Annotated in this window: 48 protein-coding genes and 2 tRNA genes (2 of these 50 cut by a window edge); 23 read left to right on the forward strand and 27 right to left on the reverse strand. The window is 72.1% G+C overall.

Annotated features, from left to right (window positions below; all coding sequences use genetic code 11):
• The 3 genes from cydB to ACFZDA_RS30020 all read left to right on the forward strand — a co-directional run.
• A protein-coding gene (gene cydB / locus ACFZDA_RS30010) for a cytochrome d ubiquinol oxidase subunit II (RefSeq protein WP_391087642.1) crosses the window boundary here: on the forward strand, positions 1–827 show its 3' portion. It extends 178 nt beyond the left edge of the window; only the last 827 of its 1,005 coding nucleotides appear in the window; the start codon falls outside the window, past its left edge; the stop codon is at positions 825–827.
• Positions 828–839: 12 nt separating this feature from the next.
• Positions 840–4,337 carry a thiol reductant ABC exporter subunit CydD gene (gene cydD / locus ACFZDA_RS30015; RefSeq protein ID WP_391087645.1) on the forward strand — a complete coding sequence of 1,166 codons (3,498 nt, stop codon included), beginning with the start codon at positions 840–842 and terminating at the stop codon, positions 4,335–4,337.
• 210 nt (positions 4,338–4,547) lie between these two features.
• Entirely contained in the window at positions 4,548–5,606 is a 1,059-nt protein-coding gene (locus ACFZDA_RS30020) for a peptidoglycan DD-metalloendopeptidase family protein (RefSeq protein WP_391087648.1), read from the forward strand.
• Positions 5,607–5,656: 50 nt separating this feature from the next.
• On the opposite strand, the gene ACFZDA_RS30025 is transcribed toward ACFZDA_RS30020, so the two are convergent.
• From ACFZDA_RS30025 to ACFZDA_RS30040, 4 genes are all read right to left on the reverse strand, one after another.
• Positions 5,657–6,544 carry a Cof-type HAD-IIB family hydrolase gene (locus ACFZDA_RS30025; RefSeq protein WP_391087651.1) on the reverse strand — a complete coding sequence of 296 codons (888 nt, stop codon included), beginning with the start codon at positions 6,542–6,544 and terminating at the stop codon, positions 5,657–5,659.
• A gap of 106 nt (positions 6,545–6,650) precedes the next feature.
• Positions 6,651–7,553 carry an LLM class flavin-dependent oxidoreductase gene (locus tag ACFZDA_RS30030; RefSeq protein ID WP_391087653.1) on the reverse strand — a complete coding sequence of 301 codons (903 nt, stop codon included), beginning with the start codon at positions 7,551–7,553 and terminating at the stop codon, positions 6,651–6,653.
• Positions 7,554–7,636: 83 nt separating this feature from the next.
• Positions 7,637–8,185 (reverse strand): RNA 2'-phosphotransferase, encoded by a 549-nt coding sequence (locus tag ACFZDA_RS30035; protein WP_391087656.1) that lies wholly within the window; start codon positions 8,183–8,185, stop codon positions 7,637–7,639.
• A gap of 138 nt (positions 8,186–8,323) precedes the next feature.
• Complete coding sequence (locus ACFZDA_RS30040) at positions 8,324–10,081, reverse strand: SDR family oxidoreductase (RefSeq protein ID WP_391087659.1); 1,758 nt, start codon at positions 10,079–10,081, stop codon at positions 8,324–8,326.
• A gap of 191 nt (positions 10,082–10,272) precedes the next feature.
• Between ACFZDA_RS30040 and ACFZDA_RS30045 the strand changes: the two genes are divergently transcribed.
• The 6 genes from ACFZDA_RS30045 to ACFZDA_RS30070 all read left to right on the forward strand — a co-directional run bounded on the left by ACFZDA_RS30045 (position 10,273) and on the right by ACFZDA_RS30070 (position 14,515).
• The gene (locus ACFZDA_RS30045) at positions 10,273–11,241 is read left to right on the forward strand and encodes an ATP-binding cassette domain-containing protein (RefSeq protein ID WP_391088101.1); all 969 of its coding nucleotides are present in this window, start codon (positions 10,273–10,275) and stop codon (positions 11,239–11,241) included.
• On the forward strand, positions 11,231–12,148 hold the full coding sequence (locus ACFZDA_RS30050; RefSeq protein WP_391087662.1) for an ABC transporter permease: 918 nt from the start codon (positions 11,231–11,233) through the stop codon (positions 12,146–12,148). Before ACFZDA_RS30045 ends, ACFZDA_RS30050 begins: the two co-directional genes overlap by 11 nt.
• Positions 12,145–13,056 carry an ATP-binding cassette domain-containing protein gene (locus ACFZDA_RS30055; RefSeq protein WP_391087665.1) on the forward strand — a complete coding sequence of 304 codons (912 nt, stop codon included), beginning with the start codon at positions 12,145–12,147 and terminating at the stop codon, positions 13,054–13,056. Before ACFZDA_RS30050 ends, ACFZDA_RS30055 begins: the two co-directional genes overlap by 4 nt.
• Positions 13,057–13,065: 9 nt before the next feature.
• Entirely contained in the window at positions 13,066–13,785 is a 720-nt protein-coding gene (locus ACFZDA_RS30060; RefSeq protein WP_391087668.1) for an ABC transporter permease subunit, read from the forward strand.
• A gap of 101 nt (positions 13,786–13,886) precedes the next feature.
• Entirely contained in the window at positions 13,887–14,153 is a 267-nt protein-coding gene (locus ACFZDA_RS30065) for a hypothetical protein (RefSeq protein ID WP_391087670.1), read from the forward strand.
• A gap of 276 nt (positions 14,154–14,429) precedes the next feature.
• Positions 14,430–14,515, forward strand: a tRNA-Ser gene (locus ACFZDA_RS30070).
• Between the two features lie 21 nt (positions 14,516–14,536).
• Here ACFZDA_RS30070 and ACFZDA_RS30075 read toward each other — a convergent pair.
• From ACFZDA_RS30075 to ACFZDA_RS30115, 9 genes are all read right to left on the reverse strand, one after another.
• A complete protein-coding gene (locus ACFZDA_RS30075) occupies positions 14,537–15,343 on the reverse strand; it encodes a Cof-type HAD-IIB family hydrolase (RefSeq protein WP_391087672.1) in 807 nt (268 codons plus the stop codon).
• Complete coding sequence (serS, locus tag ACFZDA_RS30080) at positions 15,340–16,617, reverse strand: serine--tRNA ligase (RefSeq protein ID WP_391087675.1); 1,278 nt, start codon at positions 16,615–16,617, stop codon at positions 15,340–15,342. The genes ACFZDA_RS30075 and serS overlap by 4 nt, the downstream gene beginning before the upstream one ends.
• A 540-nt stretch (positions 16,618–17,157) precedes the next feature.
• Positions 17,158–18,090: a prephenate dehydratase gene (gene pheA / locus ACFZDA_RS30085; protein WP_391087678.1), complete on the reverse strand. Its 933-nt coding sequence runs from the start codon at positions 18,088–18,090 to the stop codon at positions 17,158–17,160.
• Positions 18,091–18,151: 61 nt separating this feature from the next.
• Entirely contained in the window at positions 18,152–19,441 is a 1,290-nt protein-coding gene (gene efeB / locus ACFZDA_RS30090; protein WP_391087680.1) for an iron uptake transporter deferrochelatase/peroxidase subunit, read from the reverse strand.
• A 6-nt stretch (positions 19,442–19,447) separates the two neighbouring features.
• Positions 19,448–21,478 carry a copper resistance protein CopC gene (locus ACFZDA_RS30095; protein ID WP_391087682.1) on the reverse strand — a complete coding sequence of 677 codons (2,031 nt, stop codon included), beginning with the start codon at positions 21,476–21,478 and terminating at the stop codon, positions 19,448–19,450.
• A 13-nt stretch (positions 21,479–21,491) separates the two neighbouring features.
• The gene (locus ACFZDA_RS30100; protein ID WP_391087685.1) at positions 21,492–21,974 is read right to left on the reverse strand and encodes a copper chaperone PCu(A)C; all 483 of its coding nucleotides are present in this window, start codon (positions 21,972–21,974) and stop codon (positions 21,492–21,494) included.
• The gene (locus ACFZDA_RS30105; RefSeq protein ID WP_391087687.1) at positions 21,971–22,624 is read right to left on the reverse strand and encodes an SCO family protein; all 654 of its coding nucleotides are present in this window, start codon (positions 22,622–22,624) and stop codon (positions 21,971–21,973) included. Before ACFZDA_RS30105 ends, ACFZDA_RS30100 begins: the two co-directional genes overlap by 4 nt.
• A gap of 92 nt (positions 22,625–22,716) precedes the next feature.
• Complete coding sequence (locus ACFZDA_RS30110; RefSeq protein WP_391087690.1) at positions 22,717–23,460, reverse strand: DUF1775 domain-containing protein; 744 nt, start codon at positions 23,458–23,460, stop codon at positions 22,717–22,719.
• A 114-nt stretch (positions 23,461–23,574) separates the two neighbouring features.
• Positions 23,575–24,390, reverse strand: a complete 816-nt coding sequence (locus ACFZDA_RS30115; protein WP_391087693.1) for a hypothetical protein — start codon at positions 24,388–24,390, stop codon at positions 23,575–23,577.
• 225 nt (positions 24,391–24,615) lie between these two features.
• On the opposite strand from ACFZDA_RS30115, the gene ACFZDA_RS30120 reads away from it, so the two are divergent.
• Positions 24,616–25,086 carry an ATP-binding protein gene (locus ACFZDA_RS30120; RefSeq protein WP_391087695.1) on the forward strand — a complete coding sequence of 157 codons (471 nt, stop codon included), beginning with the start codon at positions 24,616–24,618 and terminating at the stop codon, positions 25,084–25,086.
• Positions 25,087–25,157: 71 nt separating this feature from the next.
• Here ACFZDA_RS30120 and ACFZDA_RS30125 read toward each other — a convergent pair whose 3' ends face one another.
• From ACFZDA_RS30125 to ACFZDA_RS30135, 3 genes are all read right to left on the reverse strand, one after another.
• Entirely contained in the window at positions 25,158–28,151 is a 2,994-nt protein-coding gene (locus tag ACFZDA_RS30125) for a glycine--tRNA ligase (protein ID WP_391087698.1), read from the reverse strand.
• A 159-nt stretch (positions 28,152–28,310) separates the two neighbouring features.
• Positions 28,311–29,777 carry an aminopeptidase P N-terminal domain-containing protein gene (locus ACFZDA_RS30130; RefSeq protein WP_391087701.1) on the reverse strand — a complete coding sequence of 489 codons (1,467 nt, stop codon included), beginning with the start codon at positions 29,775–29,777 and terminating at the stop codon, positions 28,311–28,313.
• 76 nt (positions 29,778–29,853) lie between these two features.
• Positions 29,854–31,395: a SpoIIE family protein phosphatase gene (locus tag ACFZDA_RS30135; protein WP_391088103.1), complete on the reverse strand. Its 1,542-nt coding sequence runs from the start codon at positions 31,393–31,395 to the stop codon at positions 29,854–29,856.
• A gap of 502 nt (positions 31,396–31,897) precedes the next feature.
• Between ACFZDA_RS30135 and ACFZDA_RS30140 the strand changes: the two genes are divergently transcribed.
• Together ACFZDA_RS30140 and ACFZDA_RS30145 are read left to right on the forward strand one after the other, a co-directional pair.
• Positions 31,898–32,563: a bifunctional DNA primase/polymerase gene (locus ACFZDA_RS30140; RefSeq protein WP_391087704.1), complete on the forward strand. Its 666-nt coding sequence runs from the start codon at positions 31,898–31,900 to the stop codon at positions 32,561–32,563.
• A 55-nt stretch (positions 32,564–32,618) separates the two neighbouring features.
• On the forward strand, positions 32,619–33,233 hold the full coding sequence (locus ACFZDA_RS30145) for a hypothetical protein (RefSeq protein ID WP_391087706.1): 615 nt from the start codon (positions 32,619–32,621) through the stop codon (positions 33,231–33,233).
• A 244-nt stretch (positions 33,234–33,477) separates the two neighbouring features.
• On the opposite strand, the gene ACFZDA_RS30150 is transcribed toward ACFZDA_RS30145, so the two are convergent.
• The 3 genes from ACFZDA_RS30150 to ACFZDA_RS30160 all read right to left on the reverse strand — a co-directional run bounded on the left by ACFZDA_RS30150 (position 33,478) and on the right by ACFZDA_RS30160 (position 36,244).
• Positions 33,478–34,443 carry a DUF5926 family protein gene (locus tag ACFZDA_RS30150; protein ID WP_391087709.1) on the reverse strand — a complete coding sequence of 322 codons (966 nt, stop codon included), beginning with the start codon at positions 34,441–34,443 and terminating at the stop codon, positions 33,478–33,480.
• A gap of 176 nt (positions 34,444–34,619) precedes the next feature.
• Positions 34,620–35,258, reverse strand: a complete 639-nt coding sequence (locus ACFZDA_RS30155) for an ATP-binding protein (RefSeq protein ID WP_391087712.1) — start codon at positions 35,256–35,258, stop codon at positions 34,620–34,622.
• Positions 35,259–35,416: 158 nt separating this feature from the next.
• Positions 35,417–36,244, reverse strand: a complete 828-nt coding sequence (locus ACFZDA_RS30160) for a glycerophosphodiester phosphodiesterase family protein (protein WP_391087715.1) — start codon at positions 36,242–36,244, stop codon at positions 35,417–35,419.
• 286 nt (positions 36,245–36,530) lie between these two features.
• On the opposite strand from ACFZDA_RS30160, the gene ACFZDA_RS30165 reads away from it, so the two are divergent.
• The 4 genes from ACFZDA_RS30165 to ACFZDA_RS30180 all read left to right on the forward strand — a co-directional run bounded on the left by ACFZDA_RS30165 (position 36,531) and on the right by ACFZDA_RS30180 (position 39,536).
• On the forward strand, positions 36,531–37,961 hold the full coding sequence (locus ACFZDA_RS30165) for a trypsin-like peptidase domain-containing protein (RefSeq protein ID WP_391087718.1): 1,431 nt from the start codon (positions 36,531–36,533) through the stop codon (positions 37,959–37,961).
• A 63-nt stretch (positions 37,962–38,024) separates the two neighbouring features.
• A tRNA-Ser gene (locus tag ACFZDA_RS30170) sits at positions 38,025–38,111 on the forward strand.
• Between the two features lie 212 nt (positions 38,112–38,323).
• On the forward strand, positions 38,324–38,698 hold the full coding sequence (locus tag ACFZDA_RS30175) for a hypothetical protein (RefSeq protein WP_391087721.1): 375 nt from the start codon (positions 38,324–38,326) through the stop codon (positions 38,696–38,698).
• 79 nt (positions 38,699–38,777) lie between these two features.
• Positions 38,778–39,536, forward strand: a complete 759-nt coding sequence (locus tag ACFZDA_RS30180; RefSeq protein ID WP_391087723.1) for a glycosyltransferase — start codon at positions 38,778–38,780, stop codon at positions 39,534–39,536.
• An 18-nt stretch (positions 39,537–39,554) separates the two neighbouring features.
• Here ACFZDA_RS30180 and ACFZDA_RS30185 read toward each other — a convergent pair whose 3' ends face one another.
• The 3 genes from ACFZDA_RS30185 to ACFZDA_RS30195 all read right to left on the reverse strand — a co-directional run bounded on the left by ACFZDA_RS30185 (position 39,555) and on the right by ACFZDA_RS30195 (position 41,171).
• Positions 39,555–40,316, reverse strand: a complete 762-nt coding sequence (locus ACFZDA_RS30185; RefSeq protein WP_391087726.1) for a PIG-L family deacetylase — start codon at positions 40,314–40,316, stop codon at positions 39,555–39,557.
• Between the two features lie 9 nt (positions 40,317–40,325).
• Entirely contained in the window at positions 40,326–40,574 is a 249-nt protein-coding gene (locus tag ACFZDA_RS30190; RefSeq protein WP_391088106.1) for a 4Fe-4S domain-containing protein, read from the reverse strand.
• Between the two features lie 105 nt (positions 40,575–40,679).
• Positions 40,680–41,171 carry a hypothetical protein gene (locus tag ACFZDA_RS30195; protein ID WP_391087729.1) on the reverse strand — a complete coding sequence of 164 codons (492 nt, stop codon included), beginning with the start codon at positions 41,169–41,171 and terminating at the stop codon, positions 40,680–40,682.
• A 335-nt stretch (positions 41,172–41,506) separates the two neighbouring features.
• On the opposite strand from ACFZDA_RS30195, the gene ACFZDA_RS30200 reads away from it, so the two are divergent.
• Positions 41,507–45,751 carry a hypothetical protein gene (locus tag ACFZDA_RS30200; protein WP_391087732.1) on the forward strand — a complete coding sequence of 1,415 codons (4,245 nt, stop codon included), beginning with the start codon at positions 41,507–41,509 and terminating at the stop codon, positions 45,749–45,751.
• Positions 45,752–46,176: 425 nt separating this feature from the next.
• On the opposite strand, the gene ACFZDA_RS30205 is transcribed toward ACFZDA_RS30200, so the two are convergent.
• From ACFZDA_RS30205 to ACFZDA_RS30215, 3 genes are read right to left on the reverse strand one after another with little or no spacing between them, the layout of a single operon-like run.
• Entirely contained in the window at positions 46,177–46,701 is a 525-nt protein-coding gene (locus tag ACFZDA_RS30205) for a DinB family protein (RefSeq protein ID WP_391087734.1), read from the reverse strand.
• Positions 46,702–46,710: 9 nt separating this feature from the next.
• Positions 46,711–47,175 (reverse strand): hypothetical protein, encoded by a 465-nt coding sequence (locus tag ACFZDA_RS30210; RefSeq protein ID WP_391087737.1) that lies wholly within the window; start codon positions 47,173–47,175, stop codon positions 46,711–46,713.
• Positions 47,176–47,209: 34 nt separating this feature from the next.
• Positions 47,210–48,076 carry a bifunctional DNA primase/polymerase gene (locus ACFZDA_RS30215; protein ID WP_391087739.1) on the reverse strand — a complete coding sequence of 289 codons (867 nt, stop codon included), beginning with the start codon at positions 48,074–48,076 and terminating at the stop codon, positions 47,210–47,212.
• 186 nt (positions 48,077–48,262) lie between these two features.
• On the opposite strand from ACFZDA_RS30215, the gene ACFZDA_RS30220 reads away from it, so the two are divergent.
• From ACFZDA_RS30220 to ACFZDA_RS30240, 5 genes are all read left to right on the forward strand, one after another.
• The gene (locus ACFZDA_RS30220) at positions 48,263–49,207 is read left to right on the forward strand and encodes an OB-fold domain-containing protein (protein ID WP_391087742.1); all 945 of its coding nucleotides are present in this window, start codon (positions 48,263–48,265) and stop codon (positions 49,205–49,207) included.
• Positions 49,204–49,587 (forward strand): MaoC/PaaZ C-terminal domain-containing protein, encoded by a 384-nt coding sequence (locus ACFZDA_RS30225; RefSeq protein ID WP_391087745.1) that lies wholly within the window; start codon positions 49,204–49,206, stop codon positions 49,585–49,587. Before ACFZDA_RS30220 ends, ACFZDA_RS30225 begins: the two co-directional genes overlap by 4 nt.
• Complete coding sequence (locus ACFZDA_RS30230) at positions 49,584–50,756, forward strand: lipid-transfer protein (protein ID WP_391087748.1); 1,173 nt, start codon at positions 49,584–49,586, stop codon at positions 50,754–50,756. Before ACFZDA_RS30225 ends, ACFZDA_RS30230 begins: the two co-directional genes overlap by 4 nt.
• Positions 50,757–50,889: 133 nt before the next feature.
• Positions 50,890–51,450, forward strand: coding sequence for a SigE family RNA polymerase sigma factor (locus tag ACFZDA_RS30235; protein WP_391087751.1), 561 nt, complete (start codon positions 50,890–50,892; stop codon positions 51,448–51,450).
• 156 nt (positions 51,451–51,606) lie between these two features.
• Entirely contained in the window at positions 51,607–53,250 is a 1,644-nt protein-coding gene (locus ACFZDA_RS30240) for a long-chain-fatty-acid--CoA ligase (RefSeq protein ID WP_391088109.1), read from the forward strand.
• Positions 53,251–53,283: 33 nt separating this feature from the next.
• Here ACFZDA_RS30240 and ACFZDA_RS30245 read toward each other — a convergent pair whose 3' ends face one another.
• The gene (locus ACFZDA_RS30245; RefSeq protein WP_391087754.1) at positions 53,284–54,495 is read right to left on the reverse strand and encodes an MFS transporter; all 1,212 of its coding nucleotides are present in this window, start codon (positions 54,493–54,495) and stop codon (positions 53,284–53,286) included.
• Positions 54,496–54,625: 130 nt separating this feature from the next.
• Here ACFZDA_RS30245 and ACFZDA_RS30250 point away from each other — a divergent pair, with 130 nt between their 5' ends.
• A complete protein-coding gene (locus ACFZDA_RS30250) occupies positions 54,626–55,204 on the forward strand; it encodes a TetR family transcriptional regulator (protein ID WP_391087757.1) in 579 nt (192 codons plus the stop codon).
• 124 nt (positions 55,205–55,328) lie between these two features.
• On the opposite strand, the gene ACFZDA_RS30255 is transcribed toward ACFZDA_RS30250, so the two are convergent.
• Positions 55,329–56,777, reverse strand: the 3' portion of a protein-coding gene (locus tag ACFZDA_RS30255; protein ID WP_391087761.1) for a PAS domain-containing protein. Its footprint extends 3,471 nt past the window's final position; the window shows 1,449 of its 4,920 coding nt (coding positions 3,472–4,920); its start codon lies beyond the right edge, outside the window; the stop codon is at positions 55,329–55,331.

Genomic DNA, 56,777 nt, shown 5'->3' on the forward strand with positions numbered 1-56,777 from the left:
TGCTGTCCGCGGGCGGTGCCACCTTCGCCGCCTTCCCGGAGTGGTACGCCACGCTCTTCTCCGGCTTCTACCTGCCGCTGCTGCTCATCCTGGTCTGCCTCATCGTCCGGGGTGTGGCCTTCGAGTACCGCGCCAAGCGGCCCGAGGAGCACTGGCAGCGCAACTGGGAGACGGCGATCTTCTGGACCTCGCTGATCCCCGCCTTCCTGTGGGGTGTGGCCTTCGGCAACATCGTGCGGGGCGTGAAGATCGACCAGGACTTCAACTACGCCGGTGGCGTCCTGGACCTGCTCAACCCGTACGCCCTGCTCGGCGGTCTGGTCACGCTGGCGCTGTTCACCTTCCACGGGACGGTGTTCGTCGGGCTCAAGACGGTCGGGGAGATCCGGGAGCGGGCGCGGAAGCTGGCGCTGAGGGTCGGGTCGGTGACCGCCCTGCTGGCCCTCGCGTTCCTGTTGTGGACGCAGTCCGACCGGGGTGACGGGGCGTCGCTCGTCGCGGTGGCCGTGGCGGTGGCGTCGCTCGTGGTGGCCTTGGTCGCGGCGCGGGCGGGGCGTGAGGGCTGGGCCTTCGCCCTGTCGGGGCTCACCATCGTGGCCACGGTGGCGATGCTGTTCCTGACGCTGTTCCCCAACGTCATGCCGTCGACGCTCAACCCGGACTGGAGCCTGACGGTCACCAACGCGTCGTCCAGCCCGTACACGCTGAAGATCATGACCTGGTGCGCGGCGGTCGCCACTCCCATCGTGATGCTCTACCAGGGCTGGACGTACTGGGTGTTCCGCAAGCGGATCGGGACGCAGCACATCGCCGAGACTGGGCACTGAGGTGTGTTTCACGTGAAACCAATCGATCCGCGTCTGCTCCGGTACGCCCGTGCGACCCGCGTCTTCCTCGTCGCGGTCGTCGCCCTGGGTGCCGTCGGGGCGGTGCTGGTCATCGCGCAGGCGATGCTCATCGCCGAGGTGGTGGTCGGGGCGTTCCAGCACCGCATGGCGGTGTCCGACCTCGGCACTCCCCTGCTGCTGTTGGCCGCCGTCGCGGTCGGCCGGGCGCTGGTCGGCTGGCTCACGGAGCTCGCCGCGCACCGGGCGAGCGCGGCGGTGAAGTCCGAGCTGCGGGGGCGGTTGCTGGAGCGTTCCGCTCAGCTGGGGCCGGGCTGGCTGAGCGGGCAGCGCACCGGTTCGCTGGTCGCCCTGGCCACCCGGGGTGTCGACGCCCTCGACGACTACTTCTCGCGGTATCTGCCGCAGCTGGGTCTCGCGGTGGTCGTGCCGGTGGCGGTGCTGGCGCGGATCGTCACCGAGGACTGGGTCTCCGCGGCCATCATCGTGGGCACCCTGCCGCTCATTCCTGTCTTCATGGTGCTGATCGGCTGGGCCACGCAGTCCCGGATGGACCGTCAGTGGCGGCTGCTGTCGCGGCTGTCCGGACACTTCCTGGACGTCGTCGCGGGGCTGCCGACGCTGAAGGTCTTCGGACGGGCCAAGGCGCAGGCCGAGTCGATCCGGCGGATCACCGGCGAGTACCGGCAGGCCACCATGCGGACGCTGCGGATCGCCTTCATCTCCTCGTTCGCGCTGGAGCTGCTCGCGACGATCTCGGTGGCGCTGGTCGCCGTGACGATCGGCATGCGGCTGGTGCACGGCGAGATGGACCTGTATATCGGCCTGGTCATCCTGATCCTGGCGCCGGAGGCATATCTGCCGTTGCGGCAGGTCGGGGCGCAGTACCACGCGGCGGCGGAGGGGCTCGCCGCGGCCGAGGAGATCTTCGAGGTTCTCCAGACGCCCGTGCCTGCCTCGGGATCCGGGGACGTGCCGGCGGGTGCGCTGGCCTTCGAGGGAGTGACCGTCCGCTACCCGGGGCGGCAGGCGGACGCGGTGTCGCACGTGTCCTTCACCGTCGAGCCCGGGGAGACGGTCGCGCTGGTCGGGCCGAGCGGTGCCGGCAAGTCGACGCTGCTGAACGTCCTGCTCGGATTCGTGCCACCGGCCGGGGGACGGGTGCGGGTCGGGGGAGCCGACCTCGCCGACGTGGACCTGGAGAAGTGGCGGTCCCGGATCGCCTGGGTGCCGCAGCGGCCGCATCTGTACGCCGGGACGATCGCCGAGAACGTACGGCTGGCGCGGCCGGACGCCGACGACGACGCCGTACGGCGGGCGCTGCGGGACGCCGGGGCGCTGGAGTTCGTGGACGCGCTGCCCGAGGGCACGGGCACCGTGCTCGGCGAGGACGGGGCCGGACTGTCCGCCGGGCAGCGGCAGCGGCTCGCGCTGGCCCGGGCGTTCCTCGCGGACCGGCCCGTGCTGCTGCTCGACGAGCCGACGGCCGCGCTGGACGGAGCCACGGAGGCCGAGGTCGTGGCCGCCGTACGGCGGCTCGCGGCCGGGCGGACGGTGCTGCTCGTGGTGCACCGGCCGGCGCTGCTGGGGGTAGCGGACCGGGTGGTGCGGCTGACGGAGCCCGAGACCGCCGTGGTGCCTGCCGGGTCCGCAGCGGTCCCGATTGCCGGGACGGTTTCCGTCGAGGCCGAGGTGTCCGCCGCGGTCTCTCCTGCGGAACCCGGCGGCCGGCCCGCTTCGGGTGGCGGCGTCCTCGGGCGCGTCCGCGCCATGTCCGGTGCCCGGCGCGGGCGGCTGGGACTCGCCCTGCTGCTGGGGAGCCTCGCGCTCGGGAGTGCCGTAGGGCTCATGGCCACCTCAGGGTGGCTGATCTCGCGGGCTTCGCAGCAGCCGCCCGTGCTGTATCTGATGGTGGCCGTGACGGCGACGCGGGCCTTCGGGATCGGACGGGCCGTGTTCCGGTACGCCGAGCGGCTGGTCTCGCACGACGCCGTGCTGCGGATGCTGGCGGACACCCGGGTCGCGGTGTTCCGCAGGCTGGAGCGGCTGGCGCCCGCAGGGCTGCGCCGGACCCGACGGGGTGATCTGCTGACCCGGCTGGTCGCGGACGTGGACGCGCTGCAGGACTACTGGCTGCGGTGGCTGCTGCCGGCCGGGGCGGGCGTCGTCGTGTCGGCCGCGTCCGTCGGTTTCACGGCGTGGCTGCTGCCCGAGGCCGGGGCCGTGCTCGCGGCCGGGCTGCTGGCGGCGGGGGCGGGCGTGCCGCTCGTCACGGGTGCCGTGGCGCGGCGGGCCGAGCACCGGCTGGCGCCCGCCCGTGGCGTGCTCGCGACGCGGGTGGCCGATCTGCTCACCGGAACCGCCGAGCTGACCGTCGCTGGTGCCCTGCCCGCCCGGACCGCCGAGGCACGCGAGGCCGACCGCGTCCTCACCCGGATCGCGTCGCGTGCCGCCACCGCCACGGCACTCGGCGACGGGCTCACCGCGCTGATCTCCGGCCTGACCGTCACAGCCGCCGCTCTGGCCGGCGCACAGGCGGTCGCGGCCGGGCGGCTGGACGGCGTGACCATGGCCGTCGTCGTCCTCACCCCGCTGGCCGCCTTCGAGGCCGTGCTCGGGCTGCCGCTCGCCGTGCAGTACCGGCAGCGGGTGCGCCGGAGCGCCGAGCGGGTGTACGAGGTACTGGACGCCCCGGAGCCCGTGGGGGAGCCCGAGCAGCCGCGGCAGGCGCCCGCGTCGCCGTTCCCGGTCGTCGTCGAGGGGCTTTCCGCGCGGCACACGGGGCAGGACCGGGACGCGCTCGCCGGGCTTGACCTGACCCTCGACGAGGGCCGCCGGGTGGCCGTGGTCGGACCCTCCGGCTCCGGCAAGACGACGCTGGCGCAGGTGCTGCTGCGCTTCCTCGACGCGGACGCCGGCTCGTACACGCTGGCGGGCGTGGACGCGTACGCGCTGGACGGGGACGACGTACGCAGGCTCGTCGGGCTGTGCGCGCAGGACGCGCACCTCTTCGACAGCTCGCTGCGCGAGAACCTGCTGCTCGCCAGGAAGGACGCCACCGAGGACGACCTGCGTGCCGCGCTCGGCCGGGCCCGGCTGCTGGACTGGGCCGGCGGCCTGCCCGACGGGCTCGACACGCTCGTCGGCGAGCACGGGACGCGGCTGTCGGGAGGCCAGCGGCAGCGGCTGGCGCTGGCCCGGGCACTCCTCGCCGACTTCCCCGTCCTGGTGCTCGACGAGCCCGCCGAACACCTGGACCTGCCGACCGCCGACGCGCTCACCGCCGACCTGCTGGCCGCCACCAAGGGCCGTACGACGCTGCTCATCACGCACCGCATGGCGGGTCTGGTGGCGGTGGACGAGGTGATCGTGCTGGACCGGGGACGTGTCGTGCAGCGTGGGGCGTACGCGGAGCTGGTGGCCGTGGACGGGCCGTTGCGGGAGATGGCGGAGCGGGAGGCGGCGTCGGAGTCGCTGATGGCTACGCCTTAGCGGCCCGACCGGCCCGCAGCCGGCCGCGCCTCAGCGGGGTCCGACCGGCCCGCAACCAGCCGCCCCTTCGCGGGGCCTGACGGGCGCAGCACCGGGCCGCGCCTTTGCAGGGCCCGACCGGCGCCGCACTGAGCCGTTCGGGGCAGTCGGTCCCCCGGGCGCACGAGGTGAACAGGGCCAGGGCGGCCGGGCCGGGTGACGATCACTGACATGCGTTCATATCGCCGCCATCGGCTGCTGGTTCCGGTTCTGCTGTGCGCGCTGGCGGTGCTCGCGGCCCGGCCGACGGCGGCGCACAAGGAACCCGGGAACGGCACCGGCGGGGACGCCGGGCTCAGCGCCGAGGTGGCGCGGCTGTACGAGGAGGCCGCCGTGGCGACGCAGCAGTACGAGGCGGGGCGCCAAGAGGCCGAGAAGCAACGGGGCAGAGCCCAGCGGGCCGAGGAACTCCTGGACGGTCAGCGGCGGCACATCGCGGCCCTGCACGAGGACCTGGGCCGGATCGCCCGTGCCCAGTACCGCTCCAGCGGTGGCCTGCCGGTGGCCGCGCAGCTGATCCTCGCCGACAGCCCAGACGAACTGATGCGGGGCCAGCACGCCTTCTCGCAGACGAATCTCGCCGTGAACAACGCGATCTCCAAGAACCGCCGGGCCGAGGCACGGCTCGCCGCGGACGAGGCCAAGGCCGCGGCCCAGTGGCAGGCGCTGGAGAAACGGAACACCCAACTCGCCGCCCTCAAGGCGGACATCGAGCAGAAGCTGGAAACGGCACGCTCGCAGCTCCAGGGGCAGGCGGACGCCTCGGTCGCCGCCGGGGCATGCCGCGGGTCCGTGCGGCTCGACCAGCCGGAGACGGGGTTGACGACCGCGTGGGTCGCGCCCGTGGAGACGTACGAGCTGTCGGCGTCCTACGGCAGCGGCGGTACTCGGTGGTCGAGCCGGCACACCGGGCAGGACTTCGCGGTGCCGATCGGCACGCCGGTGCGGGCCGTGGGCGCGGGCCGGGTGGTGAAGGTGTCCTGCGGGGGTGCCTTCGGCATCGAGATCGTGCTCAGGCACGCGGGCGGCTACTACACGCAGTACGCCCATCTCGCATCCGTCGCGGTCGACCAGGGGGAACACGTCGAACCCGGACAGTGGATCGGCCAGTCGGGCACCACGGGCAACTCCACCGGACCGCACCTGCACTTCGAGGCCAGGGTCACCCCGGACATGGGCTCGTCCGTGAATCCGGTGTCGTGGCTGGCGGCGCGGGGGGTGTCGCTCTGACCCGGGCGAGAGCCGCGGCCGCACCGCAGTCACACCTCCAGCCGCGCCGGCTACGGCAGTTCCGTGAGCAGCCGCTCGATCACTACCGCCACGCCGTCCTCGTTGTTCGCGACCGTCCGTCCCGAGGCAGCGGCGATCACGTCCGGGTGGGCGTTGCCCATCGCGTAGGACCGGCCCGCCCAGGTCAGCATCTCGACGTCGTTCGGCATGTCACCGAAGGCGACGACCTGTTCGTGCGAGATGCCCCGCTCGGCGCAGCACAGGGCGAGTGTGCTGGCCTTGGACACCCCGGGGCCGCTGATCTCGAGCAGCGCACTGGGGCTGGAGCGGGTGACGTTGGCCCGGTCACCGATGGCGAGCCGGGCCAGGGTCAGGAAGGCGTCGGGGTCCATCTCTGGGTGGTAGGCCAGGATCTTCAGCACCGGCTCCGCGGCCGCGCGGTGGTCCGCAGACAGCAGGTCCTCCGCGGGGGCGAGGCTGTCGGGGATCTCCATGTGGAGCTTCGGATAGGCCGGTTCCTGGTAGAAGCCGTACGTCTGCTCCACCGCGTACACCGTGCCCGGAGCCGCGTCACGCAACAGCCGTACGGCGTCCAGCGCGTTCGCCCGTTCCAGCTCCCGTACCTTCACGAACCGGTGGGAGCCGGGGCCGCCGTGCAGGTCGACCACGGCGGCGCCGTTGCCGCAGATCGCCAGGCCGTGGCCGTGCACGTGGTCGCTGACGACGTCCATCCAGCGGGCCGGGCGGCCGGTGACGAAGAAGACCTCGATGCCCGCCTCCTCGGCGGCGGCGAGCGCGGCCACCGTGCGGGGGGACACCGACTTGTCGTCGCGCAGCAGGGTGCCGTCGAGGTCGGTGGCGATCAGCCGCGGTGGGACGGTCTCGGCCGGGGTATCGGGCTGTCGGGTCGCTGAGATCACCCGGCCATTGTCCCGCATATGCCTGCACGGGCGTGCGGCAGTCCGCACAGGTGAGTGGATACCGCCCTCACCAGGCGGTTCCCGAGCGGGGCTTCCCGCAAGGCCCTCAGAGCAACCGAGGCCCTCAGCGCAACTGCCCAGGAGCCTCCATGGCGATCTGCTCGAATGCCTTCTCGTCCGTCGCGAAGGGCGAGTCGGGGATGGGCCAGTGGAGCACGATCTCCGTGAAGCCCAGCTCCCGGTGCCGGCCGGCGAAGTCGACGAAGGCGTCCAGGGACTGCAGCGGCCCGCCGCGGTCCGGAGTGAATCCGGTGAGCAGGACCTTGTCGAGGCCGGTCATGTCCCGGCCGATCTCGGCGCAGGTGTCGGCGAGCTTGTCCACCTGCCTGCGGATGGCCTGAACCGACTGTTCCGGAGTGCCGTTCTCGAACAGCTTGGGGTCACCGGTGGTCACCCACGCCTGGCCGTACCGTGCGGCCAGGCGCATGCCGCGCGGCCCGGTCGCGGCCACCGCGAACGGCAGCCTGGGGCGCTGCACACAGCCGGGGATGTTCCGGGCCTCGTGCGCCGAGTAGAAGTCGCCCTCGTACGACACCGCGTCCTCGCTGAGCAGCCGGTCGAGCAGCGGGACGAACTCGGCGAAGCGGTCGGCGCGCTCGCGCGGGGTCCACGGCTCATGGCCGAGCGCGGTGGCGTCGAAGCCCGAGCCGCCCGCGCCGATGCCCAGGGTGACCCGCCCGCCGGAGATGTCGTCGAGGGAGATCAGCTCCTTGGCGAGGGTCACCGGGTGCCGGAAGTTCGGCGAGGTCACCAGAGTGCCCAGCCGCAGCCGGTCGGTGATGGTCGCGGCGGCGGTGAGGGTCGGTACGGCGCCGAACCAGGGGCCGTCCCGGAAGCTGCGCCACGACAGGTGGTCGTAGGTGTACGCGGTGTGGAAGCCGAGCTGCTCGGCACGCGTCCAGGCCGCACGACCGCCTTCCTGCCAGCGGCGATAGGGGAGGATCACGGTGCTCAGACGCAGACTCATGGCATCGAGCCTAAGGGAGCGCCTCGGGTGACCCGTGTTTCACGTGAAACAGCCACCGTGAGCGGCGCGTCCCGTACCGCGCGTCAGTGAGGACCGGGAAAACGCACATACCGCGGTGGTACGGCCTCGGTGAGCCACACGCCGTTCGCGCTCACCTGGAAGACGTGGCCGTCGCGGTGCATGGCGGCCGCGTCCACGGCCAGCACGACCGGCCGGCCACGGCGGGCACCGACGCGGGTCGCCGTCTCGCGGTCGGATGAGAGATGCACGGCATGCCGGTTCATCGGCCTGAGCCCCTCGGCCCGGATCGCGTCCAGGTTGCGTGCGACGGTGCCGTGGTAGAGGTACGCGGGCGGGGTCGCCGTCGGCAGCCCGAGGTCGACCTCGACGCTGTGCCCCTGGCTGGCGCGGATCCGGGTGCCCTCGACGGCGAAACGCCGCTTGTCGTTGGTGGCGACGACGTGGTCCAGCTCGGTACGGGTGAATCGGAAGCCATGGGCGGCGGCTGCGGCGATCAGTGTGTCGATCTCGACCCAGCCGCCCTCGTCCAGTGCCAGCCCGATCCGCTCCGGCTGGTGGCGCAGATGCTTCGAGAGGTACTTCGACACCTTGATGGTGCGTCTTTCGTCCATCCCCTCAGAGTGCGGGAGAGACCTGAATCACGCGATTGAGTTTCCCTCTGGAGGTTTGATCCACAGCCAAGGGGTGTTATCCACAGGCGAATTCGGGGAGTCTGTGGACAACTGGCCTTCACATCAGGCGACTTGGGGTCACACCGGCGGCTTCAGCCGTGCGATCCCCCGCAGTGCCCCTGGTGCCAGCCGCGACAGCCAGCGGGCACCCCGCGCCTCCGGCGTGACCGGGACCACCGCCTCGTTGCGTACCACCGCCCGCACGATCGCGGCGGCGACCTTCTCCGGCGGGTAGTTCCGCAGCCCGTACAGACGGGCGGCACGCTGCTGGAGCCGCTTCTCCTCGCCGGCGTCGACCCCGGCGAAGTGCGCCGTGGACGTGATGGCGGTGTTGACAAAGCCGGGGCAGACCGCGGTCACGCCGATGCCCCGCCCGGCGAGCTCCGCGCGCAGGCACTCGCTGAGCATGAGGACGGCCGCTTTGGAGGTGCTGTACGCGGGCAGCGCCCGGGACGGCTGGTACGCCGCCGCCGAGGCCACGTTGACGATGTGGCCGCCCTGCCCGCGCCCGGCCATCCGCCGCCCGAAGAGCCGGCAGCCGTGGATCACGCCCCACAGGTTGACGTCGAGGACCTTCTTCCAGTCCTCCGGCGTGGTGTCGAAGAAGGAACCGGACAGTCCGATCCCGGCGTTGTTCACGAGGACGTCCACCACGCCGTACTGGGCGGTGACCTTCTCGGCGAGCTTCTCCATGGCCTGCTCGTCGGAGACGTCGACCGTCTCCGCCCAGGCCGCCGGAGCGCCCGTCAGACGGCATGACTCTGCGGTACGGTCCGCCGCCTTCGCGTTCCGGTCGACGGCGACCACGCGCGCGCCGTTCTCCGCGAACGCCAGCGCCGTCGCCCGCCCGATGCCGCTGCCCGCCCCGGTGACCAGGACGAGCTGCCCGCCGAACCGCTGGGCGTGGAGGCCGCGCGCCGCCGCCGGGGAGCGCCCGCTCTCCACGGACGTCACGAACTCCTCGATCCACGAAGCCAGCTGATCCGGACGGGTGCGAGGGATCCAGTGCCCTGCCTGGTCGGTCCTGCGGGTCAACCGCGGAACCCACCGCTCCAGCTCGTCGGTGAGCCGCTCCGACAGGAACCGGTCCTCCAGGGGCGTCACGATCTGCACGGGCGCGTGCGCGTACGCGTCCGTGCGTGGCCTGCGCAGCCGGGGCCGTACGTTGTCCCGGTACAGCCAGACCCCGTGTGCCGCGTCCGACGGCAGGGACGAGGTGGGGTAACCACCCCGGGGCACCTTCTCGACGCGCTCCAGAACCCGGGGCCAGCGCTTGCCGAGCGGGCCGCGCCAGGCCAGCTCGGGCAGCACCGGCGTGTGCAGCAGGTACACGTACCAGGACCTGGCGCCCTGCCCGAGGAGCTGGCCGACCCGGCGCGGGGTGGGGCGTTTCACGCGCCGGTTGATCCAGTGGCCGAAGTGGTCCAGGGACGGCCCGGACATGGAGGTGAAGGAGGCGATGCGGCCCTCGGTGCGCTTGACGGTGGTGAACTCCCAGGCCTGCACCGAGCCCCAGTCGTGCCCGACCAGATGCACGGGCCGGTCCGGGCTGACCGCGTCCGCGACGGCCAGGAAGTCGTCCGTCAGCTTCTCCAGTGTGAACCCGCCCCGCAGCGGCCGCGGTGCCGTCGACCGCCCGTGGCCGCGGACGTCGTACGCCACCACGTGGAAGTGCCCGGCGAGACGCGCGGCGACCTCGGACCACACCTCTTTGCTGTCGGGGTAGCCGTGTACCAGGACCACCGTCGGCCGCCGCGGATCACCTGCTTCGGCCACGCACAGCTCGACCTCGCCGGTCCGCACCCGGCGCTCCCGTGCGCCCGTGAGCAACGTCATCCGGCGAATCTGGCAGTTGTTAGAGACATCGTCAATAGGGTGCCCTCGGGCGGGTCACCGGTGTCGTCCCGGTCGTGGTAACTCTCAAGAACCAGGTCCCCTAAGGGCCCGTACTACTCCAGGTTGACCCGAAGACAGCTCTGCGGAGTGACGACCGCCACGGTCGCCGCCCCTATCTTCGAAGCGTGACTGTGATCGCGACCGAAAGCCTGAGCAAGCGGTTCCCCAGGGTGACCGCTCTTGACCGGCTCTCCGTGGACGTCGGGCCCGGTGTGACCGGACTCGTCGGAGCCAACGGAGCCGGCAAGTCCACACTGATCAAGATCCTGCTGGGTCTGTCCCCCGCCACCGAGGGCCGCGCCGAAGTGCTCGGCCTCGACGTCGCCACCAAGGGCGCCGACATCCGCGAGCGCGTCGGCTACATGCCCGAGCACGACTGTCTGCCGCCGGACGTCTCGGCCACCGAGTTCGTCGTCCACATGGCGCGCATGTCCGGCCTGCCGCCCACCGCCGCACGCGAGCGCACCGCCGACACCCTGCGGCACGTCGGCCTGTACGAGGAGCGCTACCGCCCCATCGGCGGCTACTCCACCGGCATGAAGCAGCGCGTGAAGCTCGCCCAGGCCCTCGTGCACGACCCGCAGCTGGTCTTCCTGGACGAGCCCACCAACGGCCTCGACCCGGTCGGCCGCGACGAGATGCTCGGCCTGATCCGCCGGATCCACACCGACTTCGGCATCTCGGTCCTGGTCACCTCCCACCTGCTGGGCGAACTGGAGCGCACCTGCGACCACGTCGTGGTCGTCGACGGCGGCAAGCTCCTGCGCTCCAGCTCCACCACGGACTTCACCCAGACCACCACGACCCTCGCGATCGAGGTCACCGACACCGACGAGCACCCGGACGGCACCCGCGCGATGCGCGAGGCGCTGCACGCGCGCGGGGTGAGCGTCGAGGACGGCAGCGGCCTGCCGGGCGCCGGCCACATCCTGCTGCTCACCGCCCAGGGCGAGGAGACGTACGACCTGGTCCGGGACGTGATCGCGGACCTCGGGCTCGGCCTGGTGCGCATGGAGCAGCGCCGGCACCACATCTCCGAGGTCTTCACCACCAGTGACCAGCACGAGCAGCGGAAGGAGGCGGTCGGCCATGGCGGTTGAGCACTCCACGGGGACATCCGCCCCGGCTCCGGGTGACCAGACCCGCATCCACAACATCGGCTACCGCAGCTACGACGGCCCCCGCCTGGGCCGCGCCTACGCCCGCCGCTCCCTGTACTCGCAGTCCCTGCGCGGCTCCTACGGCCTCGGCCGCTCGGTGAAGTCCAAGGTGCTGCCGATGCTGCTGTTCGTGGTGATGTGCGTGCCCGCGGCCATCATGGTCGCCGTCGCGGTCTTCACCAAGGCCAAAGCCCTGCCCGTCGACTACACGCGCTACGCGATCATCATGCAGGCGGTCATCAGCCTGTACGTCGCCTCGCAGGCACCCCAGTCCGTCTCGCGCGACCTGCGCTTCAAGACCGTGCCGCTGTACTTCTCGCGGCCGATCGAGACCGCCGACTACGTCCGCGCCAAGTTCGCGGCGCTCGCCTCGGCGCTGTTCATCCTCACGGCCGCACCCCTGATCGTGCTCTACGTGGGCGCGCTGCTGGCGAAGCTCGACTTCGCCGACCAGACCAAGGGATTCGCTCAAGGACTCGTCTCCGTGGCACTGCTCTCACTGCTGTTCGCCGGCATCGGCCTGGTCATCGCCTCCTTCACCCCGCGCCGCGGCTTCGGCATCGCGGCCGTGATCGCCGTGCTGACCATCACCTACGGCGCGGTCTCCACCCTCCAGGCCATCGCCGACGCACAGGGCAGCGGCGACGCCGTGCCGTGGATCGGACTGTTCTCGCCGATCACGGTCGTCGACGGTGTGCAGTCCGCGTTCCTGGGCGCGACCTCCGCCTCCCCCAGCGGGGTGGGCCCGAGCACCGCCGAAGGCGTCGTCTACGTCATCGTCGCCCTGGGCCTGATCGCGGCGAGCTACGGCCTCCTGATGCGCCGCTACAAGAAGGTGGGACTGTGACCACGCTCAACATCGACCATGTCTCCCGCTGGTTCGGCAACGTGGTCGCCGTCAACGACATCACCATGACCGTCGGCCCCGGCGTCACGGGCCTGCTCGGCCCCAACGGCGCCGGCAAGTCCACCCTCATCAACATGATGGGCGGCTTCCTGGCCCCCTCCACCGGCACGGTCACCCTCGACGGCCAGGCCGTGTGGCGCAACGAGCGGATCTACCGGCAGATCGGCGTCGTGCCCGAGCGGGAGGCGATGTACGACTTCCTCACGGGAAAGGAGTTCGTCCTCGCCAACGCCGAACTGCACGGCCTGGGCGCCAAGGCGGCCCAGAAGGCGCTCGCCACGGTCGAGATGGAGTACGCGCAGGACCGCAAGATCCAGACGTACTCCAAGGGCATGCGCCAGCGCGTCAAGATGGCCTCCGCCCTCGTCCACGACCCCTCCCTGCTCCTGCTGGACGAGCCCTTCAACGGCATGGACCCGCGCCAGCGCATGCAGCTCATGGACCTGCTGCGGCGCATGGGCGACGAGGGCCGCACGGTGCTGTTCTCGTCCCACATCCTCGAAGAGGTCGAGCAACTCGCCTGGCACATCGAGGTCGTCGTCGCCGGCCGGCACGCCGCCAGCGGCGACTTCCGCAAGATCCGCCGCCTGATGACCGACCGGCCGCACCGCTACCTGGTGCGCTCCAGCGACGACCGTGCCCTCGCGGCCGCGCTGATCGCCGACCCGTCGACGTCCGGCATCGAGGTCGACCTCGCCGAGGGCGCGCTGCGCATCCAGGCCGTCGACTTCGGCCGCTTCACGGCCCTGCTGCCGCGGGTGGCCAGGGACCACGGCATCCGGCTGCTCACGGTCTCGCCGTCCGACGAGTCCCTCGAGTCCGTCTTCTCGTACCTCGTCGCGGCGTAGGAGGCCCTGATGTACGACCCCACAGTCGCCCGGCTCACGTACCGGGCCCTGCTCGGCCGGCGCCGGGCCCTCATCCTCGGAGCCCTGCCGCTGCTGCTCATCGCCATCTCGGTGGTGGTGCGCTTCCTCGCCGGGGCGGACGACCAGACCGCGGCGGACCTGCTGGGCGGCCTCGCCCTGGCCACGATGGTGCCGATCATCGGCGTCATCGCCGGAACCGGCGCGATCGGACCGGAGATCGACGACGGCTCGGTGGTGTACCTGCTGTCCAAGCCGATCAAACGCCCGACGATCATCTTCACCAAGCTCATCGTGGCCATCGCGGTGACGATGGTGTTCTCCGCGGTGCCGACGCTCATCGCGGGCTTCATCCTGAACGGCAACGGCCAGCAGATCGCCGTCGCCTACACGGTGGCCGCACTGGTCGCCTCCATCGCGTACGCGGCGCTGTTCCTGCTGCTCGGCACGGTCTCCCGGCACGCGGTGGTGTTCGGCCTCGTCTACGCCCTGGTCTGGGAGGCCCTGTTCGGCTCCCTGGTGCCGGGCGCCCGCACGCTGAGCGTCCAGCAGTGGGCGCTGGCCGTGGCCCAGAAGGTTTCCGGCGGCGACCTGGTGACCTCGGACGTGGGCCTCACCACGGCGACGGTGCTGCTGGTGGTCGTCACGGTGCTGGCCACCTGGTACGCCGGTCAGAAGCTGCGCTCGCTGACCCTCGCCGGCGAGGAGTGACGTGCCCCGGCCCTGACGGGGTCTTCACCCCCGTCAGGGCACACTGGGCGAACGGTATGCAGGGATATCGCACGGAAGTCGGACGGCTGGGAGGGGCGGGGATGGCGGGCGAGAGGGCTCAGTACGACGACCAGGGGCAGTCGGGATCCCGGCCAGGGTCCGGGGGCGATGCCTACGACCTCGACGGCGTCGTCCTGGACGAGGACTTCATACGCTCCGCCGAGACCTCCGAGCCGTCCGCCCGCGCCCGGATGCTCGCCGAGCGCTGGCGCCGGGAGGAGCCGGAGCCGCAGCCCTGGCGCTCCGACGAGCCGCCTGCGGGCTGGTTCTTCAGCAAGGCCCGGCGGCGCAGGTGGCGCAGGCGCTGACCGGCGCCGTCCGACCGCCGATTTAATCGGTGGCGTCCCATTCGCCCGGCAGGCAGAGTAGGGCGTGTTCCTGCCGGACGAGGAGTCCGGCGTCACGTTCTGGGAGAGGAGCCGGACGATGTCCATGCACGGCAGTACGTCCAGCTCCCTTCAGGGCAGCCCGCGGCGGGTTCCGGAGTGATCGCTACCCCTCCGTAGAGCCCGCCCCGCACGGGGAGCTGCCCGGGGCGGCCGCTTCGAGCACGCGAATCGCACATCGCGTGAGGCCGCCCACCCGGAGGATTGGCCGAGTGGCAAGGCACCGGTTCGCTGAACCGCGGTCGGGCGACAAGCCCGCGCACGTTCGATCCGTGCATCCTCCGCCGCACACGCGACACGAAGGCTCAGCCCAGCAACCGCTCCAGCACCACCGCGATCCCGTCCTCCTCGTTGGAGGACGTCACCTCGTCGGCGACCGCCTTCAGTTCCTCATGAGCGTCCGCCATCGCCACCCCGTAGGAGGCCCAGGCGAACATCGGTATGTCGTTGGGCATGTCACCGAAGGCGATCGTGTCGGCCGCCTTCACCTTGAGCCGGCGGGCCGCCAGCGACAGGCCGGTCGCCTTGGACAGGCCCAGGGGCAGGAGTTCGACGATGCCCTCGCCCGCCACGACGACGGAGACGAACCCGCCGGCGGTGCGCGTGGCCGCCTCGCACAGCTCGTCGTCCGAGAGCGTCGGGTGCTGGATGTACAGCTTGTTCAGGGGCGCGGTCCACAGGTCCGACGCGTCCGTGAAGGGGGTCGCGGGCAGGTTGCCGTGCGCCGAGTAGCCCGGACCCACCAGCACCTCGCCGTACAGACCGTCGCGGCTCGCCGCCAGGTACAGCGGGCCGACCTCCGCCTCGATCTTGGCCAGCGCCACCCCGGCGAGCTGCCGGTCCAGCGTCACCGACGTCAGCAGCCGGTGGGCGCCGACGTCGTACACCTGCGCGCCCTGGCCGCAGACGGCCAGCCCCTGGTAGCCGAGGTCGTCGAGGATGTGCCGGGTCCACGGGACCGCGCGGCCGGTGACGACGATGTGCGCGGCGCCCGCCGCCGCGGCCGCGGCGAGGGCGTCACGGGTGCGGGCCGACACCGACTCGTCGGAACGCAGCAGCGTCCCGTCGAGGTCGGTCGCGATCAGCCGGTACGGGAAACCGTCGGTGGTCACCTGGCCACCGGCTCCAGGACCTCCCGGCCGCCCAGATACGGGCGCAGCACCTCGGGCACCCGCACGGAGCCGTCGGCCTGCTGGTGGTTCTCCAGGATCGCCACGATCGTGCGCGGTACGGCGCACAGCGTGCCGTTGAGCGTGGCCAGCGGGCGGACCTGCTTGCCCTCACGGACACGGATCGACAGGCGGCGGGACTGGAACTCGGTGCAGTCCGAGGTCGAGGTCAGCTCGCGGTACTTGCCCTGCGTCGGGATCCACGCCTCGCAGTCGAACTTGCGGGATGCCGAGGCGCCCAGATCGGCGCTCGCCACGTCGATCACGCGGTACGGCAGCTCAAGCGAGGTCAGCCACTGCTTCTCCCACTCCAGCAGCCGCTGGTGCTCGGCCTGCGAGTCCTCCGGGGTGACGTAGGAGAACATCTCGACCTTGTCGAACTGGTGCACGCGGAAGATGCCCCGGGTGTCCTTGCCGTGCGAGCCGGCCTCGCGGCGGAAGCAGGGCGAGAAGCCCGCGTAGCGCAGCGGCAGCTTGTCGGCGTCGAGGATCTCGTCCATGTGGTACGCCGCGAGCGGGACCTCGGACGTGCCGACCAGGTAGAGGTCGTCGTCGGCGAGGTGGTAGACGTCCTGGGCGGCCTGGCCGAGGAAGCCGGTGCCCGCCATGGACTGGGGGCGCACCAGGGCCGGGGTCAGCATCGGCGTGAAGCCGGCCGCGGTGGCCTGGGCCATCGCCGCGTTCACCAGGGCGAGCTCCAGCAGGGCGCCCACGCCCGTCAGGAAGTAGAAGCGCGAGCCGGAGACCTTGGCGCCCCGCTCGACGTCGATCGCGCCGAGGATCTGGCCGAGCTCCAGGTGGTCCCTGGGCTCGAAGCCCTCGGCGGCGAAGTCGCGGATCGCGCCGTGCGTCTCCAGCGTGACGAAGTCCTCCTCGCCGCCCACGGGCACGTCCGGGTGGACCAGGTTGCCGAGCTTCTGGAGCAGCTCCTGGGTCTCGGAGGCCGCGGCGTCGCGCTCCGCGTCGGCGGCCTTGACGTCGGCTGCGAGCTGGCTCGCCTTCTTCAGCAGCTCGGCCTTCTCGTCTCCGGACGCCTTGGGGATGAGCTTGCCGAGCGCCTTCTGCTCGGCGCGCAGCTCGTCGAAGCGGACGCCGGACGACCTGCGCCGCTCGTCGGCAGACAGGAGGGAGTCGACGAGCGCGACGTCCTCTCCACGGGCGCGCTGCGACGCGCGCACACGGTCGGGGTCCTCACGGAGCAGGCGAAGGTCAATCACGCGGTCAAGGCTACCGGTGTGGGGTGACCGCCCACGACTCACTATTCCGGGCGTGGCTTACGTACCGCTATGAGGGAATTGCGCACTGTGTCAATAAACCGACCGTCTTTCCCCGGAACGAGGCATCGGCAGGGCGCGGTGTTGACTCGAATCCCTTGCGGGGAACGGGACTTGGGCTCCGGTTGTCCACAGGCATCCACACCCGTCGAAGAGTTATCCACAGGCTGTGTGGAAGATCTGTGGACTTCGGAATTGATCACTCCGGAAGACCTTGCCACACCGAAGAATTCCCGATGCAAACCCGCCCCACCCTCACTTTCGAGTGGAAATGGGTCACCCCGAAGAGTTACGCAAGGGAAAACGGTGGACGAAGGGTGACCTGCCCGCCGATGGACGCATCAGAGGTCGGTAGGGCGATTTGTCGACTGACTCACGCTTCGTTGTCGACTTGTCCCCAGGTCGAGAACCTAGCCTGTGGATAACTTCTGTGGACAACGACAATCAGCAGGTACGACCGGCCCGGACCCCTGGGAACCGGTCCTAGAACCGGCCGTCCTGGCACCGCGCCACCCAGTCCGCCGCCGCCACGAACTCGTCGTCCGACGTCCCCAGCCGCGGCGGCTCGACATCCACGGGCTGCAGGTCCGCGCGCGGGTAGGAGCCGAGGTAGCGCACCTGGAGGCAGATCCGCTTCAGGCCCATCAGGGCCTCGGCCACCCGGCGGTCGGAGATATGGCCCTCGGCGTCGATGCAGAAGCAGTAGTTGCCGATGCCCGCGCCGGTGGGCCGGGACTGGAGCAGCATCAGGTTGATGCCGCGGGTGGCGAATTCGCCCAGCAGGTCGCGCAGGCCGCCGGGGTGGTCGTCGCGCTGCCAGAGCACGACGGAGGTCTTGTCCGCGCCGGTGGGCGCCGCGGGCCGGGCGGGCCGGCCGACCAGCACGAATCGCGTCTGGGCGTTCTCCGCGTCGTGGATCCCGGTCTCCAGGGCCTGAAGGCCGTAGCGGGCGGCGGCGAACTCGCCGGCGAATGCGGCGTCGTACTGGCCCTCCTGGACCAGCCGGGCGGCGTCCGCGTTGGAGGCGGCCGACTCCCAGTGGGCGTCCGGCAGGTGCTTCTTCAGCCAGTTGCGCACCTGCGGCTGGGCGGCCGGGTGCGCGGAGACGGTCTTGATGTCCGAGAGCTTGGTGCCGGGGCGGACCAGCAGCGCGAAGGTGATCGACAGCAGCACCTCGCGGTAGATCATCAGCGGCGCGCCGGCGACCAGCTCGTCGAGGGTGGTGGTGATGCCGCCCTCGACGGAGTTCTCGATCGGCACGAACGCGGCCTCGGCCTCGCCGGCGCGTACCGCGTCGAGCGCGGACTGGACGGACACGTACGGGATGAGCTCCCGGGTGGCGGCCTCGGGAAGCGTGCGCAGGGCGACTTCGGTGAAGGTGCCCTCGGGGCCGAGATACGCATAGCTCGCTGGCATGACCTCACCCTAATGGGCTGGACGAAGCGCTATCCCCCATAACCCGCACACGCCTCAACTCTCATCCCTCAAGCAACTTCTGTCCCACGTATTCGCCCTCCGCGGCCCCACCGGGCACCGCGAACAGCCCGCTCGACTCGTGCCGGATGAACTGCGACAGGGCGTCGCCGCGGTCGAGTTTGCGCTGCACGGGCACGAAGCCGCGCAGCGGATCGGCCTGCCAGCAGATGAAGAGCAGGCCCGCGTCCGGGACGCCGTCCGGGTCGATGCCGTCGTGGAAGGAGAACGGACGGCGGAGCATCGCCGCGCCGCCGTTCTGGTCGGGCCGGGTGATCCGGGCGTGGGCGTTGATCGGGACGACGAGGTTGCCCTGGGCGTCCGTCTTCTCCAGGTCCATCGCGGTGGTCTCGGTGCCGCCGGACAGGGCCGCCCCGTCGGACTTGCGGCGGCCGATCACATCCTCCTGCGCCTTGACGGAGAGCTTCTCCCAGTCGTCGAGGAGCATGCGGATACGGCGTACGACCGCGTAGGAGCCGTTCGCCATCCAGGCCGGTTCGCCCTTCTCGGGCACGAAGATCCGCTGGTCGAAGTCGGGCTCGGACGGCTTGGGATTGCGGGTGCCGTCGATCTGGCCCATCAGGTTGCGGGCCGTCATGGGGTGGGCGGTGGCACCCGGCGAGCGGTTGAAGCCGTTCATCTGCCAGCGGACCCGGGCCGCCGAGCCCGCGTCCTTCTGGAGGGCGCGCAGGGCGTGGAAGGCGACGAGGGCGTCGTTGGAGCCGATCTGCACCCACAGGTCGCCGTTGCTGCGGTTCTTGTCGAGGTGGTCGGAGGAGAACTCGGGCAGCGGGTCCAGGGCGGTCGGGCGCTGCTTCTCCAGGCCGGTCCTGCCGAAGAAGCTGTGGCCGAAGCCGAAGGTGATGGTCAGCGACGCGGGGCCGGCGTCGCGGGCCACGTCGGTGTCGTCGTGCGGGCTCGGCTCGCCCGCCATCAGCCGCCGGGCCGTCTGCGACCAGCGGCGCAGCAGGGCGGCGGCTTCCTTGCGGCCGGCGTCCGCCGCCAGGTCGAAGGCGATGAGATGGCCGCGGGCCTGGAGGCCGTCGGTGATGCCGGGCTGATGTTTCCCGTGAAACATCGCCCGGTCGGCGCCGAGTGAGGTGAGCGGGGCGGCGGCGTCGGAGGGGGCGGCGGCGTATCCGACGGCCGCGCCCGCCGTGCCGAGCACGAGCCCGGTGGCGCCGGCGGTGCCGAGCAGGCGTCGCCGCGAGATGCCCTCGCCGGCGGGGCCCGCTTCGGTCTCCCCGGGGACGGTGCCGGAGGTGCGGGCTTTCGGAATGGACTGGTCAGCCATGGTGGGTCAGCCGATCTGAGCGTTCTTGGAGACGGTCACCTCGTCGATGTCGGAGGTCCGCACGGTCACGTCGACCTTCCAGTCGCCGGCCATGGGGATCTGTACTCCGTTCGCCGACCAGTGTCCGGTTGCGAGGTGGTCGGGGACGACGGGCAGCGGCCCGATGTCCTTGGCTTTGAGGGTGAAGTCGACCTTCACCTCGGGGATGTCGAAGGCCTGGCCGCCCGGCCGCTCCACGTAGACGTGCATCTCGTTGCCGCCCACGCGCGCGGGGTCGAGGTCGACCGTGACGATGCCCTTGCCGTCCTTGCCGCCGGTGTCGAAGGGCATGTTCAGGGTCAGCGCCCCGGAGGCGTCGGTGTCGGGCGAGGTGGACGCGGAGGACGACGTGGCGGCCCTGGCCTCCACCTCCGTGCGTCCCGGCTCGGTCTGGGTGAGGACGGTGGTGACGGCGAGCAGGATGACCGCGATGCCGGCCTCGGCCAGCGCGGAGCGGCGCAGGCCGAAGCGGTCGGGGTCGGCGTCCCGCAGCCGCTTCTGCCGGGCGGCGTCCCGGGCGGCCCGCTGCCGGGCGAGCTGCGCGGCCCGCTCGGCGTCGGCGGGCTCGGGATCGGGCTGGTCGCCGGTGTCGGTGCCGGAGTCGGTGTTGGTGCGGGAGTCGGCACCGACTCCCGCACCGGCCTCCGCGGCCTTGTCGGTCCGGGCATCGAGGGACACATCGGCCCCGGCGCTGCCGGCAGCCTCACCAGAGCCATCGGCCCCTGCTCCGACCCGCGCCTTCTCCCGCTCCACTGCTGCCGGCACCGCCTCGGCCAGCCGTCCGGTCCACCGCCGTGAGATCCACGCGACGCCGACCAGGACGGCCACGAGGGCGATCTTGGCGAGGAGCAACTGCCCGTAGCGGGTGTCGGTGAAGGCCGACCAGGAGCCGAGCTGGCGCCAGGACTGGTACGTCCCGGTCGCGATCAGGGTGAGGACACTGCCGAAGGCGACGCGCGAGAAGCGGCGCACCGCCGACGCGTCGACGGGCGCGTCGGCCGGTGCCCGGTACAGGGCCACCAGCAGTGCGCCCAGCCCGCCGAGCCACGCGGCGACGGCCAGCAGATGCAGGACGTCGACCGGCATGGCGATGCCCGCCTGGAGTCCGACCGAGGCGTGCTCGGACATCGCCCAGCTCGCGGCGATCCCGGCCGCCACGACGACGCCGCCGATGGCGAGCCCGAAGGTCAGGTCCCGCTTCTCCTGGGAGTCCTCGCGCTTGTCGTAGGCCCCGAACAGCACGGCGATGAACAGCGCCGACGCGGCGAGCAGCAGCAGCCGGGACACCAGGGCGGCGCCGGTCTTGGTCTGGAGCACCTGCCCGAGCAGGGACAGGTCGAAGACATCGGCGATCTTCCCGGAGCCGGTGAAGGAGCCGCGCAGGAGCAGCAGGGCGAGGGTGGCGGCGGTGAGCGCGAGCCACCCGGAGACGACGAACCGCTGCACGGGCCGTACCCCGGAGCCGCGTGGCCAGCAGGCGAGCACGAAGGCGGCGCCGCCGGCCAGCACGATGAACCCGGCGTAGGACACGTACCGTCCGAAGCCGTACAGCCAGCCGACCACGCCGTCGTCGGCGTTCTGCCCGGAGACCGACACGGATGTCTTGGACGGGGCGCCGACGGAGAAGGTGTAGGCACCGGCGACGGGATGGCTGTCCGCGGACACCACCTGGTAGGCGACCGTGTAGGTGCCGTCGGGCAACCCGGAATGGAGCCGCACGGCATACGTCGTGCCGCTGACGCCAGACGGTTCGCCCGCGTCGACGCGTTTGCCCTCGGGGTCGAGCACGCGCAGCGAGCCGTCGGACAGCGCGACCTGCTCGGAGAAGGTGAGCGAGATCCGGGCCGGGGCCGTGTCGACCACCGCCCCCTGCGCCGGGTCGCTGCCGGTCAGCGCGGCGTGCGCGGAGGCCGGACCGGCTCCGGCGAGGAGTGCGCAGGCCGCGGCCAGGAGCAGCAGTACGACGATCCGGACGCGGGGGGCGATGGTCTGCGTCACAGTGGTCCCTCCCTCAGTGTCCGGTCTTCGGGGTGTAGGTCGCCGACTTCACCGGCATCTCGACCTTGACCGGGCCGGAGTGGGTGAAGTGGAGCTCGACGGAGACCGTCTGGCCCTCCTTCGGCTTGCGCTTCAGCTGCTCGAACATCAGGTGGTTGCCGCCGCTCTTCAGCACCAGTTCGCCGTGGGCGGGGACCTTCAGGCTCTTGACCTCCTGCATGGCCGAGCCGACGGTCTCGTGCACGGTGACCTGGCCGGCGACATCACTGGTGACCGAGGTCAGCTCGTCGGCTGCCCCGCCCTTGTTGGTGACGATGAGGAAGCCGGCCGCCATCTCGTCGGAGACGGGCTGCGGCATGTACGCGGAGCCGACGGAGAGCTCCGCCTCACCGCTGCGGGAACCGGAGTCCCCGGAGTCCGAGTCCGAGCCGCCGCAGCCCGCCAGAGCCAGTGCCCCGGCTATGACGAGGGCCGCCGGGGCAAGTCGCCGCCTCACGGGTTCTCCCCCTTGACGATCTCGGGCAGGTCCTTGGTGTAGTCGTCGACGGTGGCGTCCTCGCCGTAGAGCACATAACCGCCGTCGGTCTTCGGCGAGAACGCGATGACCTGGGTGCCGTGCTCGGAGATGATCTTGCCGTTCTTGTCCTTGCGCGGCGCATCGATGGAGATGCCGAGGGTGCGGGCGCCGGCCTGGATGGTCGGGAAGTCGCCGGTGAGGCCGATGAACTGGGGGTCGATGCCCTTGAGCCACTTGCCGAGCTCGGCCGGCTTGTCGCGGCCCGGGTCGGTGGTGACGAACACGACGCGCAGGTCGTTCTGTTCGGCCTTGGGCAGCTGCTTCTTGGCCACGGCGATGTTGCTCATCGTCGACGGGCACACGTCGGGGCAGTGGGTGTAGCCGAAGTAGATCAGCGTGGGCTTGCCCTGGGTCTCCTTGCGGAGGTCGTACTTCTTGCCCTGGGTGTCGGTGAGGACCAGGTCCGGCTTCTCGAACGGCTTGTCGAGGACGGTGGCGGCCTTGTCGCTGCCGGCCTGTTCCGAGACGACGGCGACGGGCTTGTCGCTGTCGTTGCCGCTGCCGCAGGCGGTCAGGGTCAGGGAGGCCGCGGCGAGCAGAGCGGCCGCGGCGAAGGTCTTGGTGCGCATAGAGAAATGTCCCAGATGTCGGTGACCCGGCGCGCACCGGGGTGCCCCGCCCTGAGCGGGAACCCGGCGCGCGCCGTGCAACGGAAACAGCGTCAGGCGTTGGTGCGCCGACGCCCGGCCAGCACGCCGTAGGCGACGCCCGCCGCGCCGACCACGATGCCGACGACGCCCAGGACCCGGGCGGTGGTGTCGGTGCCGTCGGAAGAGCCGGCGTCGGAGGCGGTGGTGTCGTCGGAGGCCTTCTCGGCCGACTTGGCGTCGGAGGCCTCGTCGCCAGAGGAGGCGTGGTGCCCGTCCTCGGAGGCGGCGGACAGCTCCAGCACCGGGGCCGGGTTGTCGGGCTCCTCCTTGCCTTCCTGCGGGACCTCGATCCAGCGGACGACCTCCTTGTTGGAGTACGTCTGGAGGGCCTTGAAGACCAGCTGGTCGGTGTCCTCGGGCAGTTGGCCGATCGAGAGCGGGAACTTCTCGAAGTAGCCGGGCTCGATGCCCTTGCCGTCGGCGGTCCAGGTGACCTTGGTGACGGCCTCGGAGATCTTCTCGCCGTGCAGCTCGAGCGGCTTGGCCAGCTTGGACTTGGTGACGTCGACCTTCCAGCCGGGCACCGGTTCCGGCATCACCGAGGCGAGCGGGTGGTCGGCGGGGAAAGTGACCTCGACCTTGGTGGTCGAGGCGTCGTCCCGCTCGTTGGGGACCTTGAAGTCGACGACCGCGTAGCCGCCCTTGGCGGCGGTGCCCTCGGGCTGCACGCTGACGTGCGCGAAGGCGGGGACGGACAGGGCGAGAACGGTGACACCGGCGGCGGCACCGGCCGCGACGATACGGGAAGCCTTCATGGAAGGGAGCACTCCGCTGTGAGTCGGGTCGGGATGGTGAGGGATGCGCGCACGCGCGCGTGCCGCACGACGGCGGCTCCCCTCCCGAAAAGGCGGAGTGGTGGTCGCGTCGCGTCAGGCAGCGAGGGCGAGTGCGCAGGCGGGTGCCGTGGCGGCCGGCGGGCCGCGCCGGATCACCGTGTGCTGAAGTGCGGTCGTGCGCGGCATCGCAGGCGCGGGCCGCATGGCGTGCGCTGGGCGAGGGCCTGCCTCCGGTGTGCCCGGCAGCCCGGCGAGCAGGGCACGCACCAGCGCGAGTGCGGCCCACAGGGAGCGCACGAGCGCCCCTTCGGTGCCCCCCTGCGCCGACAGTTCGGTGAGCCGCAGCAGGGCCAGGTCGCCGTGGCGCAGCAGCCAGCCGGTGGCGATCGCCGCGAGGACATGGCCGAGCAGCATCGGCAGGGACGGCCACAGCGAGGCCGACGCCCCGGCGTCCGACGGCAGATGCGTGTGCGCACCCGTGGCCGGCTGGATCCGGGCGTCGGTGAGGATCTTGTGTGCCTGCGTCGGGCTGATCGCCGCGGCCGTCGTGCCGCACACGAGCCGCGCGGCCTGCTGGACCAGCGTGGCGTCACTCGTGCCCGGGGTCACCGACGATGTGGCGGCGGCCGTACCGTGCTGACCGAGTCCGAACAGCGTGTGCAACACCGTCTGACCGGCCGCGAGCAGCGCCGCGATCCCCGGCAGCGAGCGCACGCGCCCGGCGAACGGCGCCGCCACGGCGAGCACTCCGAGGAATCCGGCGCCGAGCGTCCACAGCGGAATGACGTCGCAGGAGGCGAGCGCGTGACCTGCCCCGGCCAGCACGACACAGACCGCGGCGAACACCGCGGCCCGCAGGATCCGGAGCGTGCATCCGGAGCGTGTCGCGCACGCGTGGGGGGCAGACATGGCGGGCTCATCATCGCACTGGCCGCCCAGGCCTCGTGCGGCAGGTCCACAAGATGCCGTACGACCGGAAACGTCACTCTCTGGACCCACCTGTCCCCCCACATACACCGATCAGGGCTAGGGCGCATCCGCCGTATGGGCGGCGTCACGTCAACTTCACGCTTACAAGCGGGGACCCAGGGCAATACGTAACGGTATGTCGAGCCGCGGCCAGGAGGCTGGAGCATGAGCATCTGGTGGTCACTCCATCTGCGGCGCGAAGCTGCGAGCGTGCCGCTCGCCAGGCGCCTTCTGATCGGCACGATGGAGACCGCGGGAGTCGATCCCGATATCTCCTACGACCTCTCCGTCGCCCTCAGCGAGGCCTGCGCGAACGCCGTGGAGCACGGCGGGGACACGGCACCAGGCGGCCCCGGTTCGGAGGCGTACCGGGTCACGGCGTACCTCGACGGCGAGAAGTGCCGGATCGAGGTCGCCGACGCGGGCCCGGGATTCCCCGTGGGGTCCGCCGGCCGGTCCCGCCCGCCGATCCGGCCCGCGCACGCCGACGCGGAGAACGGCAGAGGGCTGTGTCTCATCGAGCAGCTCGCCGACCATGTCCACATCGGCAACAAGCCGGGCCGGGGCGGGGCTGTGGTGAGCTTCGACAAGGTCCTCAAGTGGCGCGAGGACGCCGCGCCGCTGATGGCGGTCTGACCTCTGCCGACGCCCGATCGGCGAGGAGGCGGTGTTTCACGTGAAACACCGCCCTCCACCCTTCCATCCCCCTACAGCGCATCCCAGTCCAGCGTCGTACGCGCCAGCTCCGCCACCTGCGTGAGCAGCGCCAGCCGGGCCGCGCGGACCGCCGGGTCGGGGTCCATCACCAGCACCTCGTCGAAGAAGGCGCCGATCGCTTCGACCAGCGGGGCACAGACCTCGATCAGCGCTCCGAGGTCGTCCTCACGGCCATGCAGGGCCTGGCGTACGGCGTCGGCGCTCGCGGCGAGACGCAGTTCGGCGGGCGCGGTCAGCAGGGACAGGTCCGCCGCCTCGACACCGCCCTCGGGAAGGATGCGCACGACCCGCTGGAACGCGGCAGCGAGTGCCTCGAACGCCTCCGTGCCGATGTGCCGCTCCAGCGTGGCCAGGGTGCGGTCGCCGTGGGAGGGCCGGTCGGCCCACACCAGGACGGCTTGAACGAGCCGGTGCTCGTGCCCGGCGTCCGTGAGCTGCTGCTCGTAGCGCCGGGTGATCAGCTCGGCGGCCTCGGCGACCCGCTCGGCGGGCACCTCGACGCCCTGCGCGGCGTACCGCACGGCCGCCGCGCGCAGCCCTTCACTCACCCGCACCCCGGCCACGGCGGGAAGACTCCGCAGCACGTTCAGCAGCCCGATCGCGGCCCGGCGCACCCCGTACGGATCGGAGCTGCCGGTCGGCGCGGCCCCGATCACGAACATGCCCGTCACCAGGTCGAACCGGTCGGCAAGTGACAGCACGGCACCCGCGTCCCCCGCCGGCAGGGCGCCGCCGGCGGAGCGCGGCAGCTCCATCTCGGCCAGGGCCCGCGCGACCTCGGCGGGCTCACCGGCCCGGCGCGCGTACTCCTCGGCCATCACCCCGGCCAGGCCGGAGAACTCGATCACCATCTGCGACGCCAGGTCGAACTTGGCCAGCGCACCGGCGCGCCGGACGACGTCCACCGTCTCCTCGGGCAGCCCGGCGCGTCCGGCCAGGTCCAGGGCGAGGGAGGCGAGCCGGTCGGCACGGTCGGCGACCGTACCGAGCCGGTCCTCGAAGGTCAGCTTGTCCAGCCGGCGCCGGAACTCCTCCGGCGGCACCTTCAGATCCGCCCGCCAGAAGAACGCGGCGTCCTCGTAACGGGCCCGCAGCACGGCTTCGTTGCCCGCCCGCACCACGTCGTCGTCGCACAGGGCGTTGGCGAAGGTGACGAAGTGCGGCATCAGCCGCTCGCCGTCCAGCACCGGCAGATAGCGCTGGTGCTTGCGCATCACCGTGGTCAGGACACTCGCGGGCAGTTCCAGGTAGCGCTCGTCGAACGACCCCCGCACGGCGTACGGGAACTCCAGGATGTCGGTGATCTCGTCGATCAGATCGGCCTGACCCGCCACGTCGATCCGCCCGCCCACCTCGGCGGCCGCCTCCAGGGCACCGCGGACCACCGCACCGCGCCGGGCGTCCCGGTCGAGCAGGATGCCGTGCATGTGCAGGAAGTGCGGATAGCCCTCGGCGGAGGTCACCCGGACCTCCGGGTAAGGGGCCTGGCGCTGCACCCGCGTGGTGTCGCTCGCGGCCAGCGAGGAGACCACCACGGGCAGGGGAGTACGGCCCAGCAGTGCGAGCAGCCAGCGCACGGGCCGTGAGAAGGACAGACCCGGGTCGCTCCACCGCATGTTGCGGCCGGCGCGCAGCCCCGACACGACCTCGGCCAGCAGATCGCTGAGCACCTCGACGGCCGGGCGGCCCTCCTCATGCCGGGTGAGGGCCACGTACTCGACACCCTTGACGTCGATGATCCGCACGTCGGCCGGCTGGGCTCCCTGACTGCGGGCGAAGCCCAGCAGGGCGGGTGTCGGGGCGCCGTCCTTGAAGGCGGCGGCGACCTTGGGGCCGCGCACGGTCCGCATGGTGTCCCGCTCGCGTGGCTGCACACCGTCGACGGTGATCACGATCCTGCGGGGCGTGGCCATCACGGTGATCGCGCCGTGCCCCAGCCGGGTCGCGGCCAGCTTGGCGGTGACCGACTCGCGCACCGCCTCGGTGGTGGCGGGGACGTCGGCGTACGGCAGTTCCTCCACGCCGATCTCGAACAGCAGTGTCTCGACGTCGGGCACCTTGGGCAGCGCGGCCCGCTGGGCCGGGGCCGGCGCGGCCGCCACCCCCAGCGGATGCTCCAGGGCCGCCCGCCGGCGCTCCCACAGCTTGGCCGACTCGTGCGTCAGGCCGCGCATCAGCGCGAACGCCTTGGCCCGCTCGGTGGTGCTGATCGCACCGCGCGCGTCGAGCACGTTGAAGGTGTGGCTGCACTTGAGCACGTACGTGTACGCCGGGACCGGCAGCTCCAGGTCGAGCAGGCGCCGGGCCTCGGACGCGTACGCCTCGAACAGCCGGTGGTTGGTGTCGAGATCGGCGTCGTCGAGGTAGTAGCGGCTCATCTCGTACTCGTTCTGCCCGAACACCTCCCCGTACGTGATGCCCGGCGCGTAGACGATGTCCTTGAAGTGGGACACGCCCTGAAGGTTCATCAGGATGCGTTCGAGGCCGTACGTGATCTCCACCGACACCGGGTCCAGGGCGACACCGCCGACCTGCTGGAAGTAGGTGAACTGGGTGATCTCCATGCCGTCCAGCCAGACCTCCCAGCCGAGCCCCCAGGCCCCGAGCGCGGGCGAGGCCCAGTTGTCCTCGACGAACCGCACGTCGTGCGCGCCGAGGTCGACACCGAGCGCCTTCAGACTGCCCAGGTACAGCTCCTGCGGGTTGCCCGGGTCGGGCTTGAGGATGACCTGGAACTGGGTGTGGGTCTGGAGCCGGTTGGGGTTCTCGCCGTAGCGCGAGTCGTCCGGCCGCACGCTCGGCTCGACGTAGGCGACGCTCCACGGCTCGGGACCGAGCACCCGCAGTGCCGTGGCCGGGTTGGCCGTACCCGCGCCGACCTCGGTGTTCAACGGCTGCGTGATCATGCAGCCGTTGTCGCTCCAGTACTTCTGCAGGGTGAGGATGGCGTCCTGCATGGTCAGCGCCGTCTGGACGTTCTTCATGGTGATCGCGCCTGTTCCCCGAGTCGGACCGGCAAGGTCGGCCATGATCTCACACGCCAAGCACCGTTGACCTGCGGTTTTTTACGACCGGAGATGCCCTGTGGTCTTCAGGTGCGCGAGGAACCGGGCGACCGGCCCCCGCACACCCGCACCCGGAACTCAGCCCTTGACGGACGCCATCCACGCCTCGACCTCGTCCGCCCGACGAGGCAACGCCGCACTCAGGTTCCGGTTGCCGTCCCGCGTCACCAGGATGTCGTCCTCGATCCGCACACCGATGCCCCGGTACTCCTCCGGCACCGTCAGATCGTCGGCCTGGAAGTACAGCCCCGGCTCGACGGTCAGGCACATCCCCGGCTCCAGCACACCGTCGACATACGTCTCGGTCCGCGCGGCAGCGCAGTCGTGCACGTCCATACCGAGCATGTGCCCGGTCCCGTGCAGCGTCCACCGCCGCTGAAGCCCCAGCTCCAGCACCCGCTCCACCGGCCCTTCGACCAGCCCCCACCCGACCAGCTTCTCGGCCAGCACCCGCTGCGCGGCGTCGTGGAAGTCCCGGTACTTCGCCCCCGGCCGCACCGCCGCGATCCCGGCCTCCTGGGCCTCGTACACGGCGTCGTAGATCTTGCGCTGGATCTCGCTGAACCGCCCGTTGACGGGCAGCGTGCGCGTCACGTCGGCGGTGTAGTACGTGTGCGTCTCCACCCCCGCGTCGAGCAGCAGCAGATCGCCCGACCGCACGGGCCCGTCGTTGCGCACCCAGTGCAGCGTGCAGGCGTGCGGCCCGGCGGCGGCGATCGTGCCGTAGCCGATGTCGTTGCCCTCCACCCGCGCGCGGAGGAAGAACGTGCCCTCGATGTACCGTTCGGAGGTCGCCTCGGCCTTGTCGAGGACCTTCACCACGTCCTCGAAACCGCGCACGGTGGAGTCGACGGCCTTCTGCAGCTCGCCGATCTCGAAGTCGTCCTTGACCAGCCGCGCCTCGGAGAGGAAGACCCGCAGCTCCTCGTCGCGCTCGGCGGTGACCTTGTCGGTCAGCGCTGCCTCGATGCCGGCGTCGTACCCGCGCACGACCCGCACCGGGCCCGTGGCCTCGCGCAGTGCCCCGGCCAGCTCGCGCACGTCGGAGGCGGGGATGCCGTACAGCTGCTCCGCCTCGGTGAGGGAGTGCCGGCGGCCGACCCACAGCTCGCCCTGGCCGTCCAGCCAGAACTCGCCGTTCTCCCGGTTCGAACGCGGCAGGAGGTAGATCGTCGCCTCGTGGCCCTCGCCCTTGGGCTCCAGGACCAGGACGCCGTCCTCGGTCTGGTTGCCCGTGAGGTAGGCGTACTCGACGGAGGCGCGGAAGGCGTATTCGGTGTCGTTCGAGCGGGTCTTCAGATTGCCCGCGGGGATCACCAGCCGCTCGCCCGGGAAGCGCGCGGACAGCGCGGCCCGGCGGGCGGCGGCCTGGGCGGCCTGGGGGATGGGCTGGAGATCACGCAGCTCGGTGTCGGCCCAGCCGCTCTTCATGTTCTCGGCAAGCTCGTCGGACACGCCGGGGTACAGTCCGTTCTTCCGCTGCTTGATCGGCTCTTCTTCGGCAGTCTCCGGGGTGTCCGAAGGCTCTTCTGCCACGGCGGTCATCCTCCTCGATACGGCGCTGGACCGCCCTCCACTCTACGGCGGCCAGGAAGCGGTCTCAGGGCGATGACGAGGAGCGTTACTCGAACCGCACCGCCAGCAGGACGACGTCCTCCGCACCATCGGCCGCGTCCAGCCCGTCCGGCAGCACGCTCCGCAGGACATGGTCGGCGAGGGCGCCGGGGTCGCACCGCAGGGCCCGGGGCGCTCCGGCCGCCGCCGCGTGCAGCCGGGCGAAGGCGCGGTCGGTGGTCTCGCCGGTGCGGTGCAGCAGCCCGTCGGTGTACAGCAGGACCGTCTCCCCGGGCTCGGCGAGGATCTCCACGCTCGGTGCCTCCCAGCAGGCGAGCATGCCCAGCGGGGCGGAGACCGACGTCTCCACGAACTCGGTGCGGCGCTGTCCGATCAGCAGCGGCGGACTGTGCCCGGCACCGGCCAGCGTGATCTTGCGGGCGGCCGGTTCGCAGTAGCCGAACAGGGCGGTGGCCGAGCGGGCCGGCTCGGTCAGCCGCAGCAGCAGCTCCAGGTCGGACAGAACGGCGACCGGGTCCTCCCCCTCCATCACGGCGTAGGCGCGCAGGGATGCCCGCAGCCGTCCCATCGCTGCGACCGCGCTGGGCCCCGCCCCGGTGACGGACCCGACGGCGAGGCCGAGGGCGGCGTCGGGCAGCGGCAGCGCGTCGTACCAGTCGCCGCCGCCGCGCGGGCCGGTGCGGTGCCGGGCGGCGAGCTGGACACCGGCCACCCGCGGCAGCCGCGCGGGCAGCAGTTCCTCCGACATGGTCGCCATGGCCGCGCGCGTGCGCTCCAGTTCCAGCAGCCGGGCGAGGTGCTCGGCGGCGTACCGGAGGTACAGGCCGACGAGGTGGCGCTGCCGTTCGACCGGTTCGGCGGGTTCGTCGTAGAGCCACGCGACGGCACCGAGGCGGTCGGGGGAACCGGGGGAATCGGGGGATCCGGCGGACTCGGGGGTCAGGGGGAGGGCGTAACTGGCGGCGTAGCCGAGGCGGGCCGCGACCTCGCGGTGGCGGGGGTCGAGCCCCTCCTCGGCGAACAGGTCGGGTTCGGCGATGCCGTCCTCGCCGCCGGGCAGTCCGTCGAGGATCCGGCCGTAGGACAGGGCGCTGCGGGGCACGGTCTCGATGTGGCCGAGGTCGGCGCGGGCCAGGCCCAGGCCGATGGTGGTGTCCGGGCCGAGTCCGTCGACGGGTTCCAGGACGACGAGGCCGCGACGGGCCCCCACCAGGGCGGCGCCGGCCCGCAGCAGTTCCTGGAGCGCTTCGTCGAGCGCGCAGGTGCGGGTCAGGCGCTCGGTCAGCTCATGGAGGGTGGTGAGGTCGGAGACCCAGCCGGCGAGACGGTCCTGGAGTACCGCGCCCGGTGGGACCGGAGGGTTTGGCGGCGCAGCGGGGGAGGGACCCCCCGCGACGGGCGCGACAGTGTGTGCGGGTGCCGGAACCGTTGAATCGATTCCAGCCACTTTCGGAGGGTGCGGAGCGTTCATGGCGTTCGGCTTTCCGACCAGCGCGTACTGCTCAAAAGCATCGCAAACCCCCATGTCATTCTGCGCCGCTAGCAGTGTCTCCACATGTACACGCACTCGTAAGGAGATGTCCAGCATTGTCCTGCTGGGATTCCTGGTGTCCATGAGACTTGAGGGGACAACTCTCCTTCCTCTTGCGGAAATGTAAAGTTGGCTTAAAACTGCCTCAAGGGACGGCCTATTGCGGTCGACTGGGCTTGCTCGACGGAGCGTCACAACGGTCGCGATGGGTACGTACTCGGTGAAGGCCAGGGGTGGTTGCGAACTACCCGGAACCTGGTGACGGACCCGGGCGTCCTATCCACCGACGACCGTGCCCCATCCTCCCGTGGCGGAGGCGGAGAGAAATACGCGCGACGGCAAACGCCATACTTCGCCACCCCTACGCCAGGCTCGTGCTTTTGATGGACGCAGTATGGGCGGGACGGCCGCGGAGGCAGTCAAAGCTCGACCCATAGGGGTTCCCCTTGCGCACGGCAGGGGTGTGATGCGCCAACAGGTACGCACAGTGAAGTGATCGACACATGATGTGATCTGGACCACGGTGTTGCCGGCGTGCAACGGAAAGGAACGAGCGCTCATGCGCGAGATCCTCGGAAGGCGACGCAGGCTCCTGTCCCAGCGCAGCGACGGGAGGCCTGAGCTGATCGGCGCGGCCCTGACCTACGCGACGGAATGGCAGTGGCCCGTACTCCCGGGCGTGGCGGCGGACCCCGAGGGGCGCAACCGCTGCGGTTGCCCTGACCCCGAGTGCACGGTGCCCGGCGCGCACCCCTTCGACCCCGGCCTCCTCGCGGCCACCACCGACGGGCGCATGGTCCGCTGGTGGTGGAGCAACCGGCCGACGGCGCCGATCGTCCTGGCCACCGGCGGCAAAGCCCCCTGCGCGGTCTCCCTGCCGGCGCTGCCGGCCGCCCGCGCCCTCGAAGCGCTCGACCGCTCCGGGCTGCGGCTCGGCCCGGTCGTCGCCTCCCCCAGCCGGTGGGCGATCCTCGTGAAGCCGTACTCCATGGAGCAGCTCGGGGAACTGCTCTACGCCAAGGACTTCGTGCCCGGCTCCCTCCGCTTCCACGGCGAGGGCGGCTACCTGGCGCTGCCGCCGTCCGAGACGGGCCAGGGCGAGATCCGCTGGGAGCGGGCGCCGCTGCCCGGCTCGGCCTCGCCGTGGGTGCCCGATGTGGAGGCCGTGGTGGACGCCGTGGTCGAGGCCCTCACTCGTACGGGTGTGAGCGCGCCCGAGTTCTAGGGCTGTCGGGCGCGCCGAGCGCGGGTTTTGGCCCGGGGCGTTATGTTCCGGGGCCATGCCGCGTCATTCCCGGGGCCGTCCCCGGGACCTCAGAAAGTTCCGTTTTCTCGCCCTCGCGGGTGTCGTGGCGGCGTGCGCGGTCGCACTGCCGCTGGCAGTGGCGTCCGCGCGGTCCCCGGGCTCGCCGGATTCCCACGGGTCGGGCGATACGGCACACGCCGGGGGCTCGGCGGACAACGCCGGTGTGCGTTCCTCCCCGCGGTCCGCAGCCGGCACGGCGCCTTCCGCCCTGGCCGGCCTTCCCGCCCTCGGCCCGGGCCTGTCGACCGCGGCGCGCTGCGGTCCCGAACTCTCCTCCCCCGAGGGCGTGGAGGCGCAGACCTGTGTCGTGGCGCAGGCCTCGGACACCTGGGCGCGGACCTACTACCGCAACGCGACCGGCGAGGCGCTGGACGCCGTACTGAGCCTGATGGGGCCCGGCGCCCGGACCGTGCGGATCACCTGCGCGGTGGGTGCCGAGGACGAGCCGGGGACCTGTGAGACACCCCGCGAGCCCGCACGCGCGGATCTGACGGCGTACACGGCGGTCACGGAGTTCGCCCGGCGGGCCGGCCAGGGGCCGCTGCTGCTGCGCTCGGGAAGCAACTCACCCATGGTGACGGGCAGTTGAGGAGAGGATGCGATCGGTGAACGGCCGCGCGCATGAAAAGACCCGGTTGCTGGCGACGGGGGATGCACCAGCAACCGGGCTACAGGAACGGTAACAAGAGATCGGCGGTTCGCAAATTCGATCTCGCCCTTTCCGGTCACCGATCGGCTTGTCCCGGCCGGGAGTTGTGAAGGGCGTCACCTGTCCGGAATGCGAGGGTCCGGCCGGCCGTCCGAGCGGCCGGACCGGACCATTTGACGAGCCGTCAGCTGAGCGTGACCTGCCGGTTGGTGAGACCGCCCCGCGCGCGGCGCTCGTCCGCGGTGAGCGGCGCGTCCGCGGCCAGGGCGGCGGCGAGGCGCTCGGCGAACTCGGCAGCCGGCTTCTCCACGTCCTCGGCCTTGACGCCGCTCGGCAGGTCCCAGACCGGCACGGTGAGCCCGTGAGCGCGGAAGGAACCCACCAGACGGGTGCCCTCGCCCAGGCTCGACCGGCCCGCGGCGTGCAGCCGCGCGAGAGCGTCCAGAAGCTGCTCCTCGGGGTGGGGCATGACCCACCGCAAATGGTTCTTCTCGGGTGTCTCGCACCAGTACGCGGCGTCCACGCCCTGGAGCTTGACGGTCGGGATCGCCGCGGCGTTGGCCCGCTCCAGGGAGGCGGTCACCTCCGGTGTGGCGTTCTCCTGGTCCGGCACCCAGAACTCGAAGCCGCTGTGCACTTCTGGCTCGAACGCGCCCTCCGGGTCGAGCAGATCCTGCAGCCGCGGTCCGTCGGCCGGGGCGCGGCGGCCCTGCACCGGGGTGCCGGGCTCGGCTTCCAGGGCCCGCTGGAGGATGTCGGCGAGGTCGCGGCTGAGGTCGCCCGACGAGGTGTCGTTCTGCAGGCCGAGCAGGACCGAGCCGTCGTCGCGGCGCAGGGCGGGCCAGGCCATCGGCAGGACCGTGGCCAGCGTGACCGCCGGGACGCCCTCGGGGAGGCCGTCCTTGAGCGTCAGCCCGGCCGTGGCCGCAGGGACCAGCTCGCGCAGGGCCACCCAGTCGCACTCGCCGGGCAGGCCCTCGAAGGGGCGGTGCACCAGCTCGGTCACGGCGTGGGCCGCGGCCCGGCCGTGACAGGCCTTGTAGCGGCGCCCGCTGCCGCAGGGGCACGGCTCACGAGCGCCGACGACCGGGATCTCTCCGTCGGTGATCTGCGGGCGCTTGGCCTTCGTCTGGGGTCGCTTCTTGGCCATCGATGGGTCTCCCGGTTACGGCTCGTCTCGTACGGTCGCGAGCCTAGCCGTTCGGGCCTCGGGGGACGGGGTCCTGTGGACAACGCGAGTCTGTGGACAACACGGGTCTGTGACAACGAGGGTCAGTGGACAGCGCAGGTGACGCAGGTGTGGCGTCCGGGCGGGCCGGCGCCGGGTCAGTCCATGTCCTCGAAGGCGTCCGCGAAGTCCAGTCCGGCTATCTGGGACACCGCCGGGGCCGTGACCCGCGTCGCGAAGTCGTCGCGGCGGTGGCCGGCGTCCGGGTCGTACACGTCGGCGTGCACGACGACCCACACGGTGACCTCGCCGCGGATGTCGTCCCGGACACCCCAGTCGTCGGCCAGCGCGGTGATGATGTTCAGCCCGCGGCCGCCGTGTGCCGTGACCGACGGGGTCGCGGGGGCGGGGCGGGTCGGGCCGCCGCCGTCCGTGACCTCGACGATGAGCCGGCCGGACGGGTCCACGCGCCACGCGGCACGGACGTCACCGTCGCCGGAGAACGCGTCGCCCAAGGGCCTGCCGTGTTTGCACGCGTTGCTCAAAAGTTCGGAAAGGATCAGTACGGCGTCGTCGATGACCGATTCCGCTACGCCACCTCTGCGCAACTGCGCACGCATACGGTGTCTCGCTTCCCCCACGCCCGCAGGGCCATGGGGTACGGCCATGCTCGACGACGTGGGCACCTCCTGTGCCACCACCAACGCCACCCCCGAGACCTCCTTCGCCCCACGCCACGGTGTGGATGCCCCATTGGCCTGTACCGGAAACCGGCCAATCCGCGTCCGGTGACGCATTCACCACGACCGAATACGGATCGAACGCGCCGGAGCACTCCCTGTCATCGTGTGGCTGGATTTCATCGGTATGGCCGAGACGTGAGGATCCCGCCCATGAAGGGATGAGGTCAAGAGGTGTGCGTGGGTCTGGTGGGACTTGTGGGGTCTGGCGGACCTCAGCGGCCGAGTTGGTCGAGCACCGCGCGCGGGCGGTTGGTGATGATGGCGTCGACGCCCAGGTCCACGCAGAGGTCCACGTCCTCGGGCTCGTTCACGGTCCACACGTGCACCTGGTGGCCGGCCCGCTTCAGGCGCTCCACGTAGAGCGGGTGGCTGCGCACGATCCGCAGGGACGGCCCCGCTACCGGCACGCCCGGGGGCAGCCGTCCGTCGCGCAGCCGGGGTGAGACGAACTGCATCAGGTAGACCGTCGGCAGGGTCGGCGAGGCGGCACGCACGCGGTGCAGCGAGCGGGCCGAGAAGCTCATGACCCGCACCGGGGACTGGTCGGCGGCGGCCGGGGCGTCGAGGCCGAACCGCTTCAGCAGGACCAGCAGCCGCTCCTCGACCTGTCCCGCCCAGCGTGTCGGGTGCTTGGTCTCAATGGCCAGTTCCACCCGGCGTCCGGCGTCGGCGACGAGTTCGAGCAGCCGCTCCAGCGTGAGGACGGACGTCGCCTCGCGGTCCTCCGGGCGGTGCTCCCAGTCGGGGTCCTCGTCGCGCCCCTTGTAGGCCTCGCCCGCCTTCCAGGAGCCGAAGTCCAGGGCGGCGAGATCGGCGAGCTCCAGGGCGGAGACCGCGCCGCGGCCGTTGGACGTACGGTTGATCCGGCGGTCGTGCACGCACACCAGGTGGCCGTCGGCGGTGAGGCGCACATCGCATTCGAGGGCGTCCGCGCCGTCCTCGATCGCCTTGGTGTACGCGGCCAGGGTGTGTTCCGGGGCGTCCTCGGAGGCCCCGCGGTGGGCGACGACTTTGATCACATGCTGTCCTGCGTGAGTCACCGCGTCATGGTGCCACCGCGCGCGGGTACGCGTCTGGTCGGACGGACCCGGCGGATTCACAGGTCCGGACGGAGGCATTGGAATTGCGTCCTTTTAGTCGGCAATGACCTATATAAAGAATGGCCCCGGACCCACAGCCACCGCTTATGGTGCTCTGACGGCCAGTGGGAAAAGCTGACGGCATACAAAGGGACAAGCACAGCTGTATCGCGCCGGACCGTCGCCAGCGTGAAAAAGCGTGACCGAGTGCGACCCAGGAAACAGCCGTGGATCGAGGAGAGAACCTGTGAGCACCGAGAACGAGGGCACCGCGGTACCCCCCGCCCCGTCCGCACCCCCCGTGCCGGTGGACGCTCCCGCTGCTCCGGCGCCCGAGGGGCAGGCCCAGGGGCCGGGACCCTACGGACAGGACTCCCGGGAACAGTCCGCCCCCAGCCAGGGCGCTCCTGGTGACGCCGCGCATCACGGCGTCTCCTCCTCCGCCCCCGACCCCTCCTGGCCCCCGCCCCCGCCGCCCACCTCCCCGTACGGCGACGGCGGTTCCGGTTCCGGCGGCGGCTGGGGTTCCTCGTACCAGCAGCCGGCGCCGAAGTCCGGCCGTGGCCGCGGTGGTCTGGTCGCCGCGCTCCTGGTGGCCGCGCTGGTCGCGGGCGGTCTCGGCGGCGGTCTCGGCTACACGCTGGCGAAGAACAACGACGACACCAGCGGCTCGACGACGGTGTCCGCCTCCAGCAGCGGCGGCGACGTCAAGCGCGACCCGGGCACGGTCGCGGGCGTGGCCGCCAGGGCGCTGCCGAGCACGGTCACGATCGAGGCCGAGAGCAACAGCGGTGAGGGCGGCACGGGCACGGGCTTCGTCTTCGACAAGCAGGGCCACATCGTCACCAACAACCACGTCGTGGCAGGAGCGGTGGACGGCGGCAAGCTCACCGCGACGTTCCCGAGCGGCAAGAAGTACGACGCCCAGGTGGTCGGGCACGCGCAGGGCTACGACGTGGCGGTCATCAAGCTCAAGAACGCCCCGTCCGACCTGAAGCCGCTCACCCTCGGCGACTCGGACAAGGTGGCCGTCGGCGACGCGACCATCGCGATCGGCGCCCCCTTCGGCCTGTCCGACACGGTGACGACGGGCATCATCAGCGCCAAGAACCGCCCGGTCGCCTCCAGCGACGGCAGCGGCAGCCAGGCGTCGTACATGAGCGCCCTGCAGACCGACGCCTCGATCAACCCGGGCAACTCGGGCGGTCCGCTGCTGGACGCGCAGGGCAACGTCATCGGCATCAACTCCGCGATCCAGTCCACCGGCAACGGCGGCTTCGGCACCGGCCAGTCCGGCTCGATCGGCCTGGGCTTCGCCATCCCGATCAACCAGGCCGAGTACGTCGCCCAGGAGCTGATCAAGACCGGCAAGCCGGTGTACGCGAAGATCGGCGCGTCCGTCTCCCTGGAGGACTCCTCGGGCGGCGCGCAGATCTCCAAGGAGGGCGCGGGCGGCACCGCCTCACCGGTCGAGCCCGGCGGCCCGGCCGCCAAGGCCGGCCTCAAGCCCGGCGACGTCATCACCAAGCTCGACGACCGGGTGATCGACTCCGGCCCCACCCTGATCGGCGAGATCTGGACCCACAAGCCCGGCGACAAGGTCACGATCACCTACGAGCGCGACGGCAAGCAGCACACGGTCGACGTGACCCTGGGCTCGCGCGTCGGCGACAACTGACCCGCGGGCGCGCGCACCGACCCGTTACCCTTGTCCCCGCGCCGCCGATCACGGCCGGCGCGGGGAGGCGTGCCCGAGCGGCCGAAGGGAACGGTCTTGAAAACCGTCGTGGCAGCGATGTCACCGTGGGTTCAAATCCCACCGCCTCCGCGCAGGTCATAGCTGTGCTGGTCAGAAGGGGTGCTCCTCGGTGAGGGGCACCCCTTTGCGGTGGTCTGCGGTCTCGTTCCGGTAACGGAGCGGCTGTTGATCTTACGGTCGCCTACGGGGTGCGTAAGGGTTGTGGCCGTTGTGTGCCCATGAGGCGCGCGGCTTCGATCGTTCGCGTGTCATGCGCGCGACATAGTGCAGGGGGTTGTTCCATGAAGGGCAAGAAGGCTCTCGCGTCGTTACTCGCGGCCGGCGCCCTCGCCGGGTCCCTCGTCGGGCTGAGCGCGGCGAGCGCCGGCGCGGCGAGTGCCAGTGCGGCCGGTGTCTGTGACGTCACGTACATCATCCAGAACAACTCGAGCGGTGAGGGCGAGTTCATCCAGCCCACCACCGTGCGTGTCAAGCCGTACACGGAGTGCGGCAAGGTGGGCACCTTCGTCAAGGGCACGACGTTCTACTACTGGTGCTACGTCAACAACTCGTACGGGAACAAGTGGATCTACGGCCGGATGGCCGGCACCCAGACCAAGGGCTGGGTCTACGACACGGAAGTCATGCACACCAAGGGAACACTGAAGAAGTGCTGAGGCCGATCCACTCGGGCAGGACAGCGGGCCTCGCGGGCCCGGGCGGCGTGCCAACCGTCGTGGCAGGGCGAGTGCCGGCGTGAGCGGGCGCATCGTCGTCGTCACCGCTGTGCACGGCCCGTCGGCCCGCTTCCTGCCCGAGGCCCACACGTCGCTGTGCGAGCAGTGGCTGCCGGCGGGCTGGGAGTGGCACTGGGTGATCCAGGAGGACGGGGAGGGTGCGGACGTACGGCCGTACGTGCCCGACGACGAGCGGGTGACGTTCCGGCAGGGCCGGGCCGGGGGGCCCGGTGTCGCCCGGACTTTCGCGCTGGCGCATGCCGAGGGTGCGTACGTGAAGGTCCTGGACGCCGACGACCGGCTGACGCCGGGCACCCTCGCGCGGGATCTGGCGGCCCTGGAGGCCGACAGCGGGCTCGGGTGGGCGACGTCGCGGGTGCTGGACCTCATGCCCGACGGGTCGACGGCCGGGTTCCCGGGCGATCCCGACCCCGGGCCGATCGAGCGCGGGGCCGTGTTCGAGCACTGGAAGGCCAACGGCTTCCTCGCCCCCGTCCATCCGGCCTCGCTGTTCGTACGCCGGGAGCTGCTGCTCGCCCTCGGCGGCTGGATGGCGCTGCCCGCGTCGGAGGACACGGGGCTGCTGCTCGCACTGAACGCGGTGAGCCGGGGGTGGTTCTCCGGCGAGGTGGGGCTGTTGTACCGGAAGTGGGACGGCCAGGTGACCGGGCAGAAGGCCCATGTCGACCGGGCCGAGCGCGCGGCCCGGATGGCGGTCGTGGAGGCCAGGGCCCGGGCGCTGGCCGGCCTTCGGTGGCCCTTTCCGGCGGGGCACTGACGTGAGCTGATCAACCTCCTACGGCCTGAGCTCCGTCTCCCCCGGCGCCTTCCCGGTGAGGTCATGGCGGATGTACCACTCCGTACCGAGCAACCGCTCCCGCTCGGGCCCCGGCAGCGCGGCGATCAGGCCCGGGGCGGCTCCCCGTTCCACCTCCGTGCGGTGCGCCAGCACGGCGGCGATCTTCCGGTCCAGCCAGTCGGTGACGTCGACGGTGGCCGTGACCCGGTCGTCCGGGACCGTGCGCATCGTCTTGCCCGTGGGCGCCAGGTGGCCGCCCCACGCCCGGACGGCGGAGTGCGGGTGCGTGGACAGGTACAGCGCGCTCGGCTGCCAGGGTTCACCGGCGTCCGGATAGAGGCGTTCGAATCCGGCGGCGTGGACCGCCAGCAGGGTCAAGCGGTGGGTGTGTACGTGGTCCTCGTGGCCCGGCAGGCCGCCGTAGGCGTCGTGGGTGACGACGATGTCCGGACGGAAGTCCCGGATCCGGGCGACCAGGATGCCCACCGCCTCGTCGAGCGGCGCGTCGCACAGCCGCGGGCTGCCCGGGGCCGACCGCGGGACGCGGGAGTCGGCGTAGCCCAGCAGGCGTGGCCGGCCGGCGCCGAGGATGTGGAGCGCGTCGGCCAGTTCCGCGGCGCGCGGGGTGTCCGCCGCCCAGGTGGCGGTGACGACCGCCGTACGGGCGCCCGCAGCCGCGTGCCGGGCGAGGGTGCCGCCCGCCGCCAGGGACTCGTCGTCGGGGTGGGCGAAGACCGCGAGCAGGCTCGGTACCGGCATCGGCCCTCGCTACTGCCGGTCCGGCGACGACGGTGTGCCGGTGCCGGTGCCGGTGCCGGTGATGCTGATGGCCTGGCTGGGGCACTTCTCCGCCGCCTCCAGGATCTCCGGGGCGTCGCCCGCCTCTTCGCGGCCCGGGCGGACGACACCGAATCCGTCGACGAACTCGAAGACCGCCGGGGCTCTGTGGACGCACTCGGCGGAGCCGTAGCAGAGCTCGCGGTCGACAGAGACCTTGAAGACCTGGTGCCCCTTCATTGCCTTCATCCCCCTCGTCCCCCCTCGTCCTCCACCGGCCGGTACCGGAAGCCGGTGGACCCGAGATGTCGACTGCCCAGCGCGAGGCCGGCCGAACCGGCCCCCCTACCGCGCTCCGGCCGCCGCGAGCCAGTGGGCGACCCGGCGTACGGCGGCCTCGTCGAGTCGTTCGGCCAGGGCCTGGACCGTCGCCTCGTCCTCGAGGGAGAGGTCGTAGAGGCCCGCCTTGCTCAGCCCCGACATGATGACCTGGTGGCGGCGACCGGTCATGCGTTCCGCCAGTCCGGCCGGTCCGGGCGGTCCGGCGGCAGGGGCTTCGGGGGTCGGGCGGGACGCGGCGGCCTGCTGCGGGTGTGTGGCGGACTGCGGTGGCGTGTCGAAACGGTGCCAGTCGCCGTCCTTCGGTCCCCACAGGGCGAAGGCCACCTCGTCCCCACGCGCGCGCAGGGTCTGTGTCATCTCACCGAGGGCGTGCATGACGGGCGAGCGGTGGGGTGACTCCGCGGCGGCACGCCAGGTCTGCTCGGCCGGCCGGTAGTACATCGCCACCCAGCGCGGGGTGCCCTGCGGGCTCGGACTCTCGGGACGTGTTTCCACTGTGCTCACCCCTGTACGTCGCTCGTCGGCAACGGCAGGGCGACCATAACTGACGTTCCGTCAGTTATCCAGGGTTGGAGGGCGCGGTCCGCTGGGGAGGATCACCACGTCGTCCGGCACCGGTCCCTCCCCTCGTGGGGACCGGTGCCGAACGGTGGGGTCAACGTCGCCCGACTTCGCTGGAAGTTGACCGGATGAGTGCGCTGCTGCGTCCGGATCCTGCCAGTTTCGGCCGCCGACGAGGAGTCTCCGGTTCCGGGTGGGCGGTATTGCCGCAGGTCAGGCATATAGAGTGAGTTTTCCGGTCCGGACGTCCAGGCGCGGAGAGTTAAGGAGTGGAGACCTTGGGTTCCGACTCCGGGGCACGTACCGCCTTCGCGGAGCGCCTCGCACTGCTGTACAAGGAAGCCGGGAACCCTCCGCTCAAGCGGGTGTCCGAAGCGGTCGTCCGGCTCCAGCGGGTCGACGAACGCGGGCGTCCCGTCCGGGTGTCCGCGCAGCGCATCAGCGACTGGCGCCGGGCGCGCAACGTACCCGCCCAGTTCACCGCCCTCGCGGCGGTGCTGCACGTGCTGATCCCCGAGGCGCGGCGTGCGCGGCCCACGCCGGTCTCCCCCGGCCTGTACGACCTCGGTCAGTGGCAGCGGCTGTGGGAAGCGGCGGTGGCCGGTCCGGCCGGCGAGCGCGGCCCGGACTCCGCGGAGCGGGAGCGGCCGGACGCCGGGGCCCCGCCCGTGCCGCCCGGCGGGGTGTGCCCCTACCGGGGGCTGGCCTCGTACCGCAGAGAGGACGCCCGGTGGTTCTTCGGCCGGCAGCGGAGCACGGAGGCGCTCGTCGCCCAGCTCCGGGTAGTGGCCGGGACCGGAGGCCTGGTCATGCTCGTGGGCGCGTCGGGGGCGGGGAAGTCCTCGCTGCTGAACGCCGGGCTGGTGCCCGCCCTTCGGGACGGGGCGCTGGGTGACGGTGGCGATCGTAGTGCCGGTGCTGCCGGTGCCCGTGGCGGCGGTGGCGACCGCAGCGCCGAGGGCGACAGCGACGCGGGTGGCGGCGGCGACCGTAGTGCCTATGGCACTGGTGGCGACAGCGGCGGTGGCGACGGAGGTGGCAGCGACCGCGGTGGCGGTGTCGGTGGTGTCGGTGGTGTCGGCGACCGTCCCGGCGAGGCCCCGACCCCCCACACGACGGCGGTCGTGCAGCTCGTGCCCGGCGGTCACCCCCTGGCGGAGCTGACCCGGTGCATCCCCGAGCTGGGGCCGGTCGTCCCGGCCGTGGTCACGCAAGGCGCGCCCGGCGCGGAGGACCCCGCCGTTCCCACCGCCGTGGGCCCACGCGTCCCGAGGGGCCCCGACGTGCGCGCCGCCGTCGCCGCTTGGGCGCGGCGCGAGGCGCCGTCCGGTGCGCGGCCGGTCGTCATCGTGGACCAGTTCGAGGAGACGTTCACCCTCTGCGCCGACGAGGCGGAGCGGCGTGCCTTCGTCAAGGTCCTGCACGCCGCCTGCTCGCCGGGCGGCGACGGCGGCCCGGCCCCGGCGGTCGTGGTGCTGGGCATACGGGCCGACTTCTACGAGCAGTGCCTCAGATATCCCGAGCTGGCCGACGCGCTCCAGCACCGGCACATGGTGCTCGGCCCCCTGACCACCGCGGAGCTGCGCGAGGCGGTGACGGGCCCGGCCAAGGCCGTCGGCCTGGAGCTCGAACCGGGCCTGGCGGAACTGATCGTCCGGGAGGTGAGTGCCGACGGCCCGCGCGGGGCGCACGACGCGGGCGTGCTGCCGCTCCTCTCGCACGCCCTGCTCGCCACCTGGCAGCGCAGGAAGGCGGGCCGGCTCACGCTCGCCGGGTACCGCGCGGCCGGCGGCATCCAGGGCGCGGTCGCGGCGACCGCCGAGCGGGCCTGGTCCGGTCTCGACCCGGCGGCGCGCACGGCGGCCCGGCTGCTCCTGCTCCGGCTGGTGCGGCTGGGCGAGGACACCCAGGCCACGCGCAGGCGGGGCACCCGGCGCCAGCTGGCGGAGGAGTCGACCGACCCCGGCAAGACCGAGGAGTCCCTGGAGGCGCTGGTCCGCGCCCGGCTGGTGACGCTGGACGCGGAGACCGTGGAGATCACCCACGAGGCGCTGCTGCACGCCTGGCCGCGGCTGCGCGACTGGATCGACGACGACCGGCAGGGCAACCTGCTGCGCCAGCGCCTGGAGGAGGACGGCCGGGCCTGGGAGGAGTCGGACCGCGACACCTCGCTGCTCTACCGGGGCTCCCGGCTGGAACAGGCCCACGGGTGGGCGAAATCCGCCGGGGACACGTTTCTGACCCGGAGCGCGGTGGAGTTCCTGGCCGCCTCGGTCCGGCTGCGCCGGCGCGTCATCTGGCTCAGCCGGGGCGCGGTGGCGACCCTGGTCGTGCTGGCGGTGCTGGCCGTCGGGGCGGCCGTCGTCGCCTGGCAGCAGCGGGACGACGCCGTGTTCGAACAGGTGCTCGCCCAGGCGGATCGCGTCCAGTACACGGACCCCTCGCTGTCCGCGCAGCTCGACCTGGTGGCGCACGGGCTGCGGCCGGACGACAAGGGTGCGAACAGCCGCCTGATCTCCATCGTGAACGCCCCGCTGTCCACGCCACTGGTCGGCCACAGCGGCGCCGTCTACCTGACGACGTTCAGCCCGGACGGCCGCACCCTCGCCACCGCCAGCTACGACCGGACCGTACGGCTGTGGGACGTGACCGACCCGAAGCGTCCCAAGCCCCTGGGCAAGCCGCTCACCGGCCACACCAGCTGGGTCAGCAGCGCGGTCTTCAGCCCGGACGGCCATACCCTCGCCAGCGCCTCCGACGACGGCACGATCCGGCTGTGGGACGTGACCGACCCCGGCCACCCGAAGCGGCTCGGCAAGCCCCTGACCGGCCATGAGGGCACGATCTACCTGGTCGCCTTCAGCCCGGACGGCCGTACGCTGGCCTCCGTCGGCGACGATCGCACCGTACGGCTGTGGGACGTGGCCGATCCGCGCCGGCCGCGGGCGCTGGGCACGCCCCTGACCGGGCACGAGGCCGCCGTGCGGTCGGTGGCGTTCAGCCCGGACGGCCGGACGCTGGCGGCCGGCGGCGACGACGGCACGATCCGGCTGTGGGACGTGGCGGACCCCCGGCGTCCGGAGCCGGTCGGGGAGCCGCTGACCGGCCACACCGCCACCGTGCACTCCGTGGCCTTCAGCCCGGACGGTCATACGCTCGCCAGCGGAAGTTCGGACAACACCGTCCGGCTCTGGAACGTGGCCGACCGGCGGCACGCGGCCGCGGTCGGAGCGCCGCTCACCGGCCACACGGGCGCGGTGTGGTCCGTGGCCTTCAGCCCCGACGGCAGCATGCTCGCCGCGGCCAGCGCGGACAGCACGGCGAGTCTGTGGAAGGTCGACGATCCGGCGTACCCGTCGCAGGTCGGCGCGCCCCTGGCGGGCAGCAGCGGCGAGATGTACGCGCTCGGCTTCAGCCCCGACGGGCGCACGCTGGCCACCGGGTCGGGCGACAACAAGGTCCGTCTGTGGGCGCTGCCGACGGCGGACATGATCGGCCGGACCGGAGTGTTCCGGCCGGACGGGCGGGTGCTCGCGACGGCGGCGCTGGACGGACGGGTCCGGCTGTGGGACGTGCGCAGGCCCGGCAGGCCCGTGCCCATCGGCGAACCGTTTCTGCCGAAGGGGGGCGTGCGCTCCCTGGAGTTCTCCGCGGACGGCCGCACCGTCGGGGTGGTGACGGGGAACCGGGCCTTGCAGCTGTGGAACGTCGGCGATCCGGACCGTCCCGCCCCTCACGGGTCACCCGTCCCCCTGCACATCCGGTTCGCCGACCCGCTGGCCTTCAGCCCGGACGGGCGCCTGCTGGCGACCGCCGACGACGACCGCACCATCCAGCTGTGGGACATCCGCGACCCGTCCCGTCCGCGCCCGCTCGGCGCGCACCTCACCGGTCACAAGGGGTACGTCAACTCCCTCGTCTTCAGCCCCGACGGCCGTACGCTCGCCAGCGGCAGCGCCGACGGGACGATCCGGCTGTGGAACGTGACGGACCCCGGGCGTGCCGTCCTGCGCGGCGCGCCTCTCACGGGGCATCTCGGCGCCGTCAACGTCCTCGCCTACAGCCCCGACGGGCGGACGCTGGCCAGCGGCGGCGACGACAACTCCGTCCGGCTCTGGGACATGGAGGACCCGGAGCGGGCCTCGCAGCGCAAGAGCCTCACCGGTCACACGGAGGCGGTCGTGTCACTCACGTTCAGCCGCAACGGTCACACCCTGGCCAGCGGCGGTAACGACAGCACCGTCCGGCTCTGGAACCTCTCCGACCCCGCCAGGGCCACCGCGATCGGCCAGTCGATGAGCCCCAACGCCAAGAACGCCGGCACCTTCCTGGCGTTCAGCCCGACCAGCCACATGATCGGGGTGTCGAGCGGCACCGACACCATCCGGCTGTGGAACCTGGACGTCGAAGCGGCCGCACGCCGCGTCTGCACGATGACCCGGGGCGTTCTGACGCGGGAGACCTGGAGCGAGTACCTGCCCCGGCTGTCCTACGACCCGCCGTGCGGGCCCTGACGGGGCCCGGTCGTTCAACAGACCGCGCTGTCACGGCAGTTGAGTGATACGAGTCACAACTTTGGCTTTACTGACGAACAGTCGGTTTCCATGGACAAGCGCTTGTTACCCTTGGCCATAGCCCGACCGCTGGTGCATCCCCCGTCGCCAGCGGTCGGGCCTTTGTGTGGGCGGGTGAGCTCGCAGGTCGAGCCGCATCAGGACCCGGGGGTGGCCGGCCAGGACCGAGGTGGTGGCTGAACGCGTCGTGGAGCGGCTGCGCCATCCCGGCGAGCGCCGAGGCGCCCCGCGCGAACGGCGTGATCGGACCGATCGCCCCGGACCGGCCGCCAACGCCGCCACCGCCGCCACCGCCGCCGGGTGCGGCGGCCAGGGCGGACGGACCGCCCTGATCATTGGTGTTCTGGACGTAAGACCGGCCCTGCTCAGGCCGACGCCGCCCGCAGCAGGCGCAGGTGGCCGATCTCCGTCGCGTTCTTCATCAGTTCCGCGTTCAGCCAGGCCGCCATGTGCGCGACCGTGTACTGGGGGTCGTTCGGCCAGGGGAACGGTGCCGTGGCGTCCAGGCCGGGGTCGGTGAGCGCGTCGAGGACGGTCAGCCATTGCGTGTGCAGGCCGCGCAGCCAGTCGATGGCCGGGGTGCCCTCGCCGGGCCAGGCGATGTCCGTACGGTCGCGTGGCGGACGGCCCTGGGCGTGGTCGAGGGCCACGCTCCACCACCAGCCGATGTGCCAGCTCACCCAGGCGATGGTGGGGACGGGCACCGGGTCGGGCTCGGTCTCCGCCCAGTCGGGGACCCAGGTGCCGTCGGGGCCCTCGCGCATCGTCCAGCAGTGCGGCGCGGGCTCCCAGAGGAAGTCCTCCGGTTTCAGCCGCTCCAGGTGGTACTCGAACAACGACCAGGTCAACTCGTGCTGCCAGCGCAGCAGTTCCGTGCGGGAAACGCTCATCGGGCGAGCCTACGCAGGAGCTCGGGCGTCCCGCGCCAGTCCCGCCCAGTCGAGGTCGCGCAGCCCCGGCTCCGCGTCACAGCCCGAGGGCATCCGGGGTGTGGCCTGGAACCATACGACGGTGAGCCGGGAGCGGTAGGCGACCGGGTCGTGGGCCGGATCGAGAGCCGTGGAGTGGAACGTGCCGACGCAGGCCACGGCGGGCAGCACCTCGACGGGCCCGAGGCCGCCCGCGTACTGGTCGGGGTAGGCGCGCCGGGGCGGGAGCAGATGGACCGGTGTGCCGGGGCGGGCCCGCTCGGCGGCGCGCAGCAGGCCGCGGATCCGCCGGTCGTTCACCGGCTTGCAGGGATAGCCCTCCAGCAGGTCGCCGTACGTCGAGGTGAACCGCAGCTCGGCGAGATCCACCGGGCGGCCGGAGGCCAGGACGAGGCGGGCGAGCGCCAGGGCCGGCGGTTTGGCGTGCTGTCGCATGGAGGTCTTTCGGTGCTCATGGACGGGGCGTCGTTCAGGGCCGGTGCCCCGTCAGCCGCGCCGCCGACGCGATCGTCGCCCGGGCCTCGCGCTCGGACAGGCCGGTGCCCCGGGCGGCGTCGACCAGGGCGTCCACGAGCGCGGGGCCGATGCCGTCCTCGTAGGCCCGGCAGGCCGCCCAGAACAGCCGGGTGTTGCGCTGGCCCTCGTGCGCGGCGAGGACGAACTGGACCAGGCCCTGGCCGTGGCCGCCGGTCGCCGGGGGCGTGGGGTGGTGGGAGCGGGGCGGCGGGAGGAGCAGGCGAAGGAGGGAGCGCGGGCAGGGCGCGGGGGCCAGGTGCGCCGTCCCCGGGGCCGCGGCGTACACGCCCTGGCCGCTGCGGGAGCCGGGGCCGACGAGGTAGCCGCCGGCGCCCCGGATGTCGATGCCGGGGGCGAGGCGGCCCGCCGAGTTGGGGACGACCACGTCGGGCGGTCCGCTCAGCCAGAGGTGGCGGCCGCCGGACGGGGTCACGACGACCACGGTCGGCGGGATGGTGAACAGGTGCCGCAGCGCCAGCTCGCGCAGGGCGGCCGAGGCGTCCGAGCCGGTCTTCACGTCCAGGTCGACGCCGATCAGATGGTGCGGGGGCAGGCCGCAGGCGATGCCGTACCCGGTCGCCCAGGGCGCCGCGGCGAACAGTTCGCGGATGCGGGCGGGGTCGCTGGAGGCGTCGTAGACCCCATGGCCGAGCCGGCCGCACTCGCCGTGGCAGGGGGAGGGGACGGGGTCGTCGCGGTGCGGGGAGCGCAGCGCCGGGAGCTTGGTGCGGGACAGGGGGATGACGGCCAGTCCGCGTTCGGCGGCTGACAGGGCGTGTGCGAGGGCCAGCGTCGTGGCCTGCCGGTCGGTGGTGGCCATGCCACTAGTTTCGTACGTACGTTCGAAAAAAGAAAGAGGGAACGGGCGCGACTCGCGACGCGTGGTGGTGAGCTGAGTGGGCCGGTGTACGGCGTCGGCCCGCGTCGTGTGTGGGTGTGCTTCGTGGGGTGACAAACGCCTGTGAGGTCTTGACGGAACCCAGGATCTGACGGACAGTCAGAAACCGTGAGCGGTGACCCGGAGATCCACGAGGAGAACGAGGGGTTCGAGGCGCGCCTGAAGGCCTACGAGGGCCGCCCGGCCGCCGCAACCGGGACCGGCCGGGACCCCGTCAACCAGCCGATGATCAGGCACTGGTGCGAGGCCATGGGCGACACCAACCCGGCGTACACGGGCCCGGACGCCATCGCTCCCCCCACCATGCTCCAGGCGTGGACCATGGCAGGTCTCTCCCGCCGCTCCGAACGCACGGCGGCCTACGACGAACTCCTCGGCCTGCTCGACGTGTCGGGCCATGACGCGGTCGTCGCCACCGACTGCGAGCAGGAGTACCTCCGCCCCCTGCGCCCCGGGGACGAGATCACCTTCGACTCGGTGATCGAGTCGGTGTCGGAGCGCAAGACCACGAAACTGGGCCCGGGCTACTTCGTCACCACCCGCACGGACATCAGGGCGGGCGGCGAACTCGCCGGCACCCACCGCTTCCGCATCCTCAAGTACGCCCCAGCCCCCCGCCCGAAGAAGCCACTGACGCCGCAGAAGAAGCCGCAGGAGCGCCGCCCCCGCCCCGTCGTCAACCGCGACAACGCCGGCTTCTGGGAGGGCGTGGCCCGCCACGAGCTGCTGATCCAGCGCTGCACCGGCTGCGGCACCCTGCGTTTCCCCTGGCTGCCGGGCTGCAACAGCTGCGGCTCGCCGGACTGGGACACCGTCGAGGCGAGCGGTGAGGGCACGGTCTACTCGTACGTCGTCATGCACCACCCGCCCTTCCCGGCCTTCGCGCCTCCCTACGCGGTCGGGCTGATCGAGCTCGCGGAGGGCGTGCGGATCGTCAGCAACGTGGTGGGGGTGCCGTACGACAAGGTGCGGATCGGCATGCCGGTGCGGCTGGAGTTCCGGCGGTACGACGAGGAACTGGTGCTGCCCGTCTTCCAGGGGGTGACGCCGTGAACGCAGGCGACCGTCTGCCGCCGCTGGAGATCCCGGTCACCCGGACCCTGATCGTCGCCGGGGCGATCGCCTCCCGGGACTACCAGGACGTGCACCACGACCCGGAGACGGCCCGGCGGAAGGGCTCCCCCGACATCTTCATGAACATCCTGACGACCAACGGCCTGGTCGGGCGGTACATCACCGACCACTTCGGGCCCCGGGCCGAGCTGCGCCGGGTGGCGATCCGGCTCGGCGCGCCCAACCACCCCGGGGACACGATGGTGCTGACGGGCACGGTCGAGGAGGTCGACGGGGACACGGCGACCGTCCGGGTCGTCGGCGTGAACGGCATCGGCACCCATGTCACCGGCACCGTGACCGTGAGGATTCCGGCATGAGCCCACGAGAGCGGGACGGGCTCGGCGGGCGCGCGGCCGTCGCCGGTATCGGGGCCACCGAGTTCTCCAAGGACTCGGGCCGCAGCGAACTGCGGCTGGCCGTCGAGGCGGTGCGGGCGGCTCTGGACGACGCGGGCCTCACCCCGGCCGACGTGGACGGGATGGTCACGTTCACCATGGACACCAGCCCCGAGATCACGGTCGCCCAGGCGGCCGGCATCGGCGAGCTCTCCTTCTTCTCCCGCGTCCACTACGGCGGCGGCGCGGCCTGCGCCACCGTCCAGCAGGCGGCCCTGGCCGTCGCCTCGGGCGTGGCGGACGTGGTCGTCTGCTACCGGGCGTTCAACGAGCGCTCGGGCCGCCGCTTCGGCTCCGGGGTGCGGCACCGGGAGCCGTCGGCGGAGGGCGCGGCGCTCGGCTGGACGCTGCCGTTCGGCCTGCTCACCCCGGCCTCCTGGGTGGCGATGGCGGCCCAGCGGTACCTCTACACCTACGGGCTGACCCCGGAGGCCTTCGGGCACGTGGCCGTGGCCGGCCGCAGGTACGCGGCGACCAACCCGGCGGCCTACTTCCACGGCCGGCCCATCACGCCGGCCGACCACGCCGCGTCCCGCTGGATCGTCGAGCCGCTGCGGCTGCTGGACTGCTGCCAGGAGACGGACGGCGGTCAGGCCCTCGTCGTCACCTCCGTCGAGCGGGCCCGCGACCTGCCGCACCCGCCCGCCGTGATCGCGGCGGCCGCCCAGGGCGCCGGACGCGCGCAGGAACAGATGACCAGCTTCTACCGCGACGACCTGACCGGCCTGCCCGAGACGGCGGTGGTGGCCCGGCAGCTGTGGCGGAACTCGGGGCTCGTACCGGCCGACATCGACGTGGCGATCCTCTACGACCACTTCACGCCGTTCGTCCTGATGCAGCTGGAGGAGTTCGGCTTCTGCGGCCCCGGTGAGGCGCCGGACTTCGTGGCCGGGGAACGCCTGCCGCTCAACACGCACGGCGGACAGCTGGGGGAGGCGTACCTGCACGGGATGAACGGGGTGGCGGAGGCCGTGCGGCAGATCAGGGGGACGGCCGTGAACCGGGTCCCGGGTGCGGAGCGGGTCCTGGTGACGGCGGGCACGGGCGTGCCCACGTCGGGGCTCGTGCTGACCGCCGATCCTCAGGGTTGACCCGCAGTACCCCGGTACCTCCGCTCCACCTACAGGAGGTGCGGCGAACCCTACCCCTACAACCTGAGGGGGACCCCGCTTCGGGACCTGCGGCCGATCCGCTGATGACGGCCCGGCTCATAGCGTTGAGCCCATGACCACACTCGTCTGCACCAGCGCGTCGAAGGCCGCTGCCCCAGCGGCGCAGACCCCTGCGTACCCGTCGTTCTCGTCGTACGTCAGGGCCCGCCGGCCGGTGCTGCTGCGTACCGCCCGCTCGCTCACCGGCAACCCGAGCGACGCGGAGGACCTGCTGCAGACCGCGCTCACCAAGACGTACGTCGCCTGGGAGCGTATCGAGGACCACCGCGCCCTCGACGGCTATGTGCGCCGGGCGCTGCTGAACACGCGGACGTCGCAGTGGCGCAAGCGCAAGGTCGACGAGTTCGCCTGCGAGGAGCTGCCCGAGCCGGAGCCGGTGTCCGGCGGTGACGACCCGGCCGAGCAGCAGGCGCTGCGCGACGCGATGTGGCGGGCGATCATGCGGCTGCCGGCCCGGCAGCGGGCGATGGTCGTCCTCAGGTACTACGAGGACCTCAGCGAGGTCCAGACGGCCCAGGTGCTCGGCGTCTCGGTGGGCACGGTGAAGTCGGCCGTCTCCCGCGCGATCAGCAAGCTCCGTGAGGACGCTGAGCTGGGGCTTGTGCGTAGTTGAGCGGATGTGTCGGTCTCACTGAGCGGATTGGTCGCGGGCCGTGAGGTGATCGATCGCCCGGTCCTAGTGACATACCACGCGGTATGTTCGCAGAATCAGCGCAACCCTTACCACCGCGTAGGCAATGTCGCCCGGGAGGACGCCGTGCTGAGCACCATGCAGGACGTACCGCTGCTGATCTCGAGGATCCTGACCCACGGGTCGACGATCCACGGGACGTCGCAGGTGACCACCTGGACCGGTGAGGACGAACCGCACCGCCGCTCCTACGCCGAGATCGGCGCCCGCGCGGCCCAGCTCGCCCACGCCCTGCGCGAGGACCTCGGCGTCTGCGGCGACGACCGGGTCGCGACCCTGATGTGGAACAACGCCGAGCATGTGGAGGCCTACTTCGCGATCCCCTCCATGGGCGCGGTCCTGCACACCCTGAACCTCCGGCTCCCGCCCGAGCAGCTGGCCTGGATCGTCGGCCACGCGGCCGACCGCGTGATCATCGCCAACGGCTCGCTGCTGCCGCTCCTCGCCCCGCTGCTCCCGCACCTGAAGACGGTCGAGCACGTCGTCGTCTCCGGCCCCGGGGACCGCTCCCTGCTCGCGGACGCGACCGCGCGGGTCCACGAGTACGACGACCTGATCGCCGGAAAGCCCACCGCGTATGACTGGCCGGAGCTGGACGAACGCCAGGCCGCCTCCATGTGCTACACCTCCGGCACCACCGGCGACCCCAAGGGCGTGGTCTACAGCCACCGCTCCATCTATCTGCACTCCATGCAGGTCAACATGGCCCAGTCGATGGGCTTGACCGACCAGGACACCTCGCTGGTCGTGGTGCCGCAGTTCCATGTGAACGCGTGGGGGCTGCCGCACGCGACCTTCATGACCGGCGTGAACCTGCTGATGCCGGACCGCTTCCTCCAGCCGGCCCCGCTCGCCGCGATGATCGAGGGCGAGAAGCCGACCCACGCCGCCGCCGTCCCGACCATCTGGCAGGGCCTGCTCGCCGAGCTGACCGCGCACCCCCGCGACGTCTCCTCCCTCACCCAGGTCACCATCGGCGGCTCGGCCTGCCCGCCGTCCCTCATGGAGGCCTTCGACAAGCTGGGCATGCGGGTCTGCCACGCCTGGGGCATGACGGAGACGTCCCCGCTCGGCACGATCGCCCGTCCCCCGGCCGCTGTCGTGGGCACGGACGAGGAGTTCGCCTACCGCCTCACCCAGGGCCGCTTCCCGGCCGGTGTCGAGGCCCGGCTGACCGGCCCGGGCGGCGAACGCCTCCCGTGGGACGGCGAGTCGGCCGGTGAGCTGGAGGTGCGCGGCCCGTGGATCGCGGGCGCCTACTACAACGGCCCGGGCGCCGACCCCCTGCGCCCCGCCGACAAGTTCAGCGAGGACGGCTGGCTCAAGACGGGCGACGTGGGCACGATCTCCCCCGACGGCTACCTCACCCTCACCGACCGGGCCAAGGACGTCATCAAGTCCGGCGGGGAGTGGATCTCGTCCGTGGAGCTGGAGAACGCGCTCATGTCCCACCCCGAGGTGGCCGAGGCGGCCGTCGTCGCCGTCCCCGACGAGAAGTGGGGCGAGCGCCCCCTGGCCACGGTCGTCCTCAAGGAGGGCGCCACCGCCACCTTCGAGACCCTGCGCGCCTTCCTCGCCGAGGAGGGCGGCATCGCCAAGTGGCAGCTCCCCGAGCGCTGGACGGTCATCGAGGCGGTGCCGAAGACGAGCGTCGGCAAGTTCGACAAGAAGGTGCTGCGCAGGCAGTACGCGGAGGGGGAGCTGGACATCACCCGGCTCTGAGCCCGCGGTACACCCGGGTGGCCTGGACCGCCGTCACCGTCGTACGGCGGTCAGCCCCCACCCCAGCACCAGCCACACGCCCGCCACCGCGCACACCCCGCCCCAGCCGAAGTCGCTGAAGGCGAACCCGGCGGCGGCCGAGGCGCCGGCGCCGCCTGCGAAACCGGCGACCACATAGGCGGTGTTGGCGGTGGCGGGGGTCGACGTGGCGGTCAGGGCGAGGGTCTGGTTGGCGACGTGGGACGCCACCAGCGCCGCGTGGATCAGCACCGCGGCGGCGAACAGCGCGCCCAGCGTGTGCCCGCCCAGCCAGAACAGCGGCACGGACACGGCGGCGAGCAGATACGCGGACCGCACGACACGCGCCGCGCCGAACCGGTCCACGAGCCCGCCGGCCGGCGGCGCCACCGCACTCGCCGTCAGCCCGAACAGTCCGAAGAGCCCGGCCGTCGCCGTGGACAGCCCGTACTCCGGCCCGGTCAGCAGCAGGGCCAGCGAGGTCCACAGCGCGCTCCACGCCCCGAACATCCCGGCCTGCCGCACGCAGGCGCGCCACAGGTCGGGTGAGTGGCGCAGCACCGAGGGCAGCGCGGCGAGCCCCGCGAACAGCGGGCCTTCGCGCCGCCGCTGCGACGGCAGGACGAGGGCGGTCGCGAGCCCCAGGACGAGGGTGAGCACGGCCGCGCCCGCGAACACCCACCGCCACCCGAAGGCCTGCCCGGCCAGTCCGCCCAGCACCCGGGCGGCGACGATGCCGGCGAACAGGCCGGCGATGACGGCCGCGACATGGCGCCCACGCCGCTCGGCCGGGGCGCGTTCGGCGACCAGCGGGACGAGCAACTGCGGGATGACGGTCGCGGCCGAGGCGACGAACATGGCGACCGCGAGGGCGGTGACCCCCGGGGCGGCCGCACTGGCGGCCAGCGCGGCAGCGGTGACGAGCGTGAGCCCGCCGACCAGCCGGCGCCGGTTCGCGCAGTCGCCGAGCGGGGCGAAGAACAGCAGGCCGACCGCGTAGCCGAGCTGCGCGACCGAGGCGATCCAGGCGATGGCCGAGGGCGCCGAGCCGAAGTCGTCGGCCATGAGCGAGAGCAGCGGAGCGGCGAGGTAGATGTTGGCGGCGGTGACCGCGCTGCACACCGCGATCAGGGTGAGGAAGAGACCGGGGGAGGGCGCGGGTGCCCCGCCGCTGGCGGCGGTGCCGGCCGGGCGGGACGTGGTCGGGGCTGTGGTGGCTGACGGCATGGGAGGAGGACTCCTTGGAGTCGGCTCTAACAACTAACTGGTTGGTTGGACAATGGGGCAACAGTGTGGGCCGCCCTGCGATTCCCTGTCAACCAACGCGTTGGTTACTCGGCGCGCTACCCTCTCCCCCATGGCAGTCAGGGACCCCGAGGCCACCAAGGCCCGGATCTTCGAGGCGGCGGTCGCCGAGTTCGCCCGGCACGGCATCGCCGGAGCCCGCATCGACCGCATCGCCGCCGAGGCGAAGGCCAACAAGCAGTTGATCTACGCCTACTTCGGCAACAAGGCGGAGCTCTTCGCGATCGTCCTCCAGAAGAAGATGCTCCACCTCGCCGAGGCCGTCCCCGTCGACCCGGACGACATCGAGGGCTGGGTCGACCGCCTCATGGACTACCACGCCGCCCACCCGGAACTGCTGCGCCTGCTCTTCTGGGAGGGCCTGGAGTACGGCAGCGACGAACTGCCCCACGAAGCCGACCGCCAGGAGCACTACACCCGCAAGGTCGCCACTCTCCAGGACGGCCAGGACCGCGGAGTCGTCACCGACGCCATCCCGGCGGCCGACCTGCTGTTCCTGCTGACGGCCCTGGCCAACTGGACCGTGGTCGTGCCGCAGATGCGGCGCATCCTGGTCGGGGTCGAGGATTCCGACGGGGAGCGCCTGCGCAGGTCGGTCAAGGAGGCGGCGCGGCGCCTGACCGCCCGATAGGGCACTCGGACAGGCCCCGGTCGGTCGGTCCCGGGCCCGGCTCGGTCGGTCCGGGTCAGTTGGTCCCGATCCGGGTCGGTCGGTCCGGGCCAGTCGGTCCCGGGCCCGGGCCGGTCGGTCCGGGTCAGTTGGTCCCGATCCGGGAGAGCAGCTCGACGATCCTGGTCTGCACCTCGCCGCTGGTGGACCGCTCCGCGAGGAACAGCACCGTTTCGCCGGAGGCCAGCCGCGGCAGGTCGGCCTGGTCGACGGCGGCCGTGTAGACGACGAGCGGGGTGCGGTTGAGCTGCCCGTTCGCCCGCAGCCAGTCCACGATCCCGGCCTGCCGCCGGTGCACCTGCATCAGGTCCATCACGACCAGGTTCGGCCGGAACTGCCCCGCCAGCGTCACCGCGTCGGCGTCACTCGCCGCCCGCGCGACCTGCATCCCGCGCCGCTCCAGCGTCGCCGTCAGCGCGAGCGCGATCTCCGCGTGTTCCTCGATCAGCAGCACGCGCGGCGGGTGCTGCTCACTGTCGCGCGGCGCCAGCGCCTTCAGCAGGACGGCGGGATCGGCACCGTACGCCGCGTCCCGCGAGGCCTGCCCGAGTCCGGCCGTGACCAGCACCGGCACCTCGGCGGCGACCGCGGCCTGCCGCAGCGACTGCAACGCCGTGCGCGTGATCGGCCCGGTCAGCGGGTCGACGAACAGCGCCGCGGGGAAGGCCGCGATCTGCGCGTCGACCTCCTCGCGCGAGTTCACGATCACGGGCCGGTAGCCGCGGTCGCTCAGCGCCTGCGAGGTGCTGACGTCCGGCGCGGGCCACACCAGCAGCCGCCGCGGGTTGTCCAGCGGCTCCGGCGGCAACTCGTCGTCCATCGGCTGCGGCCGCGGCGGATCGGCCACCTCGACGGCGCCGCCGGGCCCGTCCAGCGGCTCCGGCCCCTCGGCGGCGTTCTCGTCCGGCGCGCCTATGGCGTACGACCGTCCACCGCCCTCGGTCATCTGCGCGAGCCGCGACTGACCGGCGAGGGACGGCTGCGCCGGGACGGGCGCGGGGGCCGGGGCGGTGCCCGGCGTAGTGCCCTGTGCGGTGCCTTGTCCCGTGCCCTGCGCGGGAGTCGGCTCGGCGGCCGGATGCGGGCGCGCGGCGTGCTCCGGCCGGGGTGAGGGCTCCTGGCGGGAGGCCTGGTCGGTCCGGCCGGCCCCGTCCGTCCGCGTGGCCGGGTCGGGCGGCGTGCCGAGCTTGCGGCGCCGGCCCGATCCGCCCGACTGGTGCGGGGGCGGTGTCGCCGACGACTGGGGCACGGGCGCGCCCGGCCCCTGCGGTACGGAACCGGCCGGGGGACGCGCGCCGGGCATGCCCGACGGCTGCTGCACCTGGGCCGCCTGCCGGTTGAACGGCACACCCTGGCCCAGCGTCCGCACGCTGATCGCCCGCCCCTGCGTGGAATTCGGGTCGACGGGCGCGGCCGCCTCCGCGGGCAACGGCTGAGCCACTCGATGCGCCTGCGCCGCCGCGCCCTCCGGGGGCAACGGGGTGCCGGGGGCCGGGGTCGCTCCCTGGGTCTGGGCCTGGGCCGCGGGGGTGCC

It is taken from the genome of Streptomyces sp. NPDC007991 (assembly GCF_042958445.1).
Taxonomy (GTDB): domain Bacteria; phylum Actinomycetota; class Actinomycetes; order Streptomycetales; family Streptomycetaceae; genus Streptomyces.

What these genes read in the sequence shown, in the direction of transcription:
- ACFZDA_RS30040 (WP_391087659.1), bottom strand. Translation starts at nt 10,081, where the DNA reads ATGACGTTGCTCACGGGCGCACGGGAGCGCCGGGTGCGGACCGGCGAG.
- ACFZDA_RS30150 (WP_391087709.1), bottom strand. Translation starts at nt 34,443, where the DNA reads ATGGCCAAGAAGCGACCCCAGACGAAGGCCAAGCGCCCGCAGATCACC.
- ACFZDA_RS30190 (WP_391088106.1), bottom strand. Translation starts at nt 40,574, where the DNA reads ATGAAGGGGCACCAGGTCTTCAAGGTCTCTGTCGACCGCGAGCTCTGC.
- ACFZDA_RS30065 (WP_391087670.1), top strand. Translation starts at nt 13,887, where the DNA reads ATGGCGGGCGAGAGGGCTCAGTACGACGACCAGGGGCAGTCGGGATCC.
- ACFZDA_RS30135 (WP_391088103.1), bottom strand. Translation starts at nt 31,395, where the DNA reads ATGCTGGACATCTCCTTACGAGTGCGTGTACATGTGGAGACACTGCTA.
- ACFZDA_RS30105 (WP_391087687.1), bottom strand. Translation starts at nt 22,624, where the DNA reads ATGCGCACCAAGACCTTCGCCGCGGCCGCTCTGCTCGCCGCGGCCTCC.
- ACFZDA_RS30155 (WP_391087712.1), bottom strand. Translation starts at nt 35,258, where the DNA reads ATGCGTCACCGGACGCGGATTGGCCGGTTTCCGGTACAGGCCAATGGG.
- ACFZDA_RS30250 (WP_391087757.1), top strand. Translation starts at nt 54,626, where the DNA reads ATGGCAGTCAGGGACCCCGAGGCCACCAAGGCCCGGATCTTCGAGGCG.
- ACFZDA_RS30140 (WP_391087704.1), top strand. Translation starts at nt 31,898, where the DNA reads ATGCGCGAGATCCTCGGAAGGCGACGCAGGCTCCTGTCCCAGCGCAGC.
- ACFZDA_RS30240 (WP_391088109.1), top strand. Translation starts at nt 51,607, where the DNA reads ATGCAGGACGTACCGCTGCTGATCTCGAGGATCCTGACCCACGGGTCG.
- ACFZDA_RS30205 (WP_391087734.1), bottom strand. Translation starts at nt 46,701, where the DNA reads ATGAGCGTTTCCCGCACGGAACTGCTGCGCTGGCAGCACGAGTTGACC.
- ACFZDA_RS30185 (WP_391087726.1), bottom strand. Translation starts at nt 40,316, where the DNA reads ATGCCGGTACCGAGCCTGCTCGCGGTCTTCGCCCACCCCGACGACGAG.
- ACFZDA_RS30175 (WP_391087721.1), top strand. Translation starts at nt 38,324, where the DNA reads ATGAAGGGCAAGAAGGCTCTCGCGTCGTTACTCGCGGCCGGCGCCCTC.
- ACFZDA_RS30035 (WP_391087656.1), bottom strand. Translation starts at nt 8,185, where the DNA reads ATGGACGAAAGACGCACCATCAAGGTGTCGAAGTACCTCTCGAAGCAT.
- ACFZDA_RS30030 (WP_391087653.1), bottom strand. Translation starts at nt 7,553, where the DNA reads ATGAGTCTGCGTCTGAGCACCGTGATCCTCCCCTATCGCCGCTGGCAG.
- ACFZDA_RS30120 (WP_391087695.1), top strand. Translation starts at nt 24,616, where the DNA reads ATGAGCATCTGGTGGTCACTCCATCTGCGGCGCGAAGCTGCGAGCGTG.
- ACFZDA_RS30115 (WP_391087693.1), bottom strand. Translation starts at nt 24,390, where the DNA reads ATGTCTGCCCCCCACGCGTGCGCGACACGCTCCGGATGCACGCTCCGG.
- ACFZDA_RS30060 (WP_391087668.1), top strand. Translation starts at nt 13,066, where the DNA reads ATGTACGACCCCACAGTCGCCCGGCTCACGTACCGGGCCCTGCTCGGC.
- ACFZDA_RS30145 (WP_391087706.1), top strand. Translation starts at nt 32,619, where the DNA reads ATGCCGCGTCATTCCCGGGGCCGTCCCCGGGACCTCAGAAAGTTCCGT.
- ACFZDA_RS30050 (WP_391087662.1), top strand. Translation starts at nt 11,231, where the DNA reads ATGGCGGTTGAGCACTCCACGGGGACATCCGCCCCGGCTCCGGGTGAC.
- ACFZDA_RS30020 (WP_391087648.1), top strand. Translation starts at nt 4,548, where the DNA reads ATGCGTTCATATCGCCGCCATCGGCTGCTGGTTCCGGTTCTGCTGTGC.
- ACFZDA_RS30245 (WP_391087754.1), bottom strand. Translation starts at nt 54,495, where the DNA reads ATGCCGTCAGCCACCACAGCCCCGACCACGTCCCGCCCGGCCGGCACC.
- ACFZDA_RS30210 (WP_391087737.1), bottom strand. Translation starts at nt 47,175, where the DNA reads ATGCGACAGCACGCCAAACCGCCGGCCCTGGCGCTCGCCCGCCTCGTC.
- pheA (WP_391087678.1), bottom strand. Translation starts at nt 18,090, where the DNA reads ATGCCAGCGAGCTATGCGTATCTCGGCCCCGAGGGCACCTTCACCGAA.
- ACFZDA_RS30215 (WP_391087739.1), bottom strand. Translation starts at nt 48,076, where the DNA reads ATGGCCACCACCGACCGGCAGGCCACGACGCTGGCCCTCGCACACGCC.
- ACFZDA_RS30025 (WP_391087651.1), bottom strand. Translation starts at nt 6,544, where the DNA reads ATGCGGGACAATGGCCGGGTGATCTCAGCGACCCGACAGCCCGATACC.
- efeB (WP_391087680.1), bottom strand. Translation starts at nt 19,441, where the DNA reads ATGGCTGACCAGTCCATTCCGAAAGCCCGCACCTCCGGCACCGTCCCC.
- ACFZDA_RS30230 (WP_391087748.1), top strand. Translation starts at nt 49,584, where the DNA reads ATGAGCCCACGAGAGCGGGACGGGCTCGGCGGGCGCGCGGCCGTCGCC.
- ACFZDA_RS30110 (WP_391087690.1), bottom strand. Translation starts at nt 23,460, where the DNA reads ATGAAGGCTTCCCGTATCGTCGCGGCCGGTGCCGCCGCCGGTGTCACC.
- ACFZDA_RS30235 (WP_391087751.1), top strand. Translation starts at nt 50,890, where the DNA reads ATGACCACACTCGTCTGCACCAGCGCGTCGAAGGCCGCTGCCCCAGCG.
- ACFZDA_RS30125 (WP_391087698.1), bottom strand. Translation starts at nt 28,151, where the DNA reads ATGAAGAACGTCCAGACGGCGCTGACCATGCAGGACGCCATCCTCACC.
- ACFZDA_RS30130 (WP_391087701.1), bottom strand. Translation starts at nt 29,777, where the DNA reads ATGACCGCCGTGGCAGAAGAGCCTTCGGACACCCCGGAGACTGCCGAA.